Source organism: Cupriavidus sp. H19C3 (assembly GCF_049393815.1).
In the GTDB taxonomy this organism is placed as follows: domain Bacteria; phylum Pseudomonadota; class Gammaproteobacteria; order Burkholderiales; family Burkholderiaceae; genus Cupriavidus.
Genome location: NZ_CP184986.1, coordinates 1 through 57,671, shown reverse-complemented (window position 1 = coordinate 57,671; position 57,671 = coordinate 1). Strand labels below are relative to the sequence as shown.

At 65.8% G+C, this 57,671-nt stretch carries 44 protein-coding genes, 2 rRNA genes and 1 pseudogene; 24 read left to right on the top strand and 23 right to left on the bottom strand.

Annotated elements, in window-relative coordinates; translation table 11 throughout:
• Positions 1-126 precede the first annotated feature (126 nt).
• The 3 genes from DFLDMN_RS19790 to katG all read right to left on the bottom strand — a co-directional run bounded on the left by DFLDMN_RS19790 (position 127) and on the right by katG (position 5,662).
• Positions 127-2,007, bottom strand: a complete 1,881-nt coding sequence (locus DFLDMN_RS19790) for a hypothetical protein (protein ID WP_423199577.1) — start codon at positions 2,005-2,007, stop codon at positions 127-129.
• A gap of 226 nt (positions 2,008-2,233) precedes the next feature.
• Positions 2,234-3,211 carry a sensor domain-containing diguanylate cyclase gene (locus tag DFLDMN_RS19785; RefSeq protein WP_423199576.1) on the bottom strand — a complete coding sequence of 326 codons (978 nt, stop codon included), beginning with the start codon at positions 3,209-3,211 and terminating at the stop codon, positions 2,234-2,236.
• Between the two features lie 189 nt (positions 3,212-3,400).
• A complete protein-coding gene (gene katG / locus DFLDMN_RS19780; RefSeq protein WP_423199575.1) occupies positions 3,401-5,662 on the bottom strand; it encodes a catalase/peroxidase HPI in 2,262 nt (753 codons plus the stop codon).
• Positions 5,663-5,942: 280 nt separating this feature from the next.
• On the opposite strand from katG, the gene DFLDMN_RS19775 reads away from it, so the two are divergent.
• Positions 5,943-6,395: a YbaK/EbsC family protein gene (locus DFLDMN_RS19775; RefSeq protein ID WP_423199574.1), complete on the top strand. Its 453-nt coding sequence runs from the start codon at positions 5,943-5,945 to the stop codon at positions 6,393-6,395.
• 17 nt (positions 6,396-6,412) lie between these two features.
• Here DFLDMN_RS19775 and DFLDMN_RS19770 read toward each other — a convergent pair whose 3' ends face one another.
• A complete protein-coding gene (locus DFLDMN_RS19770; RefSeq protein ID WP_423199573.1) occupies positions 6,413-7,342 on the bottom strand; it encodes a response regulator in 930 nt (309 codons plus the stop codon).
• Positions 7,326-10,715 (bottom strand): ATP-binding protein, encoded by a 3,390-nt coding sequence (locus DFLDMN_RS19765; RefSeq protein ID WP_423199572.1) that lies wholly within the window; start codon positions 10,713-10,715, stop codon positions 7,326-7,328. Before DFLDMN_RS19765 ends, DFLDMN_RS19770 begins: the two co-directional genes overlap by 17 nt.
• A 227-nt stretch (positions 10,716-10,942) precedes the next feature.
• Between DFLDMN_RS19765 and urtA the strand changes: the two genes are divergently transcribed.
• The 7 genes from urtA (at position 10,943) to DFLDMN_RS19730 (ending at position 17,516) form a co-directional block, all read left to right on the top strand.
• Positions 10,943-12,238 carry an urea ABC transporter substrate-binding protein gene (gene urtA / locus DFLDMN_RS19760; protein ID WP_423199571.1) on the top strand — a complete coding sequence of 432 codons (1,296 nt, stop codon included), beginning with the start codon at positions 10,943-10,945 and terminating at the stop codon, positions 12,236-12,238.
• A gap of 21 nt (positions 12,239-12,259) precedes the next feature.
• Positions 12,260-13,174, top strand: coding sequence for an urea ABC transporter permease subunit UrtB (gene urtB, locus DFLDMN_RS19755; RefSeq protein WP_423199570.1), 915 nt, complete (start codon positions 12,260-12,262; stop codon positions 13,172-13,174).
• Between the two features lie 68 nt (positions 13,175-13,242).
• Positions 13,243-14,382 carry an urea ABC transporter permease subunit UrtC gene (gene urtC / locus DFLDMN_RS19750; RefSeq protein ID WP_423200515.1) on the top strand — a complete coding sequence of 380 codons (1,140 nt, stop codon included), beginning with the start codon at positions 13,243-13,245 and terminating at the stop codon, positions 14,380-14,382.
• 12 nt (positions 14,383-14,394) lie between these two features.
• Positions 14,395-15,138, top strand: a complete 744-nt coding sequence (gene urtD, locus DFLDMN_RS19745) for an urea ABC transporter ATP-binding protein UrtD (protein ID WP_423199569.1) — start codon at positions 14,395-14,397, stop codon at positions 15,136-15,138.
• Positions 15,139-15,167: 29 nt separating this feature from the next.
• Entirely contained in the window at positions 15,168-15,857 is a 690-nt protein-coding gene (gene urtE, locus DFLDMN_RS19740; RefSeq protein ID WP_423199568.1) for an urea ABC transporter ATP-binding subunit UrtE, read from the top strand.
• A gap of 68 nt (positions 15,858-15,925) precedes the next feature.
• Complete coding sequence (fmdA, locus tag DFLDMN_RS19735) at positions 15,926-17,158, top strand: formamidase (RefSeq protein WP_423199567.1); 1,233 nt, start codon at positions 15,926-15,928, stop codon at positions 17,156-17,158.
• A gap of 28 nt (positions 17,159-17,186) precedes the next feature.
• A complete protein-coding gene (locus DFLDMN_RS19730; protein ID WP_423199566.1) occupies positions 17,187-17,516 on the top strand; it encodes a zinc ribbon domain-containing protein in 330 nt (109 codons plus the stop codon).
• Here the strand turns inward: DFLDMN_RS19730 and DFLDMN_RS19725 are convergent.
• The gene (locus DFLDMN_RS19725) at positions 17,510-18,376 is read right to left on the bottom strand and encodes a LysR family transcriptional regulator (RefSeq protein ID WP_423199565.1); all 867 of its coding nucleotides are present in this window, start codon (positions 18,374-18,376) and stop codon (positions 17,510-17,512) included. The two genes, DFLDMN_RS19730 and DFLDMN_RS19725, sit on opposite strands and share 7 nt — an antisense overlap.
• 116 nt (positions 18,377-18,492) lie before the next feature.
• On the opposite strand from DFLDMN_RS19725, the gene DFLDMN_RS19720 reads away from it, so the two are divergent.
• Positions 18,493-18,906 (top strand): cupin domain-containing protein, encoded by a 414-nt coding sequence (locus DFLDMN_RS19720; RefSeq protein WP_423199564.1) that lies wholly within the window; start codon positions 18,493-18,495, stop codon positions 18,904-18,906.
• Positions 18,900-19,070, top strand: a pseudogene (locus DFLDMN_RS19715) (TIGR00366 family protein); the annotation flags it as partial. The gene DFLDMN_RS19720 and the pseudogene DFLDMN_RS19715, both read left to right, overlap by 7 nt.
• A 45-nt stretch (positions 19,071-19,115) precedes the next feature.
• Here DFLDMN_RS19715 and DFLDMN_RS19710 read toward each other — a convergent pair.
• From DFLDMN_RS19710 to DFLDMN_RS19675, 8 genes are read right to left on the bottom strand one after another with little or no spacing between them, the layout of a single operon-like run.
• Positions 19,116-19,355, bottom strand: a complete 240-nt coding sequence (locus tag DFLDMN_RS19710) for a hypothetical protein (RefSeq protein ID WP_423199563.1) — start codon at positions 19,353-19,355, stop codon at positions 19,116-19,118.
• Positions 19,339-22,302: a VWA domain-containing protein gene (locus DFLDMN_RS19705; protein WP_423199562.1), complete on the bottom strand. Its 2,964-nt coding sequence runs from the start codon at positions 22,300-22,302 to the stop codon at positions 19,339-19,341. Before DFLDMN_RS19705 ends, DFLDMN_RS19710 begins: the two co-directional genes overlap by 17 nt.
• The gene (locus DFLDMN_RS19700; protein WP_423199561.1) at positions 22,299-23,309 is read right to left on the bottom strand and encodes a vWA domain-containing protein; all 1,011 of its coding nucleotides are present in this window, start codon (positions 23,307-23,309) and stop codon (positions 22,299-22,301) included. The genes DFLDMN_RS19705 and DFLDMN_RS19700 overlap by 4 nt, the downstream gene beginning before the upstream one ends.
• Positions 23,296-23,952, bottom strand: a complete 657-nt coding sequence (locus tag DFLDMN_RS19695; protein WP_423199560.1) for a DUF4381 domain-containing protein — start codon at positions 23,950-23,952, stop codon at positions 23,296-23,298. Before DFLDMN_RS19695 ends, DFLDMN_RS19700 begins: the two co-directional genes overlap by 14 nt.
• Entirely contained in the window at positions 23,949-24,875 is a 927-nt protein-coding gene (locus DFLDMN_RS19690; RefSeq protein WP_423199559.1) for a DUF58 domain-containing protein, read from the bottom strand. The genes DFLDMN_RS19695 and DFLDMN_RS19690 overlap by 4 nt, the downstream gene beginning before the upstream one ends.
• Positions 24,876-24,886: 11 nt before the next feature.
• Complete coding sequence (locus DFLDMN_RS19685) at positions 24,887-25,864, bottom strand: AAA family ATPase (RefSeq protein ID WP_423199558.1); 978 nt, start codon at positions 25,862-25,864, stop codon at positions 24,887-24,889.
• Positions 25,861-28,545, bottom strand: coding sequence for a fused MFS/spermidine synthase (locus DFLDMN_RS19680; RefSeq protein WP_423199557.1), 2,685 nt, complete (start codon positions 28,543-28,545; stop codon positions 25,861-25,863). The genes DFLDMN_RS19685 and DFLDMN_RS19680 overlap by 4 nt, the downstream gene beginning before the upstream one ends.
• Positions 28,542-29,639 carry an HAD family hydrolase gene (locus tag DFLDMN_RS19675; RefSeq protein ID WP_423199556.1) on the bottom strand — a complete coding sequence of 366 codons (1,098 nt, stop codon included), beginning with the start codon at positions 29,637-29,639 and terminating at the stop codon, positions 28,542-28,544. The genes DFLDMN_RS19680 and DFLDMN_RS19675 overlap by 4 nt, the downstream gene beginning before the upstream one ends.
• A 124-nt stretch (positions 29,640-29,763) precedes the next feature.
• On the opposite strand from DFLDMN_RS19675, the gene rocF reads away from it, so the two are divergent.
• The 3 genes from rocF to DFLDMN_RS19660 all read left to right on the top strand — a co-directional run bounded on the left by rocF (position 29,764) and on the right by DFLDMN_RS19660 (position 32,995).
• Positions 29,764-30,672 (top strand): arginase, encoded by a 909-nt coding sequence (gene rocF / locus DFLDMN_RS19670; RefSeq protein ID WP_423199555.1) that lies wholly within the window; start codon positions 29,764-29,766, stop codon positions 30,670-30,672.
• Positions 30,673-30,727: 55 nt separating this feature from the next.
• Positions 30,728-31,966: an NAD(P)/FAD-dependent oxidoreductase gene (locus DFLDMN_RS19665; protein WP_423199554.1), complete on the top strand. Its 1,239-nt coding sequence runs from the start codon at positions 30,728-30,730 to the stop codon at positions 31,964-31,966.
• 432 nt (positions 31,967-32,398) lie between these two features.
• Entirely contained in the window at positions 32,399-32,995 is a 597-nt protein-coding gene (locus DFLDMN_RS19660; protein WP_423199553.1) for a hypothetical protein, read from the top strand.
• A 591-nt stretch (positions 32,996-33,586) separates the two neighbouring features.
• Here DFLDMN_RS19660 and DFLDMN_RS19655 read toward each other — a convergent pair.
• From DFLDMN_RS19655 to DFLDMN_RS19640, 4 genes are all read right to left on the bottom strand, one after another.
• The gene (locus DFLDMN_RS19655) at positions 33,587-35,077 is read right to left on the bottom strand and encodes an AdeC/AdeK/OprM family multidrug efflux complex outer membrane factor (RefSeq protein WP_423199552.1); all 1,491 of its coding nucleotides are present in this window, start codon (positions 35,075-35,077) and stop codon (positions 33,587-33,589) included.
• The gene (locus DFLDMN_RS19650; RefSeq protein ID WP_423199551.1) at positions 35,074-38,220 is read right to left on the bottom strand and encodes an efflux RND transporter permease subunit; all 3,147 of its coding nucleotides are present in this window, start codon (positions 38,218-38,220) and stop codon (positions 35,074-35,076) included. The genes DFLDMN_RS19655 and DFLDMN_RS19650 overlap by 4 nt, the downstream gene beginning before the upstream one ends.
• A 27-nt stretch (positions 38,221-38,247) precedes the next feature.
• Positions 38,248-39,408, bottom strand: coding sequence for an efflux RND transporter periplasmic adaptor subunit (locus DFLDMN_RS19645; RefSeq protein ID WP_423199550.1), 1,161 nt, complete (start codon positions 39,406-39,408; stop codon positions 38,248-38,250).
• Positions 39,409-40,246: 838 nt separating this feature from the next.
• A complete protein-coding gene (locus DFLDMN_RS19640; RefSeq protein ID WP_423199549.1) occupies positions 40,247-41,101 on the bottom strand; it encodes a LysR family transcriptional regulator in 855 nt (284 codons plus the stop codon).
• A gap of 104 nt (positions 41,102-41,205) precedes the next feature.
• Between DFLDMN_RS19640 and DFLDMN_RS19635 the strand changes: the two genes are divergently transcribed.
• Positions 41,206-41,931: a haloacid dehalogenase type II gene (locus tag DFLDMN_RS19635; RefSeq protein WP_423199548.1), complete on the top strand. Its 726-nt coding sequence runs from the start codon at positions 41,206-41,208 to the stop codon at positions 41,929-41,931.
• Positions 41,932-41,991: 60 nt separating this feature from the next.
• Positions 41,992-42,774, top strand: a complete 783-nt coding sequence (locus DFLDMN_RS19630; protein ID WP_423199547.1) for an aldolase — start codon at positions 41,992-41,994, stop codon at positions 42,772-42,774.
• Between the two features lie 27 nt (positions 42,775-42,801).
• Here DFLDMN_RS19630 and DFLDMN_RS19625 read toward each other — a convergent pair whose 3' ends face one another.
• The gene (locus DFLDMN_RS19625) at positions 42,802-43,092 is read right to left on the bottom strand and encodes a hydroxyquinol 1,2-dioxygenase (RefSeq protein WP_423199546.1); all 291 of its coding nucleotides are present in this window, start codon (positions 43,090-43,092) and stop codon (positions 42,802-42,804) included.
• 379 nt (positions 43,093-43,471) lie between these two features.
• Between DFLDMN_RS19625 and DFLDMN_RS19620 the strand changes: the two genes are divergently transcribed.
• The 8 genes from DFLDMN_RS19620 to DFLDMN_RS19585 all read left to right on the top strand — a co-directional run bounded on the left by DFLDMN_RS19620 (position 43,472) and on the right by DFLDMN_RS19585 (position 52,203).
• On the top strand, positions 43,472-43,840 hold the full coding sequence (locus DFLDMN_RS19620) for a BON domain-containing protein (protein ID WP_423199545.1): 369 nt from the start codon (positions 43,472-43,474) through the stop codon (positions 43,838-43,840).
• A 246-nt stretch (positions 43,841-44,086) separates the two neighbouring features.
• Positions 44,087-44,734 (top strand): sigma-70 family RNA polymerase sigma factor, encoded by a 648-nt coding sequence (locus DFLDMN_RS19615; protein WP_423199544.1) that lies wholly within the window; start codon positions 44,087-44,089, stop codon positions 44,732-44,734.
• 118 nt (positions 44,735-44,852) lie between these two features.
• A complete protein-coding gene (locus tag DFLDMN_RS19610) occupies positions 44,853-46,259 on the top strand; it encodes a lysine N(6)-hydroxylase/L-ornithine N(5)-oxygenase family protein (RefSeq protein ID WP_423199543.1) in 1,407 nt (468 codons plus the stop codon).
• A gap of 3 nt (positions 46,260-46,262) precedes the next feature.
• Positions 46,263-47,480: an MFS transporter gene (locus DFLDMN_RS19605; protein WP_423199542.1), complete on the top strand. Its 1,218-nt coding sequence runs from the start codon at positions 46,263-46,265 to the stop codon at positions 47,478-47,480.
• Positions 47,470-48,120, top strand: a complete 651-nt coding sequence (locus tag DFLDMN_RS19600; protein WP_423199541.1) for a GNAT family N-acetyltransferase — start codon at positions 47,470-47,472, stop codon at positions 48,118-48,120. Before DFLDMN_RS19605 ends, DFLDMN_RS19600 begins: the two co-directional genes overlap by 11 nt.
• Entirely contained in the window at positions 48,104-50,026 is a 1,923-nt protein-coding gene (locus DFLDMN_RS19595; protein WP_423199540.1) for an IucA/IucC family protein, read from the top strand. The genes DFLDMN_RS19600 and DFLDMN_RS19595 overlap by 17 nt, the downstream gene beginning before the upstream one ends.
• A 20-nt stretch (positions 50,027-50,046) precedes the next feature.
• Positions 50,047-50,880: a siderophore ferric iron reductase gene (locus DFLDMN_RS19590; protein WP_423199539.1), complete on the top strand. Its 834-nt coding sequence runs from the start codon at positions 50,047-50,049 to the stop codon at positions 50,878-50,880.
• 126 nt (positions 50,881-51,006) lie between these two features.
• On the top strand, positions 51,007-52,203 hold the full coding sequence (locus tag DFLDMN_RS19585; protein WP_423199538.1) for an aromatic ring-hydroxylating oxygenase subunit alpha: 1,197 nt from the start codon (positions 51,007-51,009) through the stop codon (positions 52,201-52,203).
• 31 nt (positions 52,204-52,234) lie between these two features.
• On the opposite strand, the gene DFLDMN_RS19580 is transcribed toward DFLDMN_RS19585, so the two are convergent.
• Together DFLDMN_RS19580 and DFLDMN_RS19575 are read right to left on the bottom strand one after the other, a co-directional pair.
• Complete coding sequence (locus DFLDMN_RS19580; RefSeq protein ID WP_423199537.1) at positions 52,235-53,206, bottom strand: Bug family tripartite tricarboxylate transporter substrate binding protein; 972 nt, start codon at positions 53,204-53,206, stop codon at positions 52,235-52,237.
• 27 nt (positions 53,207-53,233) lie between these two features.
• Positions 53,234-54,037, bottom strand: a complete 804-nt coding sequence (locus DFLDMN_RS19575) for a maleate cis-trans isomerase family protein (protein WP_423199536.1) — start codon at positions 54,035-54,037, stop codon at positions 53,234-53,236.
• A 167-nt stretch (positions 54,038-54,204) separates the two neighbouring features.
• Between DFLDMN_RS19575 and DFLDMN_RS19570 the strand changes: the two genes are divergently transcribed.
• Positions 54,205-54,915, top strand: coding sequence for a GntR family transcriptional regulator (locus DFLDMN_RS19570; protein ID WP_423199535.1), 711 nt, complete (start codon positions 54,205-54,207; stop codon positions 54,913-54,915).
• A gap of 119 nt (positions 54,916-55,034) precedes the next feature.
• Here DFLDMN_RS19570 and rrf read toward each other — a convergent pair.
• Together rrf and DFLDMN_RS19560 are read right to left on the bottom strand one after the other, a co-directional pair.
• Positions 55,035-55,148, bottom strand: a 5S ribosomal RNA gene (rrf, locus tag DFLDMN_RS19565).
• A 149-nt stretch (positions 55,149-55,297) separates the two neighbouring features.
• Positions 55,298-57,671: ribosomal RNA gene (locus DFLDMN_RS19560) — 23S ribosomal RNA — on the bottom strand.

Below are 57,671 nucleotides of genomic sequence, written 5' to 3'. Positions count from 1 at the left end.
GGCCGAACGTCGGTTACGTTGACGATAATGATCAACGCGGACCGCCCCGACCATCGGTCGAATGCTGAGATGGCGTTCGGAATTGCCTAGGTGCGTGCCCGAATGCGGGCCAGGGCGGCTGTCCGGCTATTGAATGCCCAACACGCCAGGCTGATTCAGGATGGGCTGTGCATACACCGCGCAGTTCGACAACATGGACGTACCATCCACGGTGCAACGCGACAGCACATTGCTGTTGCCGTTGCTGATATACGCATAGCCACCAAACAGCGCAATGCCGAACGGCGCGTTGAGCCCGGTCGCGCCTGCGTCGATGCAGCTCGACAGCGAGCCGTCCGAATTGATGGTGCAACGCAGGACGTTGTTGTTGCCGTTATTCGTGAGGTACAGATAGCCGCCGTTGACCGCTACGGACGACGTGCCCGTCATGCCGGCAACGGGTTCGGACAGGCACGCGGTCGGGGTGCCGTCGGGCAGCACCGTGCAGCGCGTCACGTTCGATGCCGCGGCATAACCCACATACATATTGTCGCCGCTGAACGCGATGCTGGTGGCGATGGCGGGCGCGGTCAGGCTCGTGATGGCACATGCGCTGAACAATCCGTCCGCATCGACGGTGCACCGTTGCAGCTCGCCGGTACTATCGTCGACGATATAGGCCATGCCGTTGCGGAGGGCGATGCCGCCCGGCAGATTGTTCATCGGCAGGCCGGTGACCGCGCAGTTCGACAGGTCGCCGTTGGCATCGGCGGCGCAATGAATGATCTTCCCGGTGCCGCCGGAATCGATCAGATACGCCGAGCTGCCTTCGGGCCGGATACGGGACGGGAATACCAACGCGGTCGGCGTCAGGTTGACGCAGTTGGCCGGATCGCCATTCGTATCCAGCGCGCAGCGGGTCACATTCCCGCCCCCGCGGTTCGGCACGTAGACGAAGTGGCTGCGCGCACGGTAAGGGATCGTCAGCGAACCCGAGTGCGCCACGCCAAAACTGTCGGTGTAGCTGAAATCGATCGGGACCGTGCCCGACACCAGGGAGCTGGTCGGCGCGTACGTCAACGTTGCCTGGCAACTGGCCCCGGCTGCCAGCGTCGTGCAGGGCAGCGTGCCCGAGGTCACCGTCCACTCCGCGGGCAGCGTCGAAGTAAGCTGCATGCCGGTGACGTTGCCCGCCGTAGCGGTGAAGCTCACCTGTACCGAGGCCGTGGAACCTACATAGGTATCGACCAGGCCCGCCGGCGATAGCGCCGCGGTCACGGTGCCGCCGGCGATGGCGGCATACGTGACGCTGGCCGTGCCATCGCGCACCGCGCCGCCGCTGTCCGTGTAGCGATATGGCAGCGACAGCACGCTGGTGCCGACCGGCCCCAGCGGCTGGAACTGCAGCGACAGGCTGCAGCCCGCGTCGCCGGCAACGGTGGCACACGGCACGCTGCCGCCGGCCACGGACCAGCCGGCCGGGAGCGCCCCCACGTCGGCACTCAGCGCGGTGGCAGGAACGCCATCGTTGGAGCGAAACGTGAACACCACCGACGTGGAAGTGCCCACACCCACCTGCAGCGGACCCGCCGGCGCGACGGCCGCCGTCACCGCGTTGGGCGCCGTGGTGCCATAGGGGATGTCCGCGCTGCCGTGCTGCTGCACGCCGTTCGCGTCGATATAGCGGAAGCCCAGGTTCAGGTTGCCGCTGACACCCGCGAGGGTCGGGCTATAGCGCAGGTTCAGGCGGCAATCGTCATTGGCGGACACCGTGTCGCAAGCGAAGCTCGAGGAGGCGCTGCTCCAGCCAGCCGGTAGCGGCGACATGCCGGTGGTAATGGCGAGCTGGCGCGCCGCCATTCCTTGCGGCGCACGGAAGATGACGGCGATGTCGGCGGTATCGCCAACCTTGACCTGCTGGGCGGCTGCCGCCGAAATGCTCGGCGTCACCGCGGTGCCCGGTGGCGGTGCTTGCGGCGGCTTGTCGCCATCGCCGTCCCCGCAAGCACTCAGAAGTACTACTGCCAATGCTGGCAGCCACCCGTATGACACCGCCTTCATGTTCGCCCCGTCTGTCGAATGCCGTCGATCGCCCGCGAGAAGCGAAGCGGCTGTCATTGCTGTGTTTATTGGCGCGCATCTTAGCAGAGCGAGTGCACACAAGCGCGCAGAACGCCATTTTTAGGGCCTTTTTTTCGCGTTTTACGCAACATGGGCACCACGATGCGGCACGGTTGGCAACCGTGCCGCGGCGCTACCGCGCCGCGCTCTTGCGCTTGCGTTCCATCTTCTGCGCGTACATGGCGCGATCGGCGTCCGCCAGGAGTTCATGCACCGTGTGGTGTCGCGCGGCATCGAGCTCGACGATGCCCGCCGAAAAATCGAGCGCGTAGGGACGCGTCCGGCGCGCGTTCCAGTCGGCAATATGGGTGCGGAAGCGCGACACGGCCTCGGTGGCGCGCGCTTGATCGGTGTCGGTGAGCAGCACCGCAAATTCGTCGCCGCCCATGCGGGCAACGAGATCCGAATGCCGCAGCGACCCCTTCAATATCTGCGCGAAGGCCGCGAGCGCGTGGTCGCCTTCGGCATGACCGAAGCGATCGTTGATCGCCTTGAAGCTGTTCATGTCGATATACACCAGGGTCAGGGTACGGGCCAGCCGGCGACACGTGTCCAGCGCGGCCGTGGCCAGCATCGCAAAGCCCCGGCGGTTCGAAAGCATGGTGAGATCGTCGATCGTGGCCAGTTGCGTGACCGCAAGCTCGCGCTCGACCAGATGCGCCAGATCGTCGAGCGCCAGCAGGTCTTTGGCATCGAGGCTGCGTGGCTTGCGATCGATCAGGCAGAGGGTGCCGATCTTGTGGCCGCCGGGCGCGGACAGCGGCCGCCCGGCGTAAAAGCGGATATGCGGGTCCCCGGTAACGAGCGGGTTGTCGTGGAACCGCACATCGAGCGTTGCATCGGGAATCACCAGGATGCCATCGGCGCAGATGGCGTGGCCGCAAAAGGAGGTGTCCCGCGGCCCCTCGGCAAGTGCCAGGCCGTCGCGCGACTTGAACCATTGCCGGTTCTCGTCGACCAGGCTGACCAGGGCGATGGGCACATCAAACATGCGTTTTACCAGCCTGGTGAAACGATCGAAACGCTCCTCGGCGGGGGTGTCCAGGAGGTTCAGTGCCCGCAATGCGGCAAGGCGTTCCGCTTCGTCGGGCAAGGTTGCGGGGGCTTGCATTGAGCGGCATCTCCCATCGGCATGTCGACCCCGCCATTATAAGACGCTGCCATGCGCGACCCTGTCAGGTTACCGCCGGCATGCCGCAACCCGCCGCCAGGCGCCTGGCTGGAAAGCGGAACGGGCGCGGAGTCTCTCCGCGCCCGTTCCGCACCCATGCCGGCAACGACCAGCCATGTCGCCGTTGGCCTATCCCTTCACTCGCAGGTCATACCGGTCAAGGTTCATCACCTTGACCCACGCATCGACAAAGTCCCCGACGAACCTGTCGGCGCCGTCTTCGCTGGCATAGACCTCGCTCAGCGCGCGCAGCTGGGCATGCGAACCGAACACCAGGTCGACGCGCGAGCCCGTCCACCTGACCTTGCCGGTCTTGCGGTCGCGGCCCTCGAACACGTCGCGCGACAGCGCGGTCCATTCGATGCCCATGTCGAGCAGGTTGCGGAAGAAGTCGTTGGTCAGCGTTTCCGGCCGCTCGGTCAGGACACCGTGCGCGTCCTTGCCGGTATGAACGTTCAGCACACGCAGGCCACCGATCAACGCCGTCATTTCCGGTGCGGTCAGGGTCAGCAGTTGCGCCTTGTCGATCATCATGTGCTCGGCCGGCACCCGTACGCGCGGATTGATGTAGTTGCGGAAGGCATCGGCGGTCGGCTCGAGTGCGCCCATCGACTTGACGTCGGTTTTTTCCTGCGACGCATCCATGCGACCTGGCGAGAACGGCACCGTGATCTTCCTGCCGGCTTTCTCCGCGGCCTGCTCGATGGCCGCGCCGCCGGCCAGCACGATCAGGTCCGCCAGCGAAATCTTCTTGCCGCCGGACTGGCCACCGTTGAACTGGTTCTGAATGCCCGTCAAGGTCTCCAGCACCTTGCCGAGTTCGCCCGGCTCATTGACCGCCCAATCCTTCTGCGGGGCCAGCCGGATGCGCGCGCCATTGGCACCGCCGCGTTTGTCCGAGCCGCGGAACGTCGAGGCCGAGGCCCAGGCGGTCTTCACCAGATCGGCAATCGACAGGCCCGCGCCCAGGATCTGCTGCTTGAGCGCGGCGATATCCTTCTCGTCGACCAGCGGGTGATCGACCTCCGGAATCGGATCCTGCCACAGCAGTTCCTCCTGCGGCACCTCCGGACCAAGATAGCGCGCGCGCGGCCCCATGTCCCGGTGCGTCAGCTTGAACCAGGCACGTGCAAACGCATCGGCGAACGCCTGCGGATCGTCCTTGAAGCGTCGCGAGATCTTCTCGTAGACAGGATCGAAGCGTAGCGAGAGATCCGTGGTCAGCATCGTCGGCTTGAGCTTCTTCGCCGGATCGAACGCGTGCGGAATCGTTTCGTCCGTGGTCTTGGCCACCCACTGGTTGGCGCCCGCCGGGCTCTTGGTCAGCTCGTAGTCGTAATTGAACAGGTTCTCGAAGAAGCTGTTGCCCCACTGGGTGGGCGTGCTCGACCACGTCACCTCCAGGCCACTGGTGATGGTGTCCGCGCCGCGCCCCGTACCGAAGCTGTTCTTCCAGCCCAGCCCCTGCATTTCGAGGTCCGCGCCTTCCGGCTCCGCCCCGACGTGACTGGCCGGGGCCGCGCCGTGCGTCTTGCCGAAGCTGTGGCCGCCGGCGATCAACGCCACGGTCTCCTCGTCGTCCATCGCCATGCGGCCGAACGTATCGCGGATATCGTAGGCGGCGGCAAGCGGATCGGGATTGCCGTCCGGGCCTTCCGGATTCACATAGATCAGGCCCATCTGCACCGCGCCGAGCGGATTCTCGAGATGGCGCCCCGGGTCCGTGCGGCTGACCTGCTGGCCATGCGTATCCTGATCGGCCACCAGCACCGCCTGGTCATCGTCCTTGCCGGCGGCACCCTTGCCGTAGCGGACATCGCCGCCGAGCCAGGTCTTCTCGTTGCCCCAGTAGACATCGAGATCGGGCTCCCAGGTATCCTCGCGGCCCCCGCCAAAGCCGAACGTCTTGAAACCCATGCTCTCCAGCGCGACATTGCCGGCCAGGATCATCAGGTCCGCCCACGAAATCTTCTGCCCATACTTCTGCTTGATCGGCCACAGCAGCCGGCGCGCCTTGTCCAGGCTTACGTTGTCGGGCCAGCTGTTGAGCGGCGCAAAGCGCTGCTGTCCGCGCCCGCCACCGCCCCTGCCATCGCCGATGCGATAGGTCCCCGCGCTGTGCCATGCCATGCGAACGAACAGTCCACCATAGTGACCGAAATCGGCCGGCCACCAGTCCTGCGAATCGGTCATGAGCGCGGTGAGATCGCGCTTGACCGCGGCAAGGTCGAGACTCCTGAAGGCTTCCGCGTAATTGAACTCCGGGTCGAGCGGATTGGACCGGTTCGAATGCTGACTCAGCAGATCGAGCCGCAATTGTTTGGGCCACCAGTCCTTGTTGGTGGTGCCGCCGCCGGCGGCATGGTTGAAGGGACACTTTTCGTCAGACATGCTCTCTCCTTGTGGGGGGCGTACCAAACGTTCTTTGTAGTCTTCCACGTCAACGCTTACACGCAGGCCCGCCTCGGCAGGCCACCGCACACGAAATATAGTTGAGAGCCCCGGGCAACCAAATGTGAGGATTGCAATCGCGCCGATAGCGTTCCGCTATTGGAAGATTCTGACCTCGCCGGGTGGGGTTACTACCAGCGAGTGCGAGACGACGCGTGGCCTATAGTGGCGTTACGACACCAAAGACAACTGCGGCGATCAACGCTCGGAGGTTGCAACCATGACCATGGCTACCCATCTGGCGAAGTGTCTGGGCAGGAAGCAATGCCGGTATGAAATCCTTCACCGCGCCGGCGCGGGCACGCAGACGCCAACCATTCCTCACGATCGACTGGCCCGGACCATTCTGCTGGAAGACCAGCGCGGCTATCTCATCGCCGTCTTTCCGGCGAGCCACCATCTGCGGCTGGCGGAGTTGCGCGACCAGACCGGGCGCGCGCTGACGCGCGTCCACGGCGACGGTGTGCGCGAGGTGTTTCGCGACTGCCATCCCGGGGCCCTGCCGCCCGCGGGCTACGGCGTGCAGACCTGGCTCGACGACAGCCTGCTCGCGCACGCCGATGTCTATTTCGAAGCGGGCGACCGCGACGAAGTGGTCCATATGCGCACCGGGCAGTTTGGCGAACTCATGGCCGAGGCGCGGCACGGGCATTTTTCGCACCGGCTGATGTAGCGCCCGCCGGGCCCGCCTCAGCTGTTCTGCGCGAACTGGGCAAGCTGCCGCTGGGCGGCGGCGGCGGCAGCCGTGCGCGTTTCCACGCCAAGCTTCTCGTAGATGTGCTCCAGATGCTTGTTGACGGTGCGCGGACTCATGCCGAGGATCTCGGCCACGTCGCGATTGGTCTTGCCGCGCGCCACCCACGCCATGACCTCGGCCTCGCGCGCGGTCAGCGACAACCCGGACAACGTGGCTGCCTCCGATGCCAGTCCGGCGGCCGGTCGCGCCCGCAGCTCCACCACCATCCAGTCCGTTCCCTCACCCGTCAGCCGGCGCATGCCAAGCTGATGCAGCGTGATGTCGCCGCTATGCCGCAGTTGCTGCAGCGCATCAGCCAGAACCTGCGGCACCGCCATGCCGGGCGCCGGCGCCGGCCAGCCGTGTGCCTGCAGCAACTGCGTGGCGCGCGCATTGCTCCATAACCAACGGCCGTCCGGTCCGGCAGCGAACATCGGGGTCGCACTGCCCAGCACCACCTCGCGCGCGCTGCGGGCCAGCCTGGCCTTGCTCGCGTGCGAACGTACCCGCGCCACCACTTCGGCGATGACAACGGGCTTGGTGACGTAGTCGCATGCCCCCACCTCGAAACCGCGCACGATATGGCCCGTGTCGCTCAGACCCGTCATGAAGATGACCGGCAGGTCGGCGTGGCGGCGCATCAGCGCCTCGCACGTGGCAAAACCATCCATGCCGGGCATATCGACGTCGAGCAGCACCGCATCCGGGGCAAAGAACGCCAGGGCGTCGAGCGCGGCGTTGCCGCTCGACGCGGCATGCACCAGCATGGCCTCGCCGCCGAGCGCGCGGATCAGCATGCGGCATGCGTCGGGACTGTCGTCTACCACGAGCACACGCGTGCCATGGGTAGCCGTCTGCTGCGGGAGTTCAGGATCGGGTTGCATGAAGCGCCTCGCCAAGTGATGCGGTCAGGGCCGCCGCGTCGGTTCGTGCCAGCGTCAGCATCTGACGCGCCCAGGCGGCCTCGCCGCCATGGCCCAGCGCCAGCTCGGTCAGGTACGCCTCCGCCGCGCGCAGGCGGCCGGTCGCGCCCATCGCCAGCAATTCGCGCAGGGTCTCGTGATCCGGCTGTGCCGGTGATGATGACAGCGCGGGATCGGCAGGCGACGTTCCGGAGACGTCCGACGCCGGCACCGCCGCGAGCGACAGGGCACGGTGCACCATCTCGAGCAATTCCCCCTCGCGCACCGGCTTGCTGACAAAGCCGAGATAGTCCAGCGACTGCCGTGCCTCCTCGGTGTTTTCATGCGCGTTGGCGGACACGATGACCACCTGCGACGCCGGATGCGCGCCGCGAATCTGCCGGCACAGGTCCCAGCCCGAGGCATCGGGCAGGTTCAGGTCCAGCAATACCAGTTGCGGCTGCCATTCGCGCACCGCTGGCATCACCCGCGCGCCCTCGCCCACTTCGCGCACCGCCAGGTCGAGCGGCGCCAGAAAGCCGCGCAGGACGGCGCGATGCGCGACGCGGTCATCGACGATCAGCACGCGTGCCCCCGCGGGCAGAGGCCCGGCCGGCATGTCCTTGCGCGGCGCCGTCACTGCCGCCACCGCCGGCAGATAGAGCCGCACCAGGAATTCGCTGCCCTCGCCCGGCGCGCTGTGGACCTGGATTTCACCGCCCATGAGGTCCGCCAGCAGCCGCACGATCGCGAGCCCGAGCCCGATGCCTTCACGGTCGTCGTGCGGCGTGACACGCTCGAACGGATCGAAGATGCGCGCCTGGTCTTCGGCGGGAATACCGGGCCCCGTGTCGCGCACGCTGATGGTGCCGAGTTCGCGCTGATGACGCACCGTCAGCGTCACCGCGCCATGGTCCGTGAACTTGATCGCGTTGCTGACGAGGTTGATCACGATCTGCCGCAGCCGCTTGGAGTCGGCATGCACATGCCGCGGCAACTGCCCCACCACGCGATAGTGGAACGCCAGCCCGCGTGCCGCCGCCAGCGGCCGGAACATCCGCACGAGGTCATCGAACAACGACTCCAGCGACACCGCCTCCTGCTCCAGCCGCAGCTTGCCGGCCTCGATGCGCGACAGTTCCAGCAAACCGTCGACCAGGCTCGACAGATGCTCGCCCGCGCGCCCGATGGTGCGGACATCCTCGCGGCACGCCGCGGGCAGCGCCGGCGCACGCAGCAGCAACTGCGAGTAGCCGAGGATCGAATTGAGCCCGGCCCGCATTTCGTGGCTCATGCCGGTAATAAAGCGGCTCTTGGCCACGTTGGCCTTCTCCGCCACCTCCTTGGCATGCTGCAGCAGCGCGTCGGTCTGCCGGTGCGCGTCGATTTCCTTTTGCAGCAGCACGTTCTGCCGCTCGGACTCTTCCTGCGCCACGGTCCGGCTCTCATTGACCAGCACCAGCCACCATGCCGCCACCGCCGAGAACAGCGTCAGTCCGGCGCCAATCTTCAGGAACAGGGCGCCGCCCGCCGTCACGGCCGGTATCGGTCCGCCCGACAGCTGCTCCTGCGTATAGAGCAGCCATAACAGCGTGCCGAACGCGAACACCATGCCGGCCAGCATCAACACGAACTGGCCCACGCGGCGCGCAGCCACCGGGGGCGTGCCGGCCGGCAGCACGCGCGTGAGCGCGGTGGCGATCTGTTCCTGCGCGCTGGCGCCGGGCTTGCAGCGGTCGCCGCAACGCGCATCGAGGGTGCAGCACAGCGAGCAGATCGGGCCGCGATAGGCCGGACACCCCGCCATGTCCTCGCGCTCGAACGGATTGCGGCAGATGGTGCAACGGATCACCGCATGACGCGCGCCGAATTCCACCGGCGGACGCGCCATGAAATAGCGGCTCCTGGTCGCCCATGCAATCAGCGGCGGCAGCACCGTCGACAGCAGTAACGACACGCCGATCGACGCGGGCCGCAACACATCGCCAAACACGCCGAGATGCATCAGCATCGACACGCCAGACGCCAGCGCCATGCTGCCAAAGCCGGCCGGATTGATATCGAACAGATACGCGCGCCGAAACTCGAGATGACGTGGCGACAAGCCCAGCGGCTTGCTGAGGACAAGATCGCCAAAGATCGCCCCGACCCATGCCACGGCCAGGTGCGCGTACAGCGCCAGCACCTGCTCCATCGCCTCGAACACGCCCATCGCCATCAGCATGACCGCGATCAGCACATTGAAGGCGAGCCAGACCACGCGCCCCGGATGGCTATGCGTGAGCCGCGCGAAGACATTCGACCACGCCAGCGAACCGGCATAGGCATTGGTGATATTGATCTTGGTCTGCGACACCAGCACCAGCAGGCCGGTCAGCACCACCGGCGCCCACGCCGGCCAGCGCTCGCCCAGTCCGCGCGCAAACCCCGCCAGGTACATCTGCGTGGGCTCCAGCGCATGGGCGACCGGCAGCTCCGCCTGCAGCACGATAAACGCCAGAAAGGCGCCGCCCGCCATCTTGGCGGCGCCGAGCACGATCCAGCCCGGTCCGGCGGCAATCAGCGCGCTCCACCAGCGCACCCGGTTGGCGCGCGTCAGCGGCGGCATGAAGCGCAGGAAGTCCACTTGCTCGGCGATCTGGCCGATCAGCGCGGCGGCGACCGTGGCCGCCGCGCCAAAGGCGTGCCAGGAAAATCCGTCGCCGTCCGCCAGGCGGCCGTTGAGTGTCAGGAAAGCCGTGTAGTGCTGCGGCTCGCGCCACAGGATCAGCGCGTAGGGCAGCACCAGCAGTACCAGCCAGAGCGGCTGGGTCCACAACTGGATGCGCGACAGCAAGGTCACGCCGTGCGTCACCAGCGGGATCACGATCACCGACGACAGCAGGTAACCGATCCAGCGCGGCATGCCGAACAGCAGCTCGAACGCCTGCGCCATGATGGCCGCCTCGAGCGCAAAGAAGATGAACGTGAAGCTCGCGTAGATCAGCGACGTGATGGTCGAGCCGAGGTAGCCGAACCCCGCGCCGCGCGCCAGCAGGTCCATATCGAGGCCGTCGCGCGCCGCATGATAGGCAATCGGCAGCCCGGTCAGGAAGATGACAAGGCTGACCACCGCAATCGCCCACATCGCATTGGTAAAGCCGTAGCTCAGCGTGATGGCCGCCCCGATCGCTTCCAGCGCCAGGAACGCGACTGCACCAAAAGCGGTATTCGCCACGCGAAAGGCGCTCCATTTGCGGAACGACCTTGGTGCATAGCGCAACGCGTAATCCTCCAGCGTTTCGTCGGCGACCCAGCGGTTGTAGTCACGCCGGATCTTGCTGATGCGCTGCACGGGCGGGCTGGCACTCGACATATCGTGGATGCGGGCAAGGTCGGACCGTCGTGCGAATGCAAGAGGTGTGCCGTGTCCGCGCGCAAGCCGGTCGCGCGCGACCTCCCCGCGCCCACCGCGCGCGCCCGACCTGCGCATGCCTGCCATGCGCATACGTTGAATGACGTATTCCGCCCTGCGCATGCGCCCCGCATGATCCGCCCCAACACAGCACCACCACCCACACCTGCCTCGAAGGAGCGTTGAACATGCGTGACAAGAACGAAAACGGGTCGTCTGCGGCGGCGTCTGCCGAAGCACAAGCGGTATCGCTGAACCGGCGCCGCCTGATGCAGGGGCTGGCGGCCCTGCCCGCGCTGCCGCTGGCGGGCATGGCCACCCAGGCGCACGGCGCCAACCTGCCGACCACGGCCGTGAACACGACGAAGCTCGCGGTGACCGATAGCGAGGTCACGGTGGGGCAACTGCATTCGGCCACCGGCACCATGGCGATCTCCGAAACCGGTTCGATCCAGGCCGAGCAACTGGCCATCGACCAGATCAACGCCGCCGGCGGCATCCTCGGGCGCAAGATCAAGGTCATCAAGGAAGACGGCGCCTCGGACTGGCCCACCTTCGCCGAGAAATCGAAGAAGCTGCTGGTCAACGACCGCGTGGCGGCCGTGTTCGGCTGCTGGACCTCGGCCTCGCGCAAGGCGGTGCTGCCGGTCTTCGAGAAGGAAAACGGCCTGCTCTACTACCCTACCTTCTACGAGGGACTCGAACAGTCGAAGAACGTGATCTACACCGGCCAGGAAGCCACCCAGCAGATCATCTGGGGCCTGGACTGGGCCGCCAAGCAGAAGAACGCCAAGAGCTTCTTCCTGATCGGCTCCGATTACATCTGGCCGCGCACATCCAACAAGATCGCGCGCAAGCACATCGAGAACTTCCTCAAGCTCAAGGTGGTGGGCGAGGAGTACTACCCGCTGGGCCACACCAACTTCAACTCGCTGATCAACAAGATCAAGATCGCCAAGCCCGACTGCATCTACGCCATCGTCGTGGGCGGCTCCAACGTGGCGTTCTACAAACAGCTCAAGGCTGCCGGCATTACCGCCGACAAGCAGTTCCTGCTGACCATCTCGGTCACCGAAGACGAAGTGCTGGGCATCGGCGGGGACAACATCGCCGGCTTCTACGCCGCCATGAAGTACTTCCAGTCGCTCGACAACCCCAACAACAAGCAGTTCGTGGACGCGTTCAAGGCCAAGTATGGCGCCAAGTCCGTGATCGGCGATGTCACGCAGGCCGCCTATCTTGGCCCGTGGCTGTGGAAGGCCGCGGTGGAAAAGGCCGGCAGCTTCGATATCGACAAGGTGGTGGCGGCCTCGCCCGGCATCGAGCTGAAGACCGCGCCCGAAGGCTATGTGAAGGTGGACCCCAACCATCACCTCTGGAGCAAGACGCGCGTGGGTCTGGCCCAGCTGGACGGACAGTTCAAGGTGGTGGCCGAATCGCCGCAGCTGATTCCGCCCAACCCGTTCCCCAAGGGTTACCAGTAACGCCAGCGCGGGAGCACGGTCATGAATCTCTCCGACATGCTGAACATCGGCCTGATGCAGGGCTTCGCCGGCCTGAGTCTGTTCTCGGTGCTGCTGCTGATGGCGCTGGGACTGGCCATCATCTTCGGGCAGATGGGTGTCATCAACATGGCCCATGGCGAGTTCATGACCATCGGCGCCTACACCATCTATCTCGCTTCCACCACCGTGGAGCGGCTGGCGCCGGCCTGGCTCGGGTGGTACTTCCCGTTGGCCATCTGCGCCGCGTTCGGCCTCGCGTTCGCGGCCGGATGGCTGGCCGAGTGGGCGCTGATCCGCCACCTGTACAAGCGCCCGCTCGATACGCTGCTGGCCACCTGGGGTCTGTCGCTGGGCATGCAGCAGGTGTTCCGCTCGACCTTCGGCCCCAAGGAAGTCAGTCCGACCCTGCCCGACTGGCTGATGGGCTCGTGGTCGCCGGCGCCTGGGCTCGATATCCCCATCAACGGCCTATTCGTGATGGCGCTGACACTGGGTGTCACCGGGCTGATCTGGCTGGCACTGCACCGTTCGCGCTGGGGCCTGCGCGTGCGTGCCACCACCGCCAACCGCGCCATGGCCAACGCCGCCGGCATCAACACGCGCCGCACCGACCGCCTCACCTTCGCCATCGGCTGCGGCATTGCCGGCGTGGCCGGCGCGGCGTTCACCACGATCGGTTCGACGGGGCCCACCAGCGGTGCGCTCTATATCGTCGATTCATTCCTAGTGGTGACGTTCGGCGGCGCGGCCAGCCTGGCCGGCACGGTGGCCTCGGCCTTCGGCATCGCGCAGACGCAGTCGATCACCGAGTTCTTCATGACCGGATCGATGGCGCGCGTGCTGACCCTGCTGCTGATCGTCTCGATCCTGATGATTCGCCCGCAGGGCCTGTTTGCGCCCGCCGTGCGGCGCTGATCCCGACCCTGCCGCCACCCTTGGTGCCGACCCTTAGTGCCGAACCTTACTGTTCACGGAGCCCGATGATGTCTCCCCTCCAATCGCTGCCGCTACGGCAACGGCTGCGCGCCGTCAGTGCCGAATGGGCCGGCTATGCGCTGCTGGCGCTGGTGCTGGTCGTCGTCCTGCCGCTGTCGCTCGATGTCTTCCGCCTGAATCTGGTGGGCAAATACCTGAGCTACGCCTTCGTGGCCGTGGGCCTGGTCATGCTGTGGGGCTACGGCGGCGTGCTGAGCCTCGGCCAGGGCGTGTTCTTCGGCCTCGGCGGCTACGTCATGGCGATGTTCCTCAAGCTCGAGGCATCGGACCCGAAGAGCACCGCCATCCAGTCCACGCCGGGCATTCCGGACTTCATGGACTGGAACCAGCTCACCGCGCTGCCGTGGTGGTGGGAGCCGTTCCGGCATCTGCCGTTTGCGCTGATCGGTGTGATCGCGGTGCCGGTGCTGCTGGCCTTCGTGGTCAGCTTCGCCATGTTCCGGCGCCGCGTCGGCGGGGTCTACTTTGCCATCATCACGCAGGCGGTGGCGCTGATCCTGTCGGTGCTGATCATCGGCCAGCAAGGCTATACAGGCGGGGTCAACGGCATTACCGACCTCAAGACCATGCTGGGCTGGGACATCCGCACCGACAGCGCCAGGCTGGTGCTGTACTTCGTCAGCGTCGCACTGCTGTTCGGCACCATGCTGCTGTGCCGCTGGATCCAGCGCACCAAGCTCGGCGTGCTGCTGCTGGCCATGCGCGACAAGGAGGACCGCGTGCGCTTCTCCGGCTACGACGTGTCGATGTTCAAGGTCTTCGTGTTCTGCCTGGCCGCCGCGCTATCGGCCATCGGCGGTGCACTGTTCACGCTGCAGGTGGGCTTCATGTCGCCCTCGTTCGTCGGCATCGTGCCGTCGATCGAAATGGTGATCTTCGTCGCGGTGGGCGGACGCATGAGCCTGGTGGGCGCGGTGTGGGGCACGATGCTGGTCAACGCGGGCAAGACGTACTTCTCGGAGAGCTTTCCGGACCTGTGGCTGTTTCTGATGGCGGCGCTCTTTATCGGTGTGGTGGTGGCCTTTCCCGATGGCCTGGCCGGCCTCTACCGCAAGTACATAAGCCGCCGGCGCCGTACCGGCGAACCGCCGGCGCCTGCCGAAGGCATGCCGGCCACCACGGCCTGACGGGAGCGCCATATGAGCAATACCGATTTCATGCTGGCGGTGGAAGACCTGTCCGTGTCGTTCGACGGCTTCAAGGCCATCGATAACCTCACGCTCTATGTCGACCGCGACGAACTGCGCGTCATCATCGGTCCCAACGGGGCGGGCAAGACCACGCTGCTCGACCTCGTGTGCGGCAAGACGCGCGCGACCGGCGGCAGCATCAAGTTCGCCAATCGCGAGATGACAGGCCTGTCCGAATACGCCATCGTGCGGGCCGGCGTCGGCCGCAAGTTCCAGACACCCTCGATCTACGAGAACCTGTCCGTATTCCAGAACCTCGCGGTGTCGTTTCCGCGTGGACGCGGCGTGTTTGGCGCGCTGACCTTCCGCACCACCGACGAAGTGCGCCAGCGCGTGGCCGACGTGGCCGCCGAGATCGGCCTGGGCGATGCGCTGGAGCGCGAGGCCGCGCAGCTCTCGCACGGACAGAAGCAATGGCTCGAGATCGGCATGCTGCTGATGCAGGAACCTCAGCTGCTGATGCTCGACGAGCCCATCGCCGGCATGAGCGTGCGCGAGCGCGAGCTGACGGCGGCCCTGCTCAAGCGCATCAGCAAGGGGCGCGCCGTGATCGTGATCGAGCACGACATGGACTTCGTGCAGCAGATCGCCGACAAGGTCACCGTCATGCACCAGGGCAGGATCCTCGCGGAAGGATCGATGACGCAGGTGCAGAACGACCCGCGTGTCATCGACGTATATCTGGGCCACTAGGCCCGCCACCATTGAAGGAGGACATCCGCATGCTGACCGTCGACAACGTGGTGGTGAACTATGGCCAGAGCGAAGCGCTGCACGGCGTCTCCTTCGCGGCCGCACAGGGCGAGACCGTCGCCATCATGGGCCGCAACGGCATGGGCAAGACCACGCTGTTCAAGGCCATGATCGGCATGCTGCCGCTCCGCGCCGGCCAGGTCTGCGTGAACGGCCACGACGTCTCGCGCGACGAGAGCTACCGGCGTGTACGCGCCGGCATCGGCTATGTACCGCAGGGGCGCATGATTTTCTCGCACCTGACCGTCGAGGAGAACATCCTGACCGGCATGGAACAGGGCAAGACCCGGCGCATTCCGGAGGAGATCTTTGCCATGTTTCCGGTGCTGTTCGACATGCGCCGGCGCAAGGGCGGCAACCTGTCCGGCGGACAGCAGCAGCAACTGGCCATTGCGCGCGCCCTGGTGTCGAACCCCAAGGTGCTGCTGCTCGACGAGCCCACCGAGGGCATCCAGCCCTCGATCATCAAGGACATTGCGCGCGCGCTCAACGAGATCCGGCGCACGCGCGACATCACCATCGTGTTTTCCGAGCAGGTCCTGAGCTTCGCGCTCGATGTGGCGGACCGCCTGTTCGTCATCGAGGGCGGGCGCTTCGTGCACGAGACCCAGCGTCACGGCACCGACGTGGCGCATATCCGCGAGTACCTGTCGGTGTAGTTCCCGCTTCATCCCTGTAGCCCGCATTCCCTTTCCTTCATCCCTGCACGCATCCAGGAGGCAATGTCATGACCGATACCCTGATCCAGGTCGATCTGGCCCAATCGCCGTACGAGAATCCCGACGTCCATAACCGCTGGCACCCCGATATCCCGATGGCATGCTGGGTCAAGCCGGGCGACGACTTTATCCTCGAGACCTACGACTGGACCGGCGGCTTTATCAAGAACAACGATTCCGCCGACGATGTGCGCGATATCGACCTCTCGATCGTTCACTTCCTGTCGGGGCCGGTCGGCGTCGAGGGAGCCGAGCCCGGCGACCTGCTGGTGGTGGACCTGCTCGATATCGGCGCCAAGCCCGATAGCCAGTGGGGCTTCAACGGCTTTTTCTCCAGGCAGAATGGGGGCGGCTTCCTGACCGACCATTTCCCGCAGGCGCAGAAGTCGATCTGGGACTTCCACGGCATGTTCACGTCGTCGCGCCATATCCCGGGCGTGAACTTTGCCGGGCTGATCCATCCGGGCCTGATCGGCTGCCTGCCCGACCACGCCATGCTGGAGACCTGGAACGAGCGCGAGGCCGCGCTGCTGGCCACCGACCCCGACCGTGTTCCCGGCCTGGCCAATCCGCCGTTCGCGGCCACCGCCCACATGGGCAAGCTGCAGGGCGATGCGCGCAACCAGGCCGCCGCCACCGGGGCGCGCACCGTGCCGCCGCGCGAGCACGGCGGCAACTGCGACATCAAGGACCTGTCGCGCGGCGCCAAGGTCTATTTTCCGGTCTATGTCGACGGCGCGGGCCTGTCGGTGGGGGACCTCCACTTCTCGCAGGGCGATGGCGAAATCACGTTCTGCGGCGCCATCGAGATGGCGGGCTGGGTCCATATGCGGGTGACGCTGATCAAAGACGGCATGGCCAGGTACGGCATCCGCAATCCGATCTTCAAGCCGAGCCCGATCACGCCGAACTACAACGACTACCTGATCTTCGAAGGCATTTCGGTCGACGAGTCGGGCAAGCAGCATTACCTCGACGTGAATGTCGCGTATCGCCAGGCCTGCCTCAACGCCATCGAATACCTGACGAAGTTCGGCTATTCGCGCGCGCAGGCCTATTCGCTGCTCGGCACCGCGCCTGTCCAGGGCCATATCAGCGGCGTGGTCGATGTGCCCAACGCGTGCGCCACGCTGTGGCTGCCGACGCAGATCTTCGACTTCGACATCCGGCCGAGCGCCAGCGGACCGACCAGGATGATCCAGGGCGGCGTGGACCTGCCGCTGTCGCCCGACAAGGTCTGAGTCACGCCATCCCGACGCCAAAGCCACCATGCCCACTTACGACTTCCGTTGCCACGACTGTGGCACGTTCACTGTCATGCGCCCGATGGCGCGACGCGACGAGCCGGCCGCCTGCCCCGCTTGCGGCGTGGCCGCGGCACGGGCGCTGGTGGCGGCGCCGGCGTTGGGCCGCCTGAGCACGGCGGCCCGCGCCGCGCACGCGACCAACGAGCGCAGCGCCTCGGCGCCGAAGGAAAGCCGGGCACATGGCCCAGGCTGCGGATGTTGCGCGCCGGTCAAGCTGGCAAACCCGCAGCTCGCGGCGCCGGCCAACGCCGTCAAACAGGCCGCCGGCCGGCCCTGGATGATCAGTCACTGAGCCTGACGCCAGCGCGCCACGCCTTCCCGTACGAATTTGCCAAACGCCTGCGCGATCTGCGCGGCCGCGGGCGGCATCTGCAGCGTGATGGCGAACGTCGGCAACGCCGGCAGGCCGCAGTCGGGCGGCAGAATATCCATATCGGCAGGCACCGTCGAGGCCAGCCACGCCGTCACCGCGAGATCGCCTCGCACGGTAACGCGCGTGGCCTCGATATTGCCGCTCTCGAACACCGTGCGCCAGCCGATATCGTGCTCGCCAAGCAGCCGCAGGAGGCGATGACGGAACGCACAGGTCTCGTCCACCAGCGACACTGGCAGCGGCCGCTTGCGATACGCCAGGCCACCGCGCGCGCCGACCCACACCAGTTGCTCGTGCCGCAGCACCTCGCCGGTGGCCTCGTCGGCCAGCTCTTCCACCACGGCAAGATCGAGCGAGCCATCCGCGAGCGCGCCGGATAGCTCCGGCGAGGTCCCGCAGCGCAGCGCGATATCGACGTACGGATACGCTTCGCCAAAGGCGCGAAAGATCGACGGGAAGCACGTACCGACCAGATCGTAGGGCACGCCGAGCCGCAGCATGCCGGCCAGCGGGCGCGCCGTCATATCGGCCCAGATCTCGTCGTTCACCTTCAGCAGGTGGCGCGCCTTGGCAAGCAGCCGTTCGCCGCCCGGCGTCAGCTCCAGCCGCCTTCCTTCACGCAGAAACAGCGCACATGCAAAAGTTTCCTCAAGCCGGCGAATCTGCTGGCTGATGGCGCCCTGTGTCAGGTGCAGGCGGTTGGCCGCTGCCGTCATGCTGCCCAGTTCGGCCACCGCGACGAAGGTGCGGACTAACGGGATATCGAGATTGCGGTCCACGGGTTGTATTAGGCCTTGTAATGCGAGTCATCAAAATATATCGCTTTCCTAATATGAACGATACGCCTACATTGCGGCTTCCACGCAGCGCACCGCGACCGACCCAGGAATCCGACATGCCCCCCACCTCCCAAGCCCCGCACGACGTCCCGCAGTTTCCGTTCGGCGGCGTCGTCGACCTGCAAGCTGCCTTTGCCGCGCTGACAGAGTACTGGTCGCCGAAGGTGGTGGCGCGCGTCAACGACAGCTATATCAAGGTGGCCAGGCTGCTGGGCGAATTCGTCTGGCACGACCATGCCGGCGAGGACGAACTGTTCCATGTGGTACGCGGCCAGTTGCGCATCCAGTACGAAGGCGGCAAGGAAGTGGTGTTGCCGGCCGGCTCGATCCACGTGGTGCCGCGTGGCGTGCGCCACAACCCCGTGGCCGACCAGGAATGCTGGATCGTGCTGATGGAGCCCGTCACCACGCTGCATACCGGCGACGTGCAGACCGCGCGCACGCGCTCGCTCGATCAGCAACTCGCCTGATCAATCCGTTCTGGATGCCGCCGCTGCTCGCCGTACTCGGCATCCGCGCCAAGGACGTGGTGGGCTTTACCTTCACGCAGCTGCTGGTCCATGCGCCGCTGGTGCTGATCATGCTGTGGGCGTTTGCGCTGACCCTGCCCTATCATCCGCCGGTCATGCCGTAGCGCCGCGCCTGGCCGGCGCGATCACGCGCGCGTCAGTCGCGCCGGCTAACGCTCAGCCGACAACCTTGCCGACACCGTGGGGGTGGCGTCGCCAACGCCATACTCGGGATTGAGCGGCGGCAGCGTGCGCTTTCTGCCCCGGCGCCGGCGCGCGTCGGCGGCATGTCGCGCGACCCCTTGCGCGAGCACGGTCCCATCCCAGGGGCCGCCGGCGCCGCGCGCGTACAGGTGGCGACGCAAGCCGTCGCCGGCCGCCATCAGCGCCGCGTCACCGGTGGCAGCCACCCACGCACTCGCGCTGCATCCCCAGGCTTGGCGCGTCCACGCCGCCAGCGCGGCATCGGCGGCCACGGCATCGTGCCGGCGACAGGCGTCGTCGAGCGCGGTGCGCAACGTGGCGGTGGCATGGCGCCGCCGCGCGCGTGCCGCGTGAGCCGTCCACCAGCGCGTCCACCAGCGCGTCCACCAGCGCCGCCAACGCGGCCGCAAGCGCCGCCCTGCCTGCCATGCCAGCGCGCCCGCCAATGCGGTTCCCCCCATCCACAGCAGCACGATGCCGGTGCTGAAGTCGCCCGCCCACACACGCGGCGCGAGATCCGCGCCGCGCCGCGCCGCGACCACCCGCAAGGTCACTGCCGGCGCCGTCGAGCGCACCGTCTTGCCGGTCTGCGGATCGAACGACTCGACGGTCACCGCGGGCAATGTCACGTTGCCGGTCTGCTCCAGGACATAGGTCAGCCTGTCGACGCGGCGACCCACGAGGTCCCCCCATCGGCGGTATCGGCCAGGACCGGGTCGGCACGGAACACCCTCGCCCCCGCGGCGAGTCGAGCCGTGGCGGCGCTATCAGCATGGCCTGGGTGCCGATGGCCGAAGTGGTAAGCGTCCGCACCAGCGCGTCGCCGGCATGGAAATGCGTGCCGGCGACAGGGCGGTCGAAGGTCTGGACGATCGACAGCCGCGCCACCGGCAACGCCCCGGCCGCACCTGCGCTGACGCGGATGGGTGTGGGCGGCAGCACGATGCGCCCCGCCTGGGGCCTGCCGTCGTCGCCAGCGTAGGTGAACTGGATCTCCGCTTGCGGCCAGGTGTACTCGCCCGCCTGCTGTGCAACAAAGCGATACGTCTTCTGGATGCCCGCGTAGGAGGTGCCGTCGATGGTCTCGGTGGTGTTGATGCCGCGCTCGTCGGGCATGGTGACCAGTGCGCCCGGCATCTGTAGCGCCGGGAAGACCGGTGCCGACAGGAAGAAATTCGGCGTCAGCAGCGTGACCCGTACCGCGATCTGCTGACCGGCGCGAATGGGCGACTGCGCATCGACGGTGACGCGCGCGAAGGGCCTGGCATCCGTGCTGGCCGGTGCGCTCGCTGGTGCGCTGGCCGGTGCGCCAACCGAAGCGCCGACCGAAGCGCCAACTGAAGGGCTGGTCGAAGCGCTGGCGCGGATAATACGATACGCCAGCAGTCCGGAGCTGCTGCGCCAACTCGCAGGCGCAACACCATGGGCAGCGCCCGGGATCGTTTGCACGGGTGGCGCGGGTGGCGCGGGTGGCGCGGCTGGCGCCCCTTCCTCCGGTTGCGCGGGCGCGGGCGCTTGCCGCTCCAGTGCAAAGCGCCGCTCCAGCAATGCCGTCGGCGAGGTCTGGATGGTCCGCATCCACACCTCGGCGCTCCGCACCAATCCCATCTGGGTCTGCTTGCCGTCTTCCGGTTGCGGTTTGTCCTTGTCGATCTCGATCTGGTCGGGCTTGAGGTCGGGCGGCTCCTCGTCCGCTGGCGGCGTATCAGGCGTATCGGGCCGGCGGAGCAGCGAGCGCGCCAGCCTGAGGTTCGCACTGGCCGCCGGCCACTGCGGCCGCAGCGCCAGCGCCTTGCCGAAATGCGTGATCGCGTCCTCGTACCGGCCCGCGCGAAACCACGCATCGCCCTGGTTGAATTCGCTCTCGGCCGTATCGAGGCGCGCAAAGCTGCGCGCCGCATCCTCGAAGTGGCCCGCACGATATTGCGCCAGGCCGCGCCACATCGGATCCTCGAACAGCGTGGCCGCGCGCGCGTAGTCCGCCTGCTCGTAGGCCCACCGCCCCTGCTGATCGCGCGTCAGCCACAGGTCGACAAAGCGCTGCCACAGCGCGACGGCCGTCGGCATGCCAGCCGGGGTATCAGCGGCAGCAGCGGCATCAGCGGCACGACCGGCGTCCGTATCGCCGGCGCTATCGGCAGCCCCGGCGACGGCCGGCGCCACTATCTGCGCGTGCACGCGCGCGCCCGGCGTCCACCCCATCGGCAACATCAGCGCAAGCAGCAAGCCCGCCATCCATCGCACCGTCCACCCCTTGCGAAACCAGAACATCGACACCAGCGCAATCGGTATCGTGAGCCACCATCCCATGTCGCGCCAGCTCGCGAGCGTGGCCGCGTGCTGGCGCTCCAGATGCGCCTGCACATGGTGCTGCACCCATGCCACATCGGCATCGCCGTCCGCGGTAAACGTCGCCACCGGGACGCCTTCGTCGCGCAACCGGCGCAAGCCGTCGAGGTGGTCGTCGCCAATCGCCAGAATCACCGGCAGACTGCGTCCACCGCGCGCCTGCGCACGAAATGCCGCGGCCGCGCCCGGCTCCACGCCATCGGTGAGGAAGACGATGGTGCCTGGCACCGGCTCCCGCGCCAATGCCGCATCGATCGTGCGCAACGCCAGCGCGCTGTCCTTGCCCGGCACCGGCATGATGCGCGTCTGCAAGGCGTCGATAAAGGTCTGCAACAGGCGTGTATCGTCGGTGAGCGGCAATACGAGATGCGTCGAGCCACCGTAGGCGTACAGCGCCGTACGCGCACCGTCGCGCCGCGCCAGCAGCGCGCGCGCCTTGAGCTTGGCGCGCTCCAGGCGGGTCGGCGAAATGTCGCTGGCATCCATCGACGGCGACAGGTCGAACGCCATCGCCAGCGGCGCGCGGTCTTCCACGAACGGCGGCTGCTCGCGCTCCCACGTCGGCCCCGCCAGCGCAAGCGCGGCCAGCACCAGCAAGGCCGCCATGCCATGGATCGGCCGCATGACCACGCGCCCGCGGCGCGCGCCCACCGTCAGCGCGGCAAGCAGATGCGGCGCGATGACGTCGCCCCAGCGCCGGCCGACGTCGTCGCGTCGCCGCACGGCCCATAACAGCAGCCACGCGACAACGATGACCAGCAGCCATGCCGGCCGCAGGAAGTGAAAGTCCGCGAGCGCGTTCATGCCGCCGTCTCCTGCCCGCGCCGCGCCGTCGCCCGCCGCCAGCGCGTCACCATCGCCATCGTCGTCTGATAGGCGAGCACGATGAGCACGGCCGCCCCCAGTGGCCACATGAACAGTTCACGACGCGGGCGCCATGCCGCGCTGGTCTCGTCGTGAGGCAGTACCCGATCGATGGTGGCGTAGATCTGCGCCAGTTCGTCCTGGTTCGCGCCGTAGAAATAGCGGCCACCGGTGTCCGCGGCGATGCTGCGCAGCGTTTCCAGATCCACCTTGTTCTCGCCCGTCGCGGCAGGGTCGCCGATGCCGACCGTATGCACGGTAAAGCCGCGTTGCCGCGCGATATCGGCGGCGCGCCTGGGTGGCATACGGCTCGCGGTATCGTTACCGTCGGTCAGCACGATCATCACCTTGTCCCGCGCATGGCTCTCGTCGAACAGCTTGATGCCGAGGCCGAGCGCATCGCCCAGCGCGGTGCTGGGCCCCGCCATGCCGGGCAGCATGGTGGCGAGCATGGTCTGCACGAGGGCGTGATCGAGCGTAAATGGCACCAGCGGGTAGGCCGCGTCGCCAAACACGATCAGCCCGATGCGATCACCGGCGCGCTGCGCGACAAACGCGCTCACTACCTGCCGGACCGCCTGCACGCGCGCCACCGGCAGACCCGATGGGCCGTTGAAATCGCGCGTATCCATCGACTGCGACAGATCGAGCGCGAGCAGCAGATCGCGCGCCGGTTGCACGCGCGTCACCGGCGGTTCCACGTACTGTGGGCGTGCCAGCGCCGTCACCACCAGCAGCCAGGCGAGCGGCGCCAGCACCCGCCGCGCCCAGTTGGCACGCGGCACCGCCGCCCCGCGCGCGGGCCGCAAGCCGGCCGCGCTGGCCACTTCGCCAAAGAACGGCAGTCGCACCGACGGACGTTCCTCGCGATAGGGCGGCAGCAGCCACCAGAGCAACACCGGCACCGGCAGCAGGACCAGGAGCCACGGATACTCAAACGCGTACACGATGATCACGAATCCATTGACGGCACGCCTCGGCCACGGCGTGCGCCATGTCGCCCTTGTCGCCCTTGTCGCCCTTGTCGCCCTTGTCGCCCTTGTCGCCCTTGTCGCCCTTGCCCGCGCTGGTTGCCTGGGCTGGCCAGCTCGACAGCCCGGCGCGATACTCGGCATCGTCGACCAGCGCCGTCAACCGCGCCACATCCGCGCGCGGCGCCCCATGAGCAACGAGAAAGCTCGCCCATGCCGTGCCACTGAGGCCGGCTACGGCGGTCCGCGGCCACGCCGCGAGCGCCACGCGCTTGAGCAAAGCGGCCATACCCGCCAATGCCTCGGCACGCCGCGCGTCGTCGGCCAGCTGTTGCCGCAGGTCTGCCAGTTCCGCGAGCGCCTCGCGCCGGTAGCGATTGGCACACCAGCGGCGCCACCAGCGCCATGCAAGTACCAGCCCCACCACCGCCAGCACACCAGCCAGGATCGGCCAGCCGATCGTCTGCGGCGCCCACGATGGTGGCGGCACCATCACCACGTCGACCAGCTGTTCCGGTGCGACGCTGAGGCGGACATTGCCATCGACAGGGCCATGGCCGTTGCCACCAAGGTTGCCGGCAACATCCGCATCCCCGCTACCCGCTCCGCGCGCGCTCATCGCCCACCTCGCAGTGGTTGCCCGAGCAGCCTGCGCAACTGCAACGGCACGTCCTCCGCCGCCGACAATGGCAGCAGCGGCACGCCGATACCGCGATGCCACGCCAGCAGCTCCCGGCTGCGCGCATCGACAAACCCGGCGATGGCGCGCCGTATCGCCTCGCGTCCCAGCCCGAGTTCCACCTGCAACACACCATCGCTAACGACCAGCTGGCCCGAGCCCGGCAGGCGGTCGAGAAAGGGGTCATGCACCAGCATCGTCAGCACATCGTTGCGCGCCCGCATGCCGAGCATCAGTTCGCGGGTGCGGGCATCGTACCCATCGAAGTCGCTGACCACCACCACGAGGAAGTCATGCGTCGCCAGCCGCTGCGCCCGTTCCAGCGCGCGATTGAGTTGCGCGCCGCCCTCGCCTGCCGGCGCATCCGCGTGCAACGCGGCATTCATGCGCGCCACCTCGCCCAGCAGATGCTGCACCGCCGGCCGGCTGCGGCGTGGGGCCTGCTCCCAGAACATCTCGTCGCCAAACACCATGCCACCGACGCGATCGCCCTCGGACAACGCCCGCCACGCCACCAGCGCCGCCGCCTGCGCGGCGCACACCGACTTCATCGCACGGCGACTGCCAAAGAACATATTGATGCGCTGGTCGACCAGTACCAGCACGGGCCGATCCTTCTCCTCGGCATAGACCCGCACGAATGGCTTGCCGGTACGCGCCGTCACGCGCCAGTCCATACTGCGAATATCGTCGCCAGACAGATAGGGCCTGACCTCCTCGAAGCTCAGACCCCGCCCGCGCACATGCGAGGCATGCCGTCCCGCCAGCACGCTTTGCACGGGCTGGCGCGGCAGAAAATGAAAACCGCAGGCCGCGCGCTCCAGTGCCGCGAGTTCGGCGGCATCGACACTGACCCCTTGCATGGCCGGCCGTCTCAGCCCACCGCCACGCGTTGTACCAGGCGGTCGATCACCGTATCGGCGCGAACGCCGCCCGCATGCGCCTCGTACGACAGCATCAGGCGGTGCCGGAACACCTCGTGCACCACCGCCTGCACGTCATCGGGCGTCACATAGTCACGCCCCTGCAGCCACGCATACGCGCGCGACACCCGGTCCAGCCCGATCGATCCGCGCGGACTCACGCCGACCTGAATCCATTTGCCCAACGCCTCGTCGAACGCCTCGGGCGCACGCGTGGCCTGCACCAGCGCCACGATATACCGCGCCACGGCATCGCTCACATGCACGCCATGCACTTCCCGGCGTGCGGCAAAGATGGCCTCGGGCGCCAGCCGGGCCGAGGCAGGCGCATCCGCCGCGCCGACGGCTGCCGCCTCCTCGTCGCGTGCCATGCGCACGATCTCCGCCTCCGCGCCGGCATCGGGGTAACCCACGCTGACGTGCATCAGAAAGCGGTCCATCTGCGCCTCCGGCAGCGGATACGTGCCCTCCTGCTCGATCGGATTCTGCGTCGCCATGACCAGGAACAGCGGCTCCAGCCGGTGCGTGGCCTTGCCGACCGTCACCTGCCGCTCTTCCATCGCCTCCAGCAGGGCCGCCTGCACCTTGGCCGGCGAACGGTTGACCTCGTCGGCCAGCACGAGGTTGGCAAAGATCGGCCCGGGCTGAAAGCGGAACTGGCCCTGCCCTTCTTCACTGACATAGATCTCGGAGCCAGTGATATCGGCGGGCAACAGATCCGGCGTGAACTGGATACGCGACAGACCCGCATCGAGATACCGCGCCAGGCTCTTGATCGCACGGGTCTTGGCCAGTCCGGGCAAACCCTCCACCAGCAGGTGGCCATCGGCCAGGAGCCCCAGCAGCAGGCAATCGATCATATGCTGCTGCCCGATGATCGAGGTGCCCATGTGCTGGCGCAGTTGCAGTACCGCGTCGCGCGCGCTCATGGCCGCTCTCCATGCGTACGGCCCGCTGCGCCACCGCGTGGGCGCCCCCCGCCGACGAACCAGCCATAGTAGGGGTTGCCGCCATCGATCCGCAGCACGCTGTCCAGATGGCGGGCCCACGTCGCGCGGTCGCCGCGGTACGCCGCCAGGCCCGCCAGATAGAACCGGTGCAACACCGCCCGCTCCGCCGCGATCGCCGCTTGCGTCGACGCATCGGCATGCACCAGCGGTGGTTCCGTTTGCAGCGCCAGTAGGGTCTCCAGCGTGCGGGCGAATCCGCCGCGGCGCACCCACGATGCATACTCGATGCGCGGCCGGTCGTCGGTCACGGCCGGGGCGTCGCCCGCATAGCGCAGCAGACCCGCGCGGTCGGTAACCCAGGTGGCGAGCAAAGCGGCCGGGCTGCGCACGCCCACTTCGCCGAGCGCGTCTGCCACTGCCGGCTCGGCCATGCGCGCCGCGATGCGGCCGGCGTCGAGCTCCAGCGGCGACGGCGATCCCACCAGCAGCATCTCGTGCAGTTCCGTGGACCAGAGCGACGCATACGGATAGACCTCGAGAAAGCTGCGCACGAGTGCGCGCGTGTCGGCGTCGTTCTGCGTCGGCAACGGCAACCATTGCGCCACGATGCCGTCCCGCGCCAGACGCGCCGCCGCGATCCGATAGAAATCCGTACTGTAGAGATTGACCACGCCCGCGGCCGAGGGCGGTGGCGGTTCCAGCGTGATCAGGTCGTAGCGCTCGGCGCTGCGCAGCAGTTCGCGACGTCCGTCGCGCACGCGAATCTCCACGCGACGGTCATCCACCACGCCGAAGTTGCCCGTGAACATCGGCGCGGCCCGCGTCACCGCGGGCAGCAATTCCGCCACCACGCGACGGTCGAGCCCCGGATAAGCCAAGGTAGCGCCAGCCGTAATCCCGGTACCGAGGCCGATCACCAGGACGCTGTGCGGCGTGCCCCGATGCACCAGCAACGGCAACAACGCCTGCAGTCGCATATAGCGCAGCGAAGTCATCGCATCGCCCGAATTGCTCACTCCCTGGATATAGAGCCGGCGGAAGCGCTGGTCCCGGGCACCCTGCTGCCGCGCCCCTTGCTCCATCACCGCGACGGTGCCACCACGGCCCTCGTCGTAGAACACGAGCCGCCCGCCACGGGCTTGCGCCAGCGCGGTCGCCAGCCGGTCGGCCGGAACCCATGCCACCGTGACCAGCGTCGCCACCGTGGCGATCGCGACCGCCCAGCGCGTCCGCGTGCGCACACCCTGCCCCAGCGTGAGCGCGGTCAGTGCCACCACGCATGCCGCCAGCGCCAGTGCGCCCAACGCGTGCACAACGCCGAGCCAGGGCACGAGCACAAAGCCCGCCAGCATGCTGCCGGCAATACCGCCGACGGTATTGAGCGCGATGACCCGCCCGACCCCGGTCGCGACCCGTGGACCCGCCACCGCCAGACGCAGCACAAACGGAAAGGCCGCGCCAAGCAGCAGGGTGGGCACAAACACCACGCACAACGCAGCGATGGCAAAGCGTGTGCTCATCGACGCCATGGTGCTATCGGTCAGCGCGAGCACCGTGCCGGCGGCCACACCCTGCGCACGCAGCAGCCACGGTCCGAGCCATGCCAGTTCGACCAGCGCGGTGAGCCCTGCCAGCGCGATCAGCAGCGCAAACGCACCCGACGGATCGCGCGCGCGATCGGCATGTCGCGCGGCGATCGCGCTACCGAGTGCCAACCCCGTCAGATACGTGGCCAGCACGATCGCAAATGCAAAGGCTCGCGTGCTGATGAACGGCGCGATCGCCTGCGACCAGACCACTTCGTAGCCCAGCGCAATGCCGCCTGCCACCGCATACAGCCCGAGCGCGCGCCACCGTTGCGGTCCATCGCGCGCGTCTTGCTCGCGCGCCGGCAACGCACCGACATCCCCCCTCGCTGGCGTAGCGGCATCGTCCGCGGCGGCCATCGGCGCCGCGCGACGATCGAGCACAAAGGCCACCACCGCGGCACAACCGTTCAGTCCTGCTGCCACCCATGCGCTTGCCTGGATGCCGAACGACGGTATCAGCACAAAGCTGACCAGCAGCGTGCCGGCGATCGCGCCGGCCGTATTGGCCGCGTAGAGTTGCCCGCCGCCGCGACCGACGGGGTCGCCATGGCGGGCCGCGATGCGCATCAAAACCGGCAACGTACCGCCCATCGCCACCGCCGGCACACCCACCAGCACAAACGGCACCCCCCACGCCAGCACGCCGACGCGGTCCTCAAGCCAGGCGAACGGCGCCGCCGCGTGCGGCAACAGCAGTGTCGATATCACCGCCAGCGCGGCAATCGCGACTTCCAGCCCGGCATAGCAACGCAGGGGCCGCGCCTGGGCGTCGGCCCATCGGCCGCCCCACCATCCGCCCAGTGCAAGGCCGCCAAAGAACGCACTCACCGCCGTGGTCACGGCATGCACTTCCACGCCGACGACGAGGCTCAGTTGTTTGATCCACAGCATCTGATACACGAGCCCGGCCATGCCTGAGACAAACAGCAGCGCGGCGGCGTGCGCCGGCAGCGCACCGTGGGTGGCCATCCGACGCAGCGACGCGGCACGCGCGCGCGCCGCCGGGCCGGCTTGCGTGCGCAACCCATCCGCCCGCACCAGTCCCACGCGCCGCTTTCCGACCGGCTTCATGGCGTGGCGGCGGGCGGATAGATCGCGGCCCAGTCCTGCTTCATGCTGATCACGGTCCAGCCACGCGAGGTGGCCGCATCGAGTGCCTGGTCGAGCTTGCCGATCTTCGATTGCCGGTCATAGGCAAACTCGCGTTCGGCATCGTCGTGATGCACCAGCAGTGCCAGGTGCGGCCCGTCGCCGGTGGCCGTGTATTCCAGCATCTGCAGATCGCCATCGGAGTTGCCGACGGCAAGGATCGGCCGCTGTCCGATATGACGATAGATGCCGACCGGCTTGACCGGCCCGTCGTTGATCGTGTCGAGCTTAGGTTCGCGCACGAGTACGCCCTTGCCGTCGCGCATCTCGTAACGCACCACCTGGCTCGAGCCGATCACCTGCTCGGGTGGCACGCCATAGGCCTGTTCGCTCCACGGCCGCATGAAATCGATGGTGCCACCGGACACGATATAGGTCTTGAAGCCATGCGCCCGCAGATACGCCAGCAACTCGACCTGCGGCTGATAGACCAGCTCCGTGTAGGGACGGTTGAGTTTTGGATGCCGCGCGCGGCCGAGCCATGCACGGATCATGGCATCGTATTCGTCGACCGTCATGCCGCTGTTGGCGGTGGCGATCAGCGCCAACAGGTCGCGCTGATGGGCCATGGCCCCGGCCAGGTCATTCGCCATCAATGCCTTGAAAGCTGGATTGCCACGCCATTCGGGATGTTGCGGCGCGACGGCCCGGACGCGATCGATCAGATAGAAGTACTGGAAATAGACCGGCTGCTCGCTCCACAGCGTGCCGTCATTGTCAAAGACCGCCACCCGCGCGGCGGGCGGTACATAGCGAGGCGAGCCTGGGCGCGTCACGTCCGCGACAAACGCCTCGATCGCGCGCCGGGCGGCGGTATCGCGCCATGATGGCAGCGCCGGGGTGGCGGCCGGCGTCCTGGCGGTCGGCGCGCCGGCCGCCGGCGGCATGGCAGTCGCATGCTCGCGCTCGGGCTGCGCACAGCCGGCCACGCCGGCGAGCGTGGCGGCCAATGCCATGGCGCCCGCCAGGGCCCATGCACGCGCACGCGGCAGCGGATTTGAAAAGAATGCAGTCATGGTGAAAACGTCGATGGCGCTTGCATGGCGGACCATCATTGCAGATCACCTGAGGCAACGGAATTTACTCTTTTCGCTCCAGTGCCTTAAATGGATTGGGATACCCCGTCAGATAGGAGCTTCTATGAAATCCCTGCACCTGATAGGCGCGCCGACAGATGTTGGCGCCAGCATTCGCGGCACGTCGATGGGCCCGGAGGCGTTACGCGTGGCGGATATCGTCGGCACGCTCGCGCGCGACGGCCTGCAGGTTACCGATCTGGGCAATCTGGCCGGCCCGGCCAATCCGGGCCAGGGCCCCATCGACGGCCTGCGCCATCTGGAGGAAGTGGTGGCCTGGAACACCAGCGTCTTCCAGGCTGCCTATGAAATTCTTGCCAATGGCCGCATGCCGGTGCTGATGGGCGGCGACCATTGCCTTGCCATCGGCTCGATCAGCGCCGCCGCACGCCATTGTCGCGAGACCGGCAAGCAGCTCATGGTGCTATGGCTCGACGCCCACGCCGATGCCAACACGGGCAGCACCAGTCCCACCGGCAATATCCACGGCATGCCGGTCGCATGCCTGTGCGGCGATGGCCCGGAGCCACTCACCACGCTGTCCGGCGCCCGCCCCGCCATGGCCGCGCACGACATCCGGCAAATCGGCATTCGTAGCGTGGATCCCGAGGAAAAGCAGCGCCTGCGCGAGCTCGGCCTGCCCGTGTTCGACATGCGCTATATCGACGAGAATGGCATGCGCGAAACCATGCGCCAGGCGCTCGCCGGACTCGATGGCAACACCCATCTGCACGTGAGCTTCGACGTCGACTTCCTCGATTGCCAGATCGCGCCCGGCGTCGGCACTCCGGTGCGTGGCGGCCCGACCTACCGCGAGACCCACCTCGCGCTGGAAATGATCGCGGACACGGGTGCGCTGGGCTCGCTCGATGTGCTGGAGCTGAACCCGGCGCGAGATATCCGCAACCAGACCGCGGAGCTCGTGGTGGAACTGCTGGAGAGCCTGTTCGGCAAGTCGACGTTGTTGCGTTGAACAGATCCGGGCGCGCGCTCGCGGCGGCCGGTGTCACGATCAAACGGAGACTCGCATGGACAGCATCATTGTGGTCGGCGGCGGATTTGGCGGCCTGTGGAGCGCGATCGGTGCCGCCCGCAAGCTTCGTGAAGCCGGCATCGGGCAAGACCGCGCAGAAGTATTGCTGATCGACCCCGAACCCCATCATCGCGTGCGCGTCCGCAACTATGAAGCGGACCTGGCCAGCACGCTGGTGCCCTATGCCGAAGTCCTGGCACCGATCGGCGTCAGGCATGTGAAGGGCGAAGTCGTGGCGATCGACGTGGCGGCGCAGACGGTCGCGGTGCGGCAGGACCAACGGACTGCCACGCTACCGTATGCCCGGCTTATCGTCGCCACCGGCAGCCAGCTGACACGTCCGCCCATCCCGGGCCTCGCGGCGCACGCCTTCGATATCGATACCTACGAAGGCGCCCGTCGGCTGCAGGCGCATATCCAGGGATTGGCGGCAATGCCCCCGGCGCCAGAACGTTTTACCGCCGTGGTGCTAGGTGCTGGACTAACGGGTATCGAGCTCGCACTCGAACTGCCGGAGCGCCTGCGCGAGGCGGCAAGCCGGGCGCAGGGTGCGGCCGGCGCCCTGACCTGCCGGACCATCCTCGCGGACCGCAATGCATGTATCGGCGCCGCAATGGGCGGCGCCATCCCCGTGATCGCACGGGCCTGCCACGAGCTCGGCGTCGAGACCCTGCCGAATGTCGCGCTCGCCGCCATCGACGCCACCGGCGTGACATGGGCCGATGGCTCACGCCTGCCGGCGGCGACGGTGGTATGGTGCGGCGGCATGCGCGCGCATCCGCTCAACGCTTCGCTGCCGGTGACACTCGACCCGCTCGGACGGCTGCCTGTCGACAGTTTCATGCGTGTCAATGGCCTGCCGAATGTGTTCGCGGCGGGCGATGCGGCCCACGCACTGATCGATGGCAGCCATGCGTCGGTCATGTCCTGCCAGCACGCCCGCCCGATGGGCCGCTTTGCCGGCCACAACGCGGCAGCCGCGCTGCTCGGCTCGCCAATGCTCGCCTTGCGGATCGACTGGTACACGACGATTCTCGATCTCGGCCCCTGGGGCGCCGTGTACACGGAGGGATGGGACCGCCACCTCGTCGCGCAAGGCGAGGTCGCCAAGCAAACCAAGCGCACCATCAACCACGAGCGCATCTACCCGCCCAGGTCCGCCAACGCCGACGACATCCTGCAGGCCGGCGCACCCGTGGTGCAGCGACCGCCGGCGTATGGGGCGAGCGACTGACGGCGAGTGTGCATCGCGGTGATGGAAAACAAGGGGACACGAAACAAGCCGACCGGAACCCTGAAAAGGTCTACGCCGATCCGCGGGGTGGTTGGGTGGCGCAGAGCGACCCGTTGCGGTCGTTGGAACTCTCAAAAGCGGACGTTCCACCGATCGTGAGAAACTCGATTCGGCACATCTCGTCGCCCTCTTCCGTTACCGGTTCCGTGTCGCAGCCGGCTGACACCCCGCTTACCATTTAACAGAGCTGCTAATCAATCTGTTAGATTTCCAGCATTCCGATACGCGAGTTCGCATGCCGGGATGGCGTGCGTTACGTCGCTTGGCCGTTACCATGCCCTAAACGGTCGAGTCGCGGCTATATGCCGTCATGGTTGAAGCGCAGAGCGGCGATGATCTAATCGAGTTTTCTCACACCACATGCTGCTCCGGATGAAGAAACCAATCGCTCTCCTTGGTGCCATGATGACGCTGTCAAGCGCTTACGCCTATGCGGGTGGCCCCGAGCCGGATGCCATGCAGAGTTGCGGCGCGGCGGCGAGAGTTGGCAGCCTGAATGGCATCGTGCGCAAGGAATTCATGGCTCGGTGCATGGATGCGGCGTATGGCAAGGGCGAAGAGACTGCCGCCGCTCAGCCGGAGTCACTAAGAGGAGACGAGCCCTTCACCGGTTCGTGGTTCATTGATCTGCGTAAGCCACAGGAACAGAAGGACGGTTTGGATTGCGGCAGCGCCTCCTTTGATCTCGTGCAACGTGGCAACCAGATCATTGGCAGCCACGATTTCTCGGCCGTGTATTGTGGCCGATTAAATGAAGGTGGTTGGGGCACCGTCCATGGCGTAGTCAACAAGGGTGTTGCGGTGCTGGTGGTTGTCAGTGGTCGGAACGGCGGTGCCAATGTTGGTACCGCCACAGTTGGTAGTGGCAAGCTACGTTGGCGCTCGGTCGCCCAGATCCGAGGTGGAGATCAGGAAGGGGATTCGCCATTGATTTTGTTCAAAGGTGATCTGCGGCGCGATAAGCGGTAATAGCAGGGACGCACCATACCTTCGTGACAAGGCCCCTAGCCTTTCCAAAGCCCTATTGCGCTACGAGGCAAGCACAAATCCGTTTTCTCCGAATTGACGTAGAAGAGGTCGTGAGGCAAGCCGGTTGCCATGTTGGCCATGCGGATATCAGGCCATTAGGACGCCGCCTTAGCCCTCACGGGTTTTGCCGGCCATGAAGTCATTGAGATGGTGAATTGGTGGCTCCGGATCACCGGAAAAAAAGGCGATGACGTCCCCAACTGGCGCTGAAGCAGGTCGTGGATCCCTTGAGCTTGGGGGGAATAAAAACAATCGTCCAGCACAGGATTTCCAACGGCTTGATGCAGGTTGTCATCATTGCTCGTGCCCAGCATCACGCTGCTACCAGGCCGCCGCTACGCCACACTGATCGTTAAGCCCTCTGGCAAGCGAGCGTTACGGTAAGGCGCGGGCGCTGACACGAGGAGATCCACCCCGCGATGGCCACGACTTCTCCCCTGAAGATCCAGGCCCTTCTCCGCCAATCGGCGCTTGACCACAAAAAAAGAGCGGGCCCAAGGCCCGCTCTTCCTTCGGCTCGCCGGCTTGCGCTCAGGACGCCGGAACCGTGGCCGGCGCCGGGGCGACCGGCGTACCAGGCGTACCCGCCTTGCCTGACGACACCTGCGTGGTCTCGTTCCACCCGCCACCGAGGGCCTTGTACAGGTTGACCTCGCTGGTCAGCTGGTTCAGGCGACTGGTGATCAGCTGCTGCTGCGCCGTGTACAACTGGCGCTGCGCGTCGAGCACTGTCAGGTAGCTGTCGACGCCCGTGCGGTAACGGCTGTCCGCCAGCTTGTAATAGTCCTGGCTCGCGGCCACCAGTCGGGTCTGCGCCTGCAGCTGGTCCGTGAACGTGCCGCGCGCGGCAAGACCGTCGGACACTTCGCGGAAGGCGGTCTGGATCGACCGCTCGTACTGCGCCACATTGATGTCCTTCTGGATCTTGGCAAAGTCCAGGCTCGCACGCAGGCTGCCCGCCGTGAAGATCGGCAGGTTGATCTGCGGCTGGAACAGCCACGTCCCCGTACCCGCATCGAACAACCCCGAGAGCTGGCGGCTGGCGGTGCCGGCCGCGGCGGTCAGGCTGATGCTCGGGAAGAACGCGGCACGGGCCGCACCGATATTGGCGTTGGCCGCCCGCAGCGCGTGTTCGGCGGCCAGGATATCGGGCCGGTTCTGCAGCAGGTCGGACGGCAGCCCGACCGGCACCTCGGCCACCAGCCTGTCGTCGAGCGGCAACGCCTCCGGCAGGTCCGCCGGCACGCCGGCGCCGAGCAGCAGCGTCAGCGCATTGACGTCCTGCGCCACGAGCCGCGTGAACTGCGCCAGCAGCGCGCGCTGGTTCTCCACGCTGGTTTCCGACTGGCGCAGGTCCAGGCGCGACGCCACACCTTCCTGGTAGCTGCGGCGCGTCAGGTTGAAGCTGCGCTCGTAGTTCTCCAGCGTCTGGCGCGAGAGCTCCAGCTGCGCCTGGTCCGCGCGCAGCGTCAGATAGGCATTGGCGACATTGGCAACCAGTGCGATATGCGTGCTGCGGCGCGCTTCCTCGCTCTGGAAGTACGTCTCCAGCGCCGACTCGCTCAGGCTGCGCAGGCGGCCGAACAGGTCGATCTCCCATGCCGTGGTGCCCAGCGACACGCCGTACTGGCGGCTGATGACGCGCTGCCCGGTGGTGCTGAGATCGGCCGGCACACGCTGGCGCGTGCCCTGGCCGGTGACATCGACTTCCGGGAACAGGTCCGCGCGCTGGATACGGTACTGCGCGCGGAACGACTCCATGTTCAGCACGGCAATGCGCAGGTCGCGGTTGTTCTGCAGCGCGATTTCGATCAGCCGGCGCAGGCGCGGATCGGCAAAGTAATCCTGCCAGCCGAGCTCGGCGGCTGACGGCCCCGGCCCGTTGGCGACATCCGCCGCCGGGTAGGCGTCGCCCTGCGGATAGGCGCCATCCACCGGCGCGGCCGGTCGCTCGAAGGTCGGGATCAGGCTGCAACCGGCCAGCAAGGCACCGGCCGCAAGGCTAACGATGGTTTTTCTCATGAGAGGGCTCCCTTCTCGAGGGAGGTGTCATCCTTGGGCTTCCTGCCCTTGAACAGCGAGGTGACCGCGACGAAGAACAGCGGCACCCAGAAGATCGCCAGTACGGTCGCGGTGACCATGCCACCAATCACGCCGGTACCGATGGCGTGCTGGCTGCCGGAACCCGCACCGGTCGATACGGCCAGCGGGAACACACCGAGCATGAACGCCAGCGAGGTCATGATGATCGGCCGCAGACGCATGCGGCAGGCCTCGATCGCGGCCTCCACCACGCCCTTGCCCTGCTCGTGCAGTTCCTTGGCGAATTCCACGATCAGGATCGCGTTCTTCGCCGATAGCCCCACCGTGGTGAGCAGACCCACCTGGAAGAACACATCGTTCGACAGTCCGCGCAGCAGCGTGGCAATCAGCGCGCCCACCACACCGAGCGGCACCACCAGCATCACCGAGAACGGAATCGACCAGCTTTCGTACAGCGCGGCCAGGCACAGGAACACCACCAGCAGCGAGAGCGCATACAGCGCGGGCGCCTGCGAGCCGGACAACCGTTCCTCGTACGAGAGACCCGTCCACGAATAGCCGATACCCGGCGGCATCTGCTTCATGATCTCGGCCACCGCTTCCATTGCCTCGCCGGTACTGCGGCCCGCGGCCGGTTCACCCAGCACTTCCACCGCCGGCACGCCGTTATAGCGCTGCAGCTTGGGCGAACCATAGCCCCAGTGGCCGGTCGCAAACGCCGAGAACGGCACCATGTCGCCATTCCCATTGCGGATGAACCACTTGGTCAGATCCTCGGGCGACATGCGCGCATTCGGACGACCCTGCAGATACACCCGCTTCACGCGGCCCCGGTCGATAAAGTCGTTCACATAGCTGGAGCCCCATGCGATCGACACCGTGCTGTTGATATCCGACAGCGAAATGCCGAGCGCGCGGGCCTTTTCGTCGTCGATATCGAGCAGGTACTGCGGCTCGTCGTTGAGGCCGTTGGGCCGCACGCGCTGCAGCGCCGGATTCTGCGCCGCCAGCTGCAGGAACTTGTTGCGCGCAGCCATGAGCGCGTCGTGGCCCACGCCGGCCTGATCCTGGATATAGAAGTCGAAGCCGGTCGCGTTGCCAAGCTCCTGCACCGCAGGCGGCGCAAAGGCGAACGCGAGCGAATCGCGGAACGTGCTGAACTTGGCCTGGGCGCGCTTGGTGAGGTCGAACACGCTGGTGGCGTCGCCCTCGCGCTCCTTGAACGGCTTGAGCAGAATGAACGCAAGACCCGAGCTCTGGCCGCGGCCGGCAAAGTTGAAGCCGTTCACGGTGAACAGCGACTCCACCACCTTGCCCTCGTCATTCAGCAGGTACTCGCGCATCTGGTCCAGCACCTTCTGCGTCCGTTCGGCGGTCGAGCCCGGCGGCGTCTGCACCTGCGCGTAGAGCACGCCCTGGTCTTCCTCCGGCAGGAACGAGGTCGGGATCTTGGTAAACAGGAAGGCCATGACCGCGACGATGGCGATATACGCGATCAGGAACGGCGCCCGCCGCTTGAGGATGCCCGACACGCCGCGCTCATACTTCTGCGTGGACGCGATAAAGCCACGGTTGAACCAGCCGAAGAAGCCCTTCTTGTGCTCGCCGTGGTCGCCCTTCTCGATCGGCTTGAGCATGGTCGCGCACAGCGCGGGCGTCAGGATCAGCGCCACCAGCACCGACAGCACCATCGAGGCCACGATCGTGATCGAGAACTGCCGGTAGATCACGCCGGTGGACCCGCCAAAGAACGCCATCGGCAGGAACACCGCGGACAGCACCAGCGCAATCCCCACCAGCGCGCCCTGGATCTGCCCCATCGATTTTCGGGCGGCCTCCTTCGGCGGTAGCCCATCCTCGGCCATCACCCGCTCGACGTTCTCCACCACCACGATCGCATCGTCCACCAGCAGGCCGATGGCGAGCACCATCCCGAACATGGTCAGGGTGTTGATCGAGTAGCCGAACGCGGCCAGCACGCCGAAGGTACCCAGCAGCACCACCGGCACCGCGATCGTCGGGATCAGCGTGGCGCGGAAGTTCTGCAGGAACAGGTACATCACCAGGAACACCAGCACGATGGCTTCCAGCAGGGTCTTCACCACCTCGTGGATCGAGTCCGCGATCACCGGCGTGGTGTCGTACGGGAACACGATCTTCATGCCCGGCGGAAAGAACGGCTCGAGCTGCCCCAACGTCTGGCGAATCGCCTTGACCGTATTCAGCGCGTTGGCGCCGGTGGCCAGACGGATGGCGATACCGGAAGCCGGCGCGCCGTTGTACTGCGCATTGATGGTGTAGTCCTGGCCGCCCAGACCCACCTCGGCCACGTCGCGCAGGCGCACCTGCGAGCCGTCGGGATTGACCTTGAGCAGGATGTCGCCGAACTGCTCGGCGGTCTGCAGCCGGGTCTTGCCGATGATGGTCGCGTTGAGCTGCTGGCCCCGCACCGCCGGCAGGCCGCCGATCTGGCCGGACGCCACCTGCACGTTCTGCGCGCGCACGGCGTTGCTCACATCGAGCGGCGTCAGCTGATAGCTGTTGAGGCGCGCCGGATCGAGCCACACGCGCATGGCGTACTGCGAGCCGAACACCTGGAAGTCGCCCACGCCCGAGGTCCGCGACAGCGGGTCCTGGAGGTTCGACACGATGTAGTTCGACAGGTCTTCCCGGGTAATGCTCTTGTCCGTGGAGACCAGGCCCACGATCAGCAGGAAGTTACGCACCGACTTGGTCACGCGGATACCCTGCTGCTGGACTTCCTGCGGCAGCAGCGGCGTGGCGAGCTGCAGCTTGTTCTGCACCTGCACCTGCGCGATGTCGGGGTTGGTCCCCTGCTCGAACGTGACGGTGATGGTCATGCTGCCGTCGGAGTTCGATTCCGAGAAGATGTAGCGCAGGCCGTCCAGGCCGTTCAGCTGCTGCTCGATCACCTGCACCACCGTATCCTGCACGGTCTGCGCCGAGGCACCGGGGTAGGTCACGGAGATCGCGATCGTGGGCGGCGCGATCGCGGGGTACTGGTTCACCGGCAGCGAGCGGATGGCGAGCACCCCGGCCAGCATGATGACGAGCGCGATCACCCACGCGAAGATCGGGCGCTCGATAAAGAAATTAGACATGGCGAATCCTTATGCTTGCCGTCCCGCTCAGGACTTGGCCGCCGGCGCGGAAGCCGCCGCCGGCGCGGAGGCACCCCCCGGCGCGGCGGGCGCGGTGTCGGCCACCGCCTTGACCTTGACGCCCGGGCGCACGAACTGCAGGCCCTCGACGATCACGCGGTCACCCGCCTTGAGGCCATCGGTGACCAGCCAGCGGTCGCCGATGGTGCGGTCGGTCTTCAGCTGGCGCAGTTCGACTTCATCCTTGGCATTGACCACCAGGGCGGTCGCATTGCCCTTGAGGTCGCGCGTCACCCCACGCTGCGGCGCCAGAATCGCGTCGTTGCGCACGCCTTCCTGCAGGCGTGCATGCACGAACATGCCCGGCAACAGGTCATGGCGCGGGTTCGGAAACACCGCGCGCAGCGTCACCGAGCCGGTGCCCTGGTCCACCGACACCTCGGAGAATTCCAGACGGCCGGTCTGCGGGTAGACCGTACCGTCCTCGAGCACCAGGCTCGCCTTGGCGGCGTTGGCACCGGCCGACTCGAGCTGGCCATTCTGCAGTTCGCGGCGCAGGCGCAGCAGCGAGGTCGACGGCTGCGTCACGTCCACGTAGATCGGGTCCAGCTGCTGCACGGTGGCCAGCGCGTTGCTCTGACCATTGGTCACCAGCGCGCCTTCGGTCACCAGCGAGCGCCCGATGCGGCCTGAAATCGGCGACAGCACCTTGGTATAGCGCAGGTTGATCCGCGCCTGGTCCACCGCCGCCTCGGCCTGCTGGTACGCCGCCTTGGCTTCGTCATATTGCTGCTTGCTCACCGCTTCGTCGCCCACCAGGCGGCCATAGCGCTCCGCCAGCAGGCGCGACGAGGCCAGCGTGGCGGCGGCGTTCTTGTAGGTGGCCTCATACGTCGAAGGGTCGATCTGGTACAGCTGCTGCCCCTGCTTGACGTCGCTGCCCTCGGTGAACAGGCGCTTGAGGATGATGCCGTTCACCTGCGGCCGCACCTCGGCGATGCGATACGGATTGGTACGGCCTGGCAGAAGGGTTTCGAGCGTGACCGACTCCGGCTGGAGCGTCACGACCTTTACCTCGGGCGTCTGGGGGGCGGGCGGCTTCTTTTCACCGCCACAGGCGGCAAGCATCACGACGGCAATGCCCAGCATGCCCGGAATCAAAGCACGCGTGGCGCGCATTGGTTGCATAGCGATTTCCTCGAGGATGAAACAGGATCAATCAGGATGATCGGGTGAATCAGACAGGGAGCCTGGCGCGAGTGCCAGGCGGGTGGCCAGCCTGCCGGGTCCGCAGGCGCGGGAGGGCGGCAGGATTGGCCATCGCTTGATGAACAGCCGGTCAGGGGCATGGCAGCAGCACGCAAGCAACTGCCATGCCCATGACCGGTCGATTACCGTTGGGATCGTTGGAATATCAGCAGTGCCTGGCCATTACCCCTGCTTTCGCCAGTGCACTGGCCTGGACTTCTCCCCGCGGGCGGCGCCCGTCTTTATCCGAAAAATTGGCTTGGATCATGGCTTGTTCGTATTACCGTTCCATGCGCGAGGCCGTGCACCGATCTGGTGTGGGCATCGTCTCGCAGACCGCGCCGGGCACGCGGCCATGGCCGGCCGCCGGTTGCCGGCGGCAGACGCCAACGGCAAATGTATGCCACGCAGGACCCGACCTCAATGGCTGCCCGATGAGGAACGTGCGATGCGGGGCCCGTATTGCCGACCTTCCCCCTCCGAAAGATCGACCGGCACCGCTGCTCGCCCATGGTCATTGTCCCTGCGACGCGACGGCATTCGATGTCACGCCCGAAGTTAAACCTTCAGCCGTGCATGTATGCCGCACGCCATCCTACCAGCTTGCAGAAGAATCCGGATAAGCCGCTTTATCGTGTAATGAAGTGAAATACTTGGGCGAGGGCCCGAAAGCGGTGTCGAAACCCGCAAACGTTGCGTTTGGCGTCCGATAATGACGGTTTTCTGGCATGCGCCGTGCGATATTCCGCAAGAATCCCGCGAGGGAAACATGGTGTTTTCACGCGGGGACATTCTCGCGCAGGAAGTCGACAAGCGCCCGCTGCCCCGCCGTCAGCGCGATTTCGCCTGCCACCAGGGCCAGCTCGGTCGGGGCCAGCGCGGGAAAATCCTGGCACACGCGATGGTCCGGCAGCAACGCCGTGGTGGGCAGGACCGACACGCCGAGCCCGGACGACACCGCTGCCTGGATACCGGTCAGGCTCTGGCTGCCGAACGCCAGCCGCCAGCGCCGCTGCGCCTGGTCGAGGCAACGGATGGCGCGCTGCCGATAGACGCAGCCCTGCGGAAACAGCGCCAGCGGCACTGGCGCGTCGTCGTCGCCAGGGTCCCATGCGGTCCCGGCCGCGGCAGCCCACACCAGGGTCTCCGGCCAGGTTGCCAGGCTCGGCCCGCTGCCGGGCTCGCGCTTGACCAGCGCGATCTCGATCTCGCCCGCCGCAAGCTTCTGACGCAAGTCGATGCTCATGCCCGCCACGGTCTCCAGTCGCACCTCGGGCCGTTCCCGCACAAAGCCCGACAGCATCGCCGACATGCGGCGCGCATCGAAATCCTCGGGCACCCCGATCCGCACGGTCGACACCCGTCCATCGCTGGCCAGCGCGTCCGCAGCCTCCTGGGAGAGCGCCAGCAGGCGACGCGCGTACTGGGCCAGCAGTTCGCCATGCGCAGTCGCCGTGACGTGCGTGCCCGAGCGGTCGCGCACCAGCAACGGCCGCCCCACCCCCTCCTCGAGCTTGCGGATCTGCTGGCTCACCGTCGACTGGGTACGGTGCACGCGGTCGCCCGCGCGCGTGAAGCTGCCCTCGTCCACCACCGCAACGAGGGTCTTGAGGAGTACGAGGTCATCGAACATGGCGTTATTTGAAAATCAACTTACCCTCACATGGTAATTTCATTTTCAAATAAACGCCAAGCTGACTACGCTACGGGCATTCCCATCCAACCCCGGAGCCCATCATGCCCACCCCCTCCCGCCTGTCCACCCTGCCCCGTACCGCGCGCCCGCAATGGCTCACCTTCGACTGTTACGGCACGCTGATCCAGTGGGACGAAGGCCTGCAACAGGCCGTCGATACCATCCTGCGCGGCAAGCAGGCGCAGCGCGTGCCGACGGCGCGTCTGATCGAGGTCTACGACCGCTACGAACACCAGCTGGAACAGACGCCGCCGCATCGCAACTTCCGCACCGTCGCCGGAGAAGGGCTGCGCATGGCCCTGGAGGAACTCGACCTGCCGCCCGCGCCCGGCGATATCGAGGTGCTGACGCAGAGCATTTCCCGCATGCCGCCGTTTCCGGAAGTGGTGGCGGCGCTGGGCCGCCTCAAGGCAATGGGTTTTCGCACCTGCATCGTCTCGAATACCGACGACGACATCATCGCCGGCAACGTGGCGCAATTGGGCGGTCATATCGATCGCGTCATCACCGCGCAGCAGGCCGGCGCCTACAAGCCGGCGCGGCGCCTGTTCGACTATGCTCACGAACAGCTCGGCGTATCGAAGGACGAGGTCGTGCATATCTGCGCGAGTCCGCACCTCGACCACGCGGCCGCGCGCGATATCGGCTTCCGCTGCGTCTGGGTCGACCGCGGCACCGGCCGCAAGCTGCTGCCCGACTACGTGCCCGACGCCATCGTCGGCACCCTCGACGAGGTGCCGACGCTGTTCGACTCGCTCGGCTGGTAAGCCTGCCCGCACCAAGGCAAAACGTAACGACGGTACAACGCAAACAGAAAGGATGACATCGTGGCCCACACCCTGACCACCAGCGGCAACGCGCCCGCGCGCGCCGGACTCGACGCCGACGCCGTCTGGCAAGCGCGCGTGGAACTCGCGGCGTGCTTCCGGCTTGCCGCGCAGCACGGTTTCGAGGAAGGCGTCTGCAACCACTTCTCGGCGGTGGTGCCGGGGCACGACGATCTGTTCCTGGTGAATCCCTACGGCTTTGCCTTCGACGAGATCACTGCATCGCTCCTGCTGGTATGCGATTTCGCCGGTCATGTGATCGCTGGCGAAGGCAAACCGGAAGCCACCGCGTTCTATATTCACGCGCGCCTCCACCGCGCACAGCCGCGCGTGCGCGCGGCGTTCCACACGCATATGCCCAACGCCACCGCGCTGGCGCTGCTCGACGGCCCGCCGCTCGCATGGGCGGGCCAGACCGCGCTCAAGTTCTATGGACGTACCGCGGTCGACGAGCACTACAACGGCCTCGCGCTCGACGAGAGCGAAGGCGACCGCATCGCCGACGCGATGGGCCAGGCCGATATCGTCTTCATGAAGAACCACGGCGTGATGGTAGTCGGGCCGACCATCGCCGAAGCGTGGGACGATCTCTACTACCTGGAGCGCGCGGCGGAAGTCCAGCTCAAGGCGATGAGCAGCGGACGCGCGCTCAAGCCGGTGCCACCCGACATCGCCCAGCGTACGTACGAGCAGATGCGGCAGGGCGACCCGGAAAGCGCACGCGCGCATCTCGACAGCGGCATGCGACGCCTGCGCGCGCAGGGGGTGGCATTCGACGCCTGAGCGCCCCCCGCGCGCGCGCTCACACACTCACTCGCCGTATAACGGGATGGCGCGTGCCTGCTCGAAGCGCGCGCCGTCGACAAACGGGTTGCGCGGTTCGCGCACATCACGTGCGCCGTCGACGAACGGATTGCGCGGCCGGTGAATATCGCGCGCGCCATCGACAAACGGATTGCGCGGGTCACGCACGTCGCGCGCACCATCGCTGTAGACGTCGCGCGGGCTGAGACTGCCGGCGTTGGCGGCCTGCGGTAGCGTGCCCATCGTCAGCGCAAATGGCACCGACACGGCCAGCAGGGTTTTGACGGTCGACTTCATGACATCACTCCTGAAGATTGGATACGTAAAACAGATACGCAGAAGACTGTATGGACAACCAGGCTCGATACGGCTCGACATCCCTGGCCACGCCTGCGGTCTTGCATGGGGCCTTCGTGCTGTCGGCACGATTGCGTCGTGGCTTGGTGCCAAATATAGGCGCCGGTGCTGCATTGCAGTAGGGGTCTGCGCCGTTAAGCACTCGCAACCGGCATTTGATAATCAGGTCGCCCGTACGTCTCGCGCATGTCGCCCGCATGTCTCGCGCATGTCTCGCGCATGTCTGGTTGCTGACCTCGCGTTACCGGCCTGGAGAGCAGCCTGGGCGTGGCATGCTTCCTGCACGGCAGGGGCATATGACCACATGGAGGGACGCATCATGAAGGTCCGTCTGCTACCCGGCGTGGTGATCACCGCCACGTCTTTGATCGTCGCCATTGCGGCGACTCCGGTACTGGTGATGGCCGCCGGTGCCGACGCCGATACGCCGTCGTCCACAGGACGCACCGCGGCACCGCGCGATACGGCTGCCACCAGCGATCGCGCCATCACCGCCAACGTGCAGGCAAAGCTTGCAGCGGTACCCGGCGTGGATATCAATCGCATCAAGGTGAACACCGTCGATGGCGTGGTGCGACTGGAAGGAACGATCCGCGACGAAGCGCAACGCGAGAATATTTTGCAAGCGGCCAAGGATACGCGCGGCGTCACCGCGGTATCCGATGAGTTGCATACCGCGTCGAAGTAGAAGCGCGGGTCATCATCGTCGCCACCTCCCCGGCCGGGGCCACCATGGCGCCGCCGCGGCCCCTTCGCGTGACCGCACGTGACGCAAGCGCCGGCCACCGATAGCGGTCGCGCCATTTCATCTTGTTTATGTCTGATGTAGAAAATCGCTCGCGGTAGCCCTGCCCGTCTCAAGGTCTTAAATAAGAATTATTCTCATTTAATCTAGGATTGAGCGCTCTTGAGAAACCATACCGATGGAGCGCTCATGACGGGGATCGACGCAGGGATCGACGCACGGACCGAAGCACGGACCGACGCGGCGACGGACAAGCAGGCCGCGATGGTACGCGTCTTCATCGCCCAACGCCGGCGACTGCTGAGCGTGGCCACGCGCATTCTCGGCTGTCCGTCGCAGGCCGAGGACGTGGTCCACGACGCCTATCTCAAGTTATGCCAGACCCTGCCGCACGAACGCTGCCTGTGCGAGGCGAGCTACGTCTGCCGCGTGGTGCGCAATGTCGCGCTCGACAGTTATCGACGGCAGCAACTGGAGAAGCGGCTGTTCGCGCCCGATTACGTGGAGACCGAGGTCCCGCTCGATACCAACTCGCCCGACCGCATCGCCATCGACCGCGAGCAGCAACGCGGGCTGCGCAATGCCATGCGCGCGCTGCCGCCGCGCACGCGCGATGCCGTGGTCCAGTACTACTTCGGGGACCAGACCCAGCGTTGCATCGCCGAGCGGCTCGGCATCTCGCCCACGATGGTCAACTTCATCCTCCAGGACGCCCGCACCGCGCTCGGTGCGATGCATCTGTCCGACCAGGCGTCGGCCGCCTTTGCTCGTTCGCGCCCGCGCGAATACCACGGTGGCCGTGACGCGGCGCCGCACACCCCTGACGACCGTGGGTGAATTGGCAGCGCGACTAAATGCTCACGGTGTCTCAAACGTCTTGCTCAATGTCGCCCGCTGCGAATGCCTCGCATTCGCACGTATGGGACGGCACCTCCAGGAACCACCCGAGCTAAACATGATCAATGAAGATCCTTATGACTTTATCGGCATCGGCCTCGGCCCGTTCAATCTGAGCCTGGCCTGCCTCGCAGAGCCCCTGCCCGGCGTGCGCAGCCTGTTTCTCGAAAAGAAGGAGGCCTTCGGCTGGCATACGGGCATGCTGGTCGATGGCACCACGCTGCAGAACCCGTTTCTCGCCGACCTGGTCTCGATGGCGGATCCGACCAGCCGCTTCAGCTACCTCAACTACTGCAAGCAGCAGGGTCGCATCTACACGTACTTCGTGCGCGAGAATTTTTACCTGACGCGCCAGGAATACGACCGCTACTGCAAGTGGGCGGCCGCACAGTTGCGCAACGTGCGCTATCGCCAGGACGTGCTCGACATCCACTATGACGCCACCCTGCCCGGCTACGTGGTGAGCGGCGTCGACACGCACACGGGCACGCCGTTCCGGCATCGCGCGCGCCGTCTCGTGATCGGCATCGGCAGCGTGCCATCGCTGCCCGCGTGCTGCGATGGCGTGAACACCGATCAGCGCGGTCTCGTCCACACGTCGGCCTATCTGGCCAACAAGTCGTGGCTGCAACAGCAACGCGTGATCACCGTGGTCGGCAGCGGTCAAAGCGGTGCCGAGGTCTACTACGACCTGCTGCAGGATTGCGACACCTACGGCTATACCCTGAACTGGGTCACGCGCTCGCCGCGCTTCTTCCAGATGGAGACCGCCAAGCTCACGCTCGAGCTGCTGCTGCCGGCCTACGGCGAGCATTTCTTCGGCCTGAGCGAGTCGGCCAAGGCGCGCGCGCTAGACAGCCAGCGTCCCATCCATGCCGGCATCAACAAGAACCTGATCGACCGCATCTACGATCGCCTCGACGAAAAGCGCCATCGCCCCGGCGTACGCACGCAGTTGCTGCCCAATCTCGCACTCACCTCGCTGGCGCCGGATGACGGCGGCCGCCAGTTCGCCCTCACCTTTCGCCATACCGACCTGGGCGAGCAGTATCGCCACCTCGCCGACGGCGTGGTGCTGGCCACCGGCTATACGCATCGCGTGCCGCCCTTCGTGCGCGGCATTCGCGACCGCATCCGCTGGGACGCACACGGCCGCTATCAGCAGGCACGCAACTATTCGGTCGATCTCGGCGGACAGGAAGTGTTCGTGCAGAACGCCGGCTTTCACAGCCACGGCATCACCAATCCGGACCTCGGGCTGGTATGCCATCGCAACGCCCGGTTGCTGCACGCACTCACCGGCGTGGACCACTACCGCGCCGAAGCGCGCACCACGTTTCAGGACTTCGCGCCGCGCGCGGACAGCGGCTTCGTCCGTATCGGCGAGGCCGGACTTCCCGACCCCGCCGCCCGCGCGCCGCAACCGGTGCCGGCACACGCCACGCTGACCTCGATGGCTGGATAGACGATGAGCCTGCGCCTGACCATCGTGATCATGTCCGCCTTCGGTGTGATCAGCGACGCGATTCTGATCGCGTTCTACCCGCAGTTTTTCGAGGTCCGCTATGGCGTCACCAGTCCCGTGCATGTCGGCGCGTATATCGCCGCGATCTCGATCGCGGTGATGTGCACGCTGCCGTGCTGGGCACGGGTGGCGCGGCGCGTGGAGACCATGCACCTGGTGGTGTACACGCAATGCATCGCGGGGCTGCTCGGCGCGGCCAGCGCCTGGGCCGACACCGTGGCCGGCTTCTGGGTGCTGACCATGCTGATGTTCATGACCAAGAGCAGCTACCTGCTGATGTTCCCGTACCTGATGCGGCTCGAGCGGGCGGACACGCACAGCGCGACCATCGGCCTGCTGTCGGTGGTGGTGCATATCGGCGGCATCTTCGGCGCCATGGCGGGCGGGCTCGCGCTCCAGCACTTCGGACCGCGCACCTGCCTGTGGATGATGGCCGCCGGCGACTTCATCCAGATGGGCCTGTGCCTGTACCTGATCGCGAGCGGCAAGGTGGTGCGCGTGCTCGGCACCGATGCCGCCGCGGCGGCACCGGCCGCGGCCGCGCGGCGCCGCACGCTGTCGCTGGTGTTCAGGCTGAGCCTGCTGATGCTCCTGTTCGACTTCAGCGCCTACCTGGTGCGGCCGTTCTTCTCCGTGTATTGGGAACACATCACCGGCATGCGCAGCCAGATGCTGACCGGACTCGTGTTCGCGATTCCCGGTGTGGTCGCGCTCGTCGCCTTGCTCGCCAACCATCGCGCCGGCGACGGCCGGCGTCTCGACCACACGCTCGCCAACCTGCTGCTCGGCGCCATCGGCCTGCTGCTGCAGGCAGCGCCTTCGGCCACGTTGATCCTGCTTGGCCGCTGCCTGTACGGCTGGTCGCTGTTCCAGGTGATCGTCAAGCTGGAAGTCACGCTGTTCAAGGTGAGCACGCCCGACGCATATGCACGCGACTTCAGCATCGCCAACGGGTTCCAGAACCTCGGGGTGCTGTTGTCATCGTTCGGTGCCGGGCTGGTGGTGAGCCGCTTCGACATCGAGGTGACCTTCGCCATCGCCGCCGCCGGCCTGCTGCTGACCGCGCTGGTCGACCGCTGGACCTTCGGCGTCGACCGTCGCCACGCGCAGCCCGCCGCCGCGCTCGCCGCCAATCCTGCCGGAGCCAGCCATGCCAGTTGAACGTTGGCACCTCGACAGCGGCGCGCGCGAGGCGATGCCGGCCGCCGTGAGGGCGGCGCTGAACCCGCGCCTGTCGATCCGCGCACTGTCGCTGGACGACCGCGCCACCAGCGCCGGTCACACCGACGACATCGCCACGCTGCATCGCTGGTTCACCATGGACTATGCGCGCTTCTGGAACATGCAGCATCTCTCGCTCGACCAGACACGGCAGTTCTATGCCGATCTGCTCGCGGCCGGACACGGTGGCGCCTACCTGGGCCTGTGCGATGGCCGCCCCGCGTTTGTCGTCGAATGCTACGACCCCACGCAGGAACCGGTCGGCACGCACTACCCGGTGTGCGCCACCGATATCGGCATGCATTTCTTCGTCGGGCCGCCCGATCCACCCGTCCGCCATTTCACGCGCGACGTGATCCGCCACGTCATGGCGTTCACGTTCTACACGCTGGGCGCCCGGCGCGTAGTGGTGGAACCCGATGCCCGCAACGACAAGGTTCATGTCCTGAACCGCGCCGTGGGCTTTGTCTATGACCGCCAGATCCGGTTGCCACACAAGACCGCCTGGCTCGCCTTCTGCACCCGTGCCGGGTTCGCCCGATCCCTTTCAGGAGAAGTCACCCATGAATGCCCCGCTTGATGCTTCCTTGCAGGCGCAGCTTGCACCTCTGCCCCACCTTCAGCCGCACCTTCAGCCCCATCATGTGGTCGATCATCTCGACCCGACGGTCTGGGCCAAGGTCAACCGCCTGCTCGTGCGCAAGGCCATCGCCGAGTATGCGCATGAAGTGGTGATCGTGCCCCAGGCCATCGGCAAGCCGCTGGCCGACGGCTGGCAGCAGTACCGCCTCGATGCGGACACGGCCGGCTGCCAGTACCGCTTCCGCGCGCAGCCGATGGCACTGCGCCACTGGCGCATCGATCCCGCCACCATCGAGCGCACCATCGAAGGCGTTCCCCGGCCGCTCGACGCCCTCACCTTCGTCAACGATTTCAAGCACACGCTCGGCATTCCGGCCGACAAGCTGCCGATCTACCTCGACGAAATCAGCAGCACGCTGTTCGGCGCGGCGTACAAGCACAACCGGGCGCACAACCGGGCGCACAACGGCGAACACGGCCGCGATGACAGCCGCATTCCCGCCAGCGCGGCCGCACTTGTCGATGCCGACTTCCAGACCTACGAGGCGGCGATGATCGAAGGACATCCGGGTTTTGTCGCCAACAACGGCAGGCTCGGCTTCGACGCCGGCGACTATCGTGCCTACGCGCCGGAAACCGGCTCGCGCTTCGCGCTGATCTGGCTCGCGGTCCATCGCGATCATGCGCATTTCGCCAGCATTCCCGACTTCGACTACCACACGCTGATGGCACGCGAGATCGGCGGCGCACGGCTCGCGGCGTTCCACCAGACGCTGGTTGCACGCGAGGTCGATCCCGCCGACTACCTGTTCATGCCGGCGCACCCCTGGCAGTGGTTCAATAAACTCAGCATCGCGTTCGCCGCCGATGTGGCCAACCGCAAGATCGTGCCGCTGGGCTACAGCGACGACCTGTACACCGCGCAGCAGTCGGTGCGGACCTACTTCAACGCGTCGCATCCCGAGAAGTGCTACGTCAAGACATCGCTATCGGTGCTCAACATGGGCTTCATGCGCGGGCTGTCCCCGTACTACATGGCTGGCACGCCGGCGATCAACGCCTACCTGCATGACCTGATCGAGCGCGACCATACCCTGCGCGGCTATGGCTTCAGCATTCTGCGCGAGGTGGCATCGGTGGGCTATCGCAACCGCTACTACGAAGCGGCGCTCGATACCGACAGCCCCTACAAGAAGATGCTGTCGGCGCTCTGGCGCGAAAGCCCGCTTACGCGGCTGCGCCCGGGCGAGCGGCTCATGACCATGGCCGCGCTGCTCCATATCGATCCCGATGGCAACGCCTTTCTGCCCGAGCTGATCCGCCGCTCGGGACTCGACGCGCATGCCTGGCTGCGCGGCTATCTGCGCGCCTACCTGGAGCCGCTGATGCATTGCTTCTACGCGCACGACCTCGTCTTCATGCCGCACTGCGAAAACCTGATCCTGGTGCTGGAAGACCATCGCGTCACGCGCGTGTTCATGAAGGACATTGCCGAAGAGTCCGCCATTCTGAACAAGGATGCGGTTCTGCCGGAAGGCATTCAGCGGCTCGCCGTCGACATTCCGGAAGACTACAAGCTGCTCGGGATCTTTATCGACGTATTCGACGGCGTGTTCCGCCATATGAGCCAGATTCTCGTCGACAGCGGTACCTGCAGCGAGGACACCTTCTGGCAGATCGTCGCCGATACCGCGCACGACTACCAGGCCGCCCATCCCGAGCTCAAGGGCAAGTTCGCGCGGCACGATTTCTTCAAGCCGGACTTCCTGCATTCGTGCCTGAATCGCCTGCAGCTCAAGAACAACCTGCAGATGGTCAATCTTGCGGATCCGGCATCGAGCCTGACCATGGCGGGCTCGCTGCCGAATCCGGTGGCCGGACGCGGGCGCTCCACCGCGGCCTGACCGGCATGCACGACCGGGATATGCACGCTCTGGATATGCACGACCTGGACATGACCGATCCGGACAGGCACGCGCGGCGCACACGCGATCGGGACCCGCGGGTGCATGACCGGCACGATCGCCTCGCGGCATGGATCGCGGCAGCCTCGCGCGCGGTGCCGGGCCTCGACGGGACCGTCGTGCCCGGCGGCGCCGCGGCGCCGGCGTGGAGCGAGGCCGGCGCGATGGACATTGCGCCGATGTATCGTCACCTGTCCGCGCAGCACCCGGAAGCCGGTGCCCATTACTGGGCACTGCGCAGCTGGGGGCTGCACGTCTGGCAGCCGGTCTACCTCGGCGTGATTGCCGTGCATCTGTGCCGCTGTAGCGCTGACCTGTCGCACGTATCGCAACACGTGGAGCAGGGCGCCATCCGTGGCTTTCGCGTGGGCACGCATGTGCCAGCCATGGCGGCCGAACCCGATGGCCTGGCGCGCACGGCGGCGCAGCTCGCCAACGGCTGGCGCCAGCTGTTCGCGCAGTGGCGCGCGATCGGTCCACTGCCGTTGAAGTCCGCCGGCCGTCTGCTCGCCGATTGCGTGCTCGGCGCCTTGACGGCCGTGCAGCGGCAGCGCGCCGACTGGGACGAAGCCGTCATGCATGTAACCGCCGACCATTGGCTCCACGCGCTTGGCCTCGGCGGCGAGAGCGGCTTCCTGCCCTATCGCGATACGGACGGCGCGGCGCGGCTGGCCGTGGCGCCCCGGGTCTGTTGCCTGCATTACCGGCGTGCCGGCGCGGAGCCGTGCGATACGTGCCCGCGTCGCCCGCTTGCCGAACGCATGGCGCGCCTCGCGTGCCGCGGCGGGCCGTAGCTCCGCCCGCATGCCGCCGGCCAACCCTGGCCACAAGGGACCGGGCCGGCTTTCCACAGCAGTCCCGGATTTTTTCTCGTATGCGCCGCATGCGCGGCGGCGCTCGCCCCCCGTAAGGAGAAATTCATGTCTGACCTGAGTCTGTCGTCCCATTTCGAAGCCGAGCAGCTCCAGTTACCGGTGGCCAGCTATTGCGACGAAGAGGTATTTGCATTGGAGCAGGAACGCATCTTTGCGCAAAGCTCCGTCTATGTCGGACACGAGAAAATGGTGCCGGACCCCGGCGACTGGCGCGCGCTCGGGCACGAAGACAACGCCCGCGTGCTGGTGCGCAACGCGAATGGTGTGGAGCTGATCTCCAACGTCTGCCGTCACCGGCAGGCGCTCATGCTTGGCGACTTCGGCGTCAGTGCGGTGCCCTCCGCCGCGCGCGGCGGCGCGTGCAGCGGCAACCTGCGGCAGCGTGGCGGCAATATCGTGTGCCCGCTGCACGGCTGGACCTATGACAACGGTGGACAACTGGTCGGTGCGCCACAGTTCGCGCAGCCACCCTGCCGCAACCTGCGGCGCTTTCCGCTGCACCATGCTGGCGGCGGCTTTCTGTTCGAGGGGCCGCGCGATCCGCTGCAGGACCTGCGCGGCCTGTTCGACCGTCCCGAGTTCGAGTTCGGCGACTACGTGCTCGACCATGTCGAGATGCACCGTTGCGACTGCAACTGGAAGACGTTCGTCGAAATCTACAACGACGACTATCACATCGGCCCGTTCCACCCCGGTCTGGGCCGCTACGTGCATAGCGACGGGCTCGACTGGGAGTACGGCGACTGGTACAGCGTGCAGCGCATCGATGTCCATCCGACGCTGGAAATCGCCGGGACCGACACCTATCGCGCCTGGCACGACCGGCTGCTCGCGCACAACGGTGGAAAGGTGCCGGCCTTCGGCGCGATCTGGGCCACCTACTACCCGACGCACATGATCGAGGTCTTTCCGTATGCGCTCGTGCTGTCGACGGTCTATCCCAAGGGCGTGCATGAGACCATGAACGTGATCGAGTTCTACTACCCGGAAGAACTGGCCGCGTTCGACCGCGAACTCGTGGAGGCCCATCGCGCCGCGTACATGGAGACCGCCGTGGAGGACGACGAGATCGCGGAACGCGTCGACGCGGGCCGCCGCGCGCTATACCGGCGCGGCGAGTCCGATACGGGCCCGTACCAGTCGCCGCTGGAAGACGGCATGCGGCATTTCCACGGCTGGTATCGCACCATGATGAGCCAGCCCACCAGCCATCAGGGCGGCGCCGCAACGGGTCCGCGCTGACTCGGCGCGGTGCGGCGCGGTGCGACGCGATCTACTCGGCCACGATCTTCTTTTCCGCCGCGACCCGCTGCCAGCGCACCACTTCCGATTTCAGGTAGTCGCGTGCCGCAGCCGCAGTGCCGCCACCGAGCTCCGTGCTCAGCGCGCCAAGCTTCTCGCGCAGGTCCGGCGACTTCAGCGACTCGTTGACGGCCTGGTTGAGCGTATCGCGTACGTGGTCCGGCAAGTGGGCCGGCCCCATCAGCATGTACCACGCGCTGATGGCATAGCCGGGCACGCCTGCCTCCGCGACCGTGGGAACATCCGGCAGCGAGGCAATACGCGTGGGGGTGGTCACCGCCAGCGCGCGCAGGCGGCCGCTGCGAATGTACTGGAGGACGGTCGGCACGGTGTCGAAGTTCACGTCGACCATCCCGCTCAGCAGATCGGTCAATGCCGCGCCGCTGCCCTTGTAGGGCACGTGCGTCATGGTGACACCGGTCGCCGACTCGAACAGCTCCGCGGCGAAATGCTGCTGGGTACCCACTCCCGACGAGGCGTAGTTGATGGCGCCCTGCTTCTGCCGGCATAGCGCGATAAATTCGGCAAGCGTCTTCGCGGGCGAACTGGCCGGCACCACCACCACCTGCGGCACCGTACCGATCAATACGATCGGCGTGAAGTCCTTCTGCGGATCGTACGCCAGTCGCGGCGTAATGGCCGGCACCATCGCGTTGGAGCTTACGTGTCCCACCAGGAGCGTGTAGCCGTCCGGTTTGGCGCGTGCCACGGCGCCCGCCGCAATGGTGCCGCTGGCGCCGGCGCGATTCTCAATCACCACCGGTTGCTTCAGCCGCTCGCCAAGCTTCTGCCCGAGCTGCCGCGCGATGATGTCGGTGCCGCCGCTCGGTGCAAAGCCCACCAGCAACGTAATCGGCTTGGCGGGATAGGCGTCCTGCGCCTGCGTCGCACCGGTCAGCAGCCCGAAGGCGGCTGCCAGCACGATTTGTTGGATGCGTGTCATGTCCTGTCTCCTCGTGCCGGCCAGTCGTCAATGATGCGACATCAGGCTGCCAAAACCGGCGATCTGATCCTTGATGCCCATCTTGCGCAGCGCCGACCAGTAGATCACCGGGCCCGAGGCAAACACCGGCTTGCCCAGCCACTTCTCCGCATCGTTGGCGACCCTGGCGTATGCAAGGTTGGTACCGAGCTGCAGGATCGCGTCGGGCCTGGCGGCCTCGCAACGGAGCGTCGCCGCGGCAAGCGCTTCATAGGTCTGCGATGCCACGTGGATGATGCTTTTGCACTTGAGCCCCTCCACGTGTACCACCTCGAATCCGCGCGCCGTGAAGTAATCGATCGCGTTCTGTTCGATCACCGGGTAGTACGGCGTCAGCAACGCAATCTTCTTCGCGCCGCACAGCTTCAAGGCCTGCTCGGCGGACTGCGCACCCATCGTCACCGGCAGGCCCGAGAGCTTTTCCAGATGCTCGAGCAACGCAAAGCTGCCGCGCTCGCCGCCCATATAGCTCTGCGAGGACATGCCCAGTACCAGATGGTCGATCAACGCCTCGCGCAGGCGGCGGACCGAGTCGTCCAGGTTGGCCGCCACGTTGCGCATGATGATGGACCAGTCCTCGTTCTGCGCGATCTTCTGGTTGGGCACGTAGTAGCGATCCACCGCATTGATCACGCCACGGGGCCGCATATCCATCATCTCGTTCTCGACGTTGACGTTCGGACCCGGCGTCATGATGCCGATCACGCCGCGCGGCCCGAGCGCATTGACGTAGCGCTGGTCGTCATGGGTGGAACCGTCGATCTCATGGATACCCTGCTGAAATGCATTCATTTTTGCGACATCTCCAATTTTTTGGCCGAAAAATTCACCGTGAAACGACAAAGTGAATGCATGTCACTGTAGGTGGGTGGATGCCGCAGGGTCAAGCTTTTGCATTCACAAAACGGGTAAACACTAGGAAGAATCGCAAGAAAGACGCTGAAATATCGCAGGAATGCATGCATAATCGCCGCATGAGCAAAGAATTCGTCCATAACTCCCTCCTCGAGAATCTGCGCGAGGTCTTTATTCGCGGCGAAGTGCCTCCCGGCGCCAAAGTGCCGGAGGCGGAGCTATGCGAACGTTTCGGTGTGTCAAGGACGCCGCTGCGCGAGGCCCTTAAGGTGTTGGCGGCGGAGGGGCACGTCGAACTGCTGCCGAACCGCGGCGCGCGCGTGCACGTATTGACCCTGGAAGAAGTGGACGGCCTGTTCGCAGTAGCCGGCGCACTGGAAGCGCTGGCGGGCGAACAGGCGTGCCAGCGCATCGAGCCGGCCGCACTGGCGGCGCTGGAAGCCACGCACGAAGGCATGCGCGCGGCATTTCGCGCGCGTGACCTGGCGCGCTATTACGAGGCTAATCGCCAGATCCACGAAGCCATCGTGATGGCGACGTGTAATCCGGTGTTGCAGGCACAATACGCGCAGTTGAATGCGCGCATCCGGCGCATCCGTTTTGCCTCGCCAATGACGGAGGAAATCTGGTCGCGCGCGATGGCCGAGCATGAAGGCATGCTCAACGCGCTGCAGCGGCGCGATGCCGCGGCAATGTCGAGCATCCTGAAGACGCATCTGATGCACAAGAGCGAGGCCATTCTCAGCGCGATGCGCGCCGAGCAGGCTCAGACGCCGCCGCCCAAAGGACGTCGACGGACAGAAGTGGCGGCTTGAGATCGAATTGAGATCGACTCGGAAGGCTGTGGCGGGCGGAAGCGCGCGCTGCGGCGTGATCGTTGCCGTAAAAAACAAAACCCCCCCAGCGGTAAAGCTGGGGGGTTCTGGGGATAAGAGCCTGGCGATGACCTACTTTCACACGGGTAGTCCGCACTATCATCGGCGCGGAGTTGTTTCACGGTCCTGTTCGGGATGGGAAGGGGTGGTTCCAACTCGCTATGGTCACCAGGCATGAGGGGTTGCCGGGCTGACGCGAATGCGGTCAGCGCGGCGAATCGGGGTGTAGTAAAGGTTGGGTACTGCTTGTGTATTGGGGTTGTGCTTGTACTGGCCAAGGCGGCACAGCTGAACTCGTCACTGGGCAAGACACACCAGTTATAGGATCAAGCCTTACGGGCAATTAGTACTGGTTAGCTTAACGCATTACTGCGCTTCCACACCCAGCCTATCAACGTCCTGGTCTCGAACGACCCTTCAAGGAGGTCAAGCCTCCAGGGAATCCTCATCTTCAGGCGAGTTTCCCGCTTAGATGCTTTCAGCGGTTATCTCTTCCGTACATAGCTACCCTGCGATGCCTCTGGCGAGACAACAGGTACACCAGCGGTACGTCCACTCCGGTCCTCTCGTACTAGGAGCAGCCCCCGTCAAGATTCCAACGCCCACGGCAGATAGGGACCAAACTGTCTCACGACGTTTTAAACCCAGCTCACGTACCTCTTTAAATGGCGAACAGCCATACCCTTGGGACCGGCTACAGCCCCAGGATGAGATGAGCCGACATCGAGGTGCCAAACACCGCCGTCGATATGAACTCTTGGGCGGTATCAGCCTGTTATCCCCAGAGTACCTTTTATCCGTTGAGCGATGGCCCTTCCATTCAGAACCACCGGATCACTATGTCCTGCTTTCGCACCTGCTCGACTTGTCGGTCTCGCAGTTAAGCACGCTTTTGCCATTGCACTTTAGGTACGATGTCCGACCGTACCAAGCGTACCTTCGAACTCCTCCGTTACACTTTGGGAGGAGACCGCCCCAGTCAAACTGCCTACCATGCACTGTCCCCGACCCGGATTCACGGGCCAAGGTTAGAACCTCAAACAAACCAGGGTGGTATTTCAAGGACGGCTCCACGAGAACTAGCGTCCTCGCTTCAAAGCCTCCCACCTATCCTACACAGACCGGTTCAAAGTCCAATGCAAAGCTACAGTAAAGGTTCATGGGGTCTTTCCGTCTAGCCGCGGGGAGATTGCATCATCACAAACACTTCAACTTCGCTGAGTCTCGGGAGGAGACAGTGTGGCCATCGTTACGCCATTCGTGCAGGTCGGAACTTACCCGACAAGGAATTTCGCTACCTTAGGACCGTTATAGTTACGGCCGCCGTTTACCGGGACTTCAATCAAGAGCTTGCACCCCATCATTTAATCTTCCGGCACCGGGCAGGCGTCACACCCTATACGTCCACTTTCGTGTTTGCAGAGTGCTGTGTTTTTATTAAACAGTCGCAGCCACCATTTTATTGCAACCCCTTCACCCTTCTGGCGCAGGCCAGTCAAGCTACCAGGGCGTACCTTATCCCGAAGTTACGGTACCAATTTGCCGAGTTCCTTCTCCCGAGTTCTCTCAAGCGCCTTAGAATACTCATCTCGCCCACCTGTGTCGGTTTGCGGTACGGTCTCGTATGACTGAAGCTTAGAGGCTTTTCTTGGAACCACTTCCGATTGCTTCGCAGCATAAAGCCGCTCGCCCCACATCCTTGAATTCCGCGCCCGGATTTGCCTGAGCGCCTTCTCCAATGCAGGGACCGGGACTTCCAACACCCGGACAACCTTCCGCGATCCGTCCCCCCATCGCATCATACGACGGTGCAGGAATATTAACCTGCTTCCCATCAGCTACGCATCTCTGCCTCGCCTTAGGGGCCGACTCACCCTACGCCGATGAACGTTGCGTAGGAAACCTTGGGCTTACGGCGAGGGGGCCTTTCACCCCCTTTATCGCTACTCATGTCAGCATTCGCACTTCTGATACCTCCAGCATCCTTTACAAGACACCTTCACAGGCTTACAGAACGCTCTCCTACCACGCAATTGCTTGCGTCCGCAGCTTCGGTGACTGGCTTAGCCCCGTTACATCTTCCGCGCAGGACGACTCGATCAGTGAGCTATTACGCTTTCTTTAAAGGGTGGCTGCTTCTAAGCCAACCTCCTGACTGTTTTAGCCTTCCCACTTCGTTTCCCACTTAGCCAATCTTGGGGACCTTAGCTGGCGGTCTGGGTTGTTTCCCTCTTGACACCGGACGTTAGCACCCGATGTCTGTCTCCCGTGATTGCACTCTTCGGTATTCGGAGTTTGCTATGGCGGGGTAATCAGCAATAGACCCCCCAACCATGACAGTGCTCTACCCCCGAAGGTGAGACACGAGGCACTACCTAAATAGTTTTCGGAGAGAACCAGCTATTTCCAGATTTGTTTAGCCTTTCACCCCTATCCACAGCTCATCCCCTAGTTTTTCAACACTAGTGGGTTCGGTCCTCCAGTACGTGTTACCGCACCTTCAACCTGGCCATGGATAGATCATCTGGTTTCGGGTCTACACCCAGCGACTCAACGCCCTGTTCGGACTCGCTTTCGCTACGCCTTCCCTAATCGGTTAAGCTTGCCACTGAATGTAAGTCGCTGACCCATTATACAAAAGGTACGCCGTCACCCCCGAAAGGGCTCCGACTGTTTGTATGCATGCGGTTTCAGGA

Bases quoted from the DNA above. Each gene is read 5' to 3' on its own strand.
- DFLDMN_RS19775 (WP_423199574.1), top strand. From the start codon at position 5,943: ATGACCATGGCTACCCATCTGGCGAAGTGTCTGGGCAGGAAGCAATGC.
- DFLDMN_RS19730 (WP_423199566.1), top strand. From the start codon at position 17,187: ATGCCCACTTACGACTTCCGTTGCCACGACTGTGGCACGTTCACTGTC.
- DFLDMN_RS19675 (WP_423199556.1), bottom strand. From the start codon at position 29,639: ATGACTGCATTCTTTTCAAATCCGCTGCCGCGTGCGCGTGCATGGGCC.
- DFLDMN_RS19705 (WP_423199562.1), bottom strand. From the start codon at position 22,302: ATGAACGCGCTCGCGGACTTTCACTTCCTGCGGCCGGCATGGCTGCTG.
- DFLDMN_RS19650 (WP_423199551.1), bottom strand. From the start codon at position 38,220: ATGTCTAATTTCTTTATCGAGCGCCCGATCTTCGCGTGGGTGATCGCG.
- urtD (WP_423199569.1), top strand. From the start codon at position 14,395: ATGAGCAATACCGATTTCATGCTGGCGGTGGAAGACCTGTCCGTGTCG.
- DFLDMN_RS19770 (WP_423199573.1), bottom strand. From the start codon at position 7,342: ATGCAACCCGATCCTGAACTCCCGCAGCAGACGGCTACCCATGGCACG.
- DFLDMN_RS19595 (WP_423199540.1), top strand. From the start codon at position 48,104: ATGAATGCCCCGCTTGATGCTTCCTTGCAGGCGCAGCTTGCACCTCTG.
- urtC (WP_423200515.1), top strand. From the start codon at position 13,243: ATGTCTCCCCTCCAATCGCTGCCGCTACGGCAACGGCTGCGCGCCGTC.
- DFLDMN_RS19645 (WP_423199550.1), bottom strand. From the start codon at position 39,408: ATGCAACCAATGCGCGCCACGCGTGCTTTGATTCCGGGCATGCTGGGC.
- DFLDMN_RS19680 (WP_423199557.1), bottom strand. From the start codon at position 28,545: ATGAAGCCGGTCGGAAAGCGGCGCGTGGGACTGGTGCGGGCGGATGGG.
- DFLDMN_RS19665 (WP_423199554.1), top strand. From the start codon at position 30,728: ATGGACAGCATCATTGTGGTCGGCGGCGGATTTGGCGGCCTGTGGAGC.
- DFLDMN_RS19605 (WP_423199542.1), top strand. From the start codon at position 46,263: ATGAGCCTGCGCCTGACCATCGTGATCATGTCCGCCTTCGGTGTGATC.
- urtB (WP_423199570.1), top strand. From the start codon at position 12,260: ATGAATCTCTCCGACATGCTGAACATCGGCCTGATGCAGGGCTTCGCC.
- rocF (WP_423199555.1), top strand. From the start codon at position 29,764: ATGAAATCCCTGCACCTGATAGGCGCGCCGACAGATGTTGGCGCCAGC.
- DFLDMN_RS19620 (WP_423199545.1), top strand. From the start codon at position 43,472: ATGAAGGTCCGTCTGCTACCCGGCGTGGTGATCACCGCCACGTCTTTG.
- DFLDMN_RS19625 (WP_423199546.1), bottom strand. From the start codon at position 43,092: ATGAAGTCGACCGTCAAAACCCTGCTGGCCGTGTCGGTGCCATTTGCG.
- DFLDMN_RS19695 (WP_423199560.1), bottom strand. From the start codon at position 23,952: ATGAGCGCGCGCGGAGCGGGTAGCGGGGATGCGGATGTTGCCGGCAAC.
- DFLDMN_RS19660 (WP_423199553.1), top strand. From the start codon at position 32,399: ATGAAGAAACCAATCGCTCTCCTTGGTGCCATGATGACGCTGTCAAGC.
- DFLDMN_RS19785 (WP_423199576.1), bottom strand. From the start codon at position 3,211: ATGCAAGCCCCCGCAACCTTGCCCGACGAAGCGGAACGCCTTGCCGCA.
- urtE (WP_423199568.1), top strand. From the start codon at position 15,168: ATGCTGACCGTCGACAACGTGGTGGTGAACTATGGCCAGAGCGAAGCG.
- DFLDMN_RS19575 (WP_423199536.1), bottom strand. From the start codon at position 54,037: ATGAATGCATTTCAGCAGGGTATCCATGAGATCGACGGTTCCACCCAT.
- fmdA (WP_423199567.1), top strand. From the start codon at position 15,926: ATGACCGATACCCTGATCCAGGTCGATCTGGCCCAATCGCCGTACGAG.
- DFLDMN_RS19580 (WP_423199537.1), bottom strand. From the start codon at position 53,206: ATGACACGCATCCAACAAATCGTGCTGGCAGCCGCCTTCGGGCTGCTG.
- DFLDMN_RS19635 (WP_423199548.1), top strand. From the start codon at position 41,206: ATGCCCACCCCCTCCCGCCTGTCCACCCTGCCCCGTACCGCGCGCCCG.
- DFLDMN_RS19590 (WP_423199539.1), top strand. From the start codon at position 50,047: ATGCACGCTCTGGATATGCACGACCTGGACATGACCGATCCGGACAGG.
- DFLDMN_RS19640 (WP_423199549.1), bottom strand. From the start codon at position 41,101: ATGTTCGATGACCTCGTACTCCTCAAGACCCTCGTTGCGGTGGTGGAC.
- DFLDMN_RS19690 (WP_423199559.1), bottom strand. From the start codon at position 24,875: ATGCAAGGGGTCAGTGTCGATGCCGCCGAACTCGCGGCACTGGAGCGC.
- katG (WP_423199575.1), bottom strand. From the start codon at position 5,662: ATGTCTGACGAAAAGTGTCCCTTCAACCATGCCGCCGGCGGCGGCACC.
- DFLDMN_RS19600 (WP_423199541.1), top strand. From the start codon at position 47,470: ATGCCAGTTGAACGTTGGCACCTCGACAGCGGCGCGCGCGAGGCGATG.
- DFLDMN_RS19765 (WP_423199572.1), bottom strand. From the start codon at position 10,715: ATGTCGAGTGCCAGCCCGCCCGTGCAGCGCATCAGCAAGATCCGGCGT.
- DFLDMN_RS19610 (WP_423199543.1), top strand. From the start codon at position 44,853: ATGATCAATGAAGATCCTTATGACTTTATCGGCATCGGCCTCGGCCCG.
- DFLDMN_RS19585 (WP_423199538.1), top strand. From the start codon at position 51,007: ATGTCTGACCTGAGTCTGTCGTCCCATTTCGAAGCCGAGCAGCTCCAG.
- DFLDMN_RS19655 (WP_423199552.1), bottom strand. From the start codon at position 35,077: ATGAGAAAAACCATCGTTAGCCTTGCGGCCGGTGCCTTGCTGGCCGGT.
- urtA (WP_423199571.1), top strand. From the start codon at position 10,943: ATGCGTGACAAGAACGAAAACGGGTCGTCTGCGGCGGCGTCTGCCGAA.
- DFLDMN_RS19615 (WP_423199544.1), top strand. From the start codon at position 44,087: ATGACGGGGATCGACGCAGGGATCGACGCACGGACCGAAGCACGGACC.
- DFLDMN_RS19685 (WP_423199558.1), bottom strand. From the start codon at position 25,864: ATGAGCGCGCGCGACGCGGTACTGCAACTGCGCCAGCACATGGGCACC.
- DFLDMN_RS19720 (WP_423199564.1), top strand. From the start codon at position 18,493: ATGCCCCCCACCTCCCAAGCCCCGCACGACGTCCCGCAGTTTCCGTTC.
- DFLDMN_RS19570 (WP_423199535.1), top strand. From the start codon at position 54,205: ATGCATAATCGCCGCATGAGCAAAGAATTCGTCCATAACTCCCTCCTC.